The sequence below is a fragment of the Spirillospora sp. NPDC048823 genome (assembly GCF_043198445.1).
Classification (GTDB): Bacteria; Actinomycetota; Actinomycetes; order Streptosporangiales; family Streptosporangiaceae; genus Spirillospora.
This window is the reverse complement of sequence record NZ_JBICUT010000020.1, coordinates 1-56,914: the sequence shown is the minus strand read 5'-3', so window position 1 is coordinate 56,914 and position 56,914 is coordinate 1. Positions and strand designations below refer to the sequence as shown.

Sequence of the window (56,914 nt, the reverse complement as noted above, 5' to 3'; positions counted from 1 at the left end):
GCCTGGACGCCTTCCCCGAACTGCACCCCAACTGCATCGCGTTCGAGCAGCGGCTCCCGAACTCCGAGGGGCAGGGCGCGATCTCGATGGCGGAGCTGGTCCGCCGGTCGCTGCGCATGAACCCGTCCCGCGTGATCGTCGGCGAGGTGCTCGGCGACGAGATCGTCACGATGCTGAACGCGATGACGCAGGGCAACGACGGGTCGCTGTCGACGATCCACGCGAACTCGTCGGTGGAGGTCTTCAACCGCATCGCGACCTACGCGATCCAGTCGGAGGAGCGGCTGCCCGTCGAGGCGACCCACATGCTGATCGCGGGCGCCATCGACTTCGTCGTGTTCATCGAGAAACGCAACGAGTACACCTCCGGGGGGCGGCTGCGCCGCTACGTCGCCAGCATCCGGGAGGTGACCGGCGTGGACGGGCGGATCCTGTCGTCGGAGGTGTTCACGCTCGGGCCGGGCGGGTTCGCGGTGCCGAGCGCGCCGATCGCGTGCGCCGCCGAACTCGCCGACCACGGCTACGACCCGTCCGCCGGAGGTGCCTGGTGAACGCGTGCCGGGGCGGCGGGCGGCTCGTCACCGGCGGGGGAGGGCGCTGATGTACGCGCCGGACGTTCTCCTCGCGATCGTCGCGGGCGCCGTGGCGGGCGGCGGGCTGCTGCTCCTCGCCGTCGCGGTGCGCGGGCTGCCGCCGCGGCCCGTGTCCGGGGGGCGGCGCCAGGTCCGCAGCCGCGAGGACCTCGTCAGGACGCTCACGACCCGCACCGCCGTCGCCGTCATCGTCGGCGTGGCCGTGCTGATCGTGACGCGCTGGCCGATCGCCGCCGCCGGGACCGGCGCGCTCGTGCTCACCTGGAACGGCCTGGCCGGCGGCGCCGCCGAGGAACGCAAGGGCATGGCGGGGCTGGAGGCCCTCGCCGGCTGGACGGAGTCGCTGCGCGACACCATCGCGGGCGCCGTCGGCCTCGAACAGGCGATCCCCGCGTCGCAGCGCGCCGCCGCGCCCGCCCTGCAGCAGCCGCTGCGCAACCTCGTCGACCGGCTGCACACCCGCGTCCCGATGCCGGAGGCGCTGCGCCGGTTCGCCGACGACCTGGACGACCCGTCCGCCGACCTGGTGATCGCCGCGCTGATCCTGAACGCCAAGCTCCGCGGCCCCGGCCTGCGCGACATGCTCAGCGCCCTCGCGAACTCCGCCCGCGCCGAACTGGACATGCGGCGCCGCGTCGAGGCCGACCGGCGGTCCACCCGGCGCAGCGTCCGGATCGTCGTCGCCGTCTCCGTCGGGACGGCCCTGGCCCTCGCCGTGTTCAACCACTCCTACGTCGAGCCGTACGACGACGTCCTCGGCCAGCTCGTCCTGTGCATCGTCGTCGCGCTGTACGGGGCGGCGTTCCTGTGGCTGCGCAGGTTGTCGAAGTACGAGCTGCCGGGACGGTTCCTCAGCGAGCCGCGCAGGGCCGTCCAGCCCGGCGTGCCCGGCGAGGTGCCGAGCACCGTGGCGGGCTGGCAGGGCGGCGGGCCCGGTTCCGGCGGCCCGCAGGAACTCCCGCTGCGTGGACGCCACACCATGGACGCGGGAGGAGGTGCGGAGTGAACGCCGCGATGCTCGCGGGCGCCGTCGTCGGCCTCGGCCTGTACGTCCTCGCCAGGGCGCTGTTCCCGGCGCGGCCCGGCCTCGCCGCGCGGATGGCCGCGCTCGACGCCGCCCGCCGCCGCGACCTGGAGGAACAGCAGGCGGGCCGGATGTCTCCGACGCTGGAGCGGGTCGGGGGGCTGCGCGCCAGGCTGGGACGGGAGCTGGCGCGGTTCTGCGAGTCGCGCGGCTGGAGGCTGCGTTCCGTCCGCGCCGACCTGGCGATCACCGAGCGGTCGATGGAGGCGTTCCTCGCGACGAAGTTCCTGCTCCCCGCCGCCGCGCTGCTGTTCATCCCGCTGATCGCCGCGTACTTCGCGCTGCTCGGGCTCGGCTCGTCCGTCGCCGTTCCCGTCTGGATCTGCATCCTGTTCGCCGCCGTGTTCTTCTTCTTTCCCGACATGCAGCTGCGGCAGGAGGCGCAGGCCCGCAGGCAGGACTTCCGGCACGTCGTCGGCGCGTTCCTCGACCTTGTCTCGATGAACCTCGCCGGCGGGCGCGGTGTGCCGGAGGCGCTGATGACCGCCTCGAACATCGGTGAGGGCTGGGCCATGCACCGCATCCGCGACGCCCTGTCCAACGCCCGCATCACCGGCCAGACGCCCTGGCAGTCGCTCGGCAGGCTCGGCGAGGAACTCGACATCGCCGAGTTGCGCGACCTCGCCGGGGCGCTCGCCCTCGTCGCCGACGACGGGGCGCAGGTCCGCAAGTCCCTGTCCGCCCGCGCCGCGTCGATGCGCAGCCGCGAGCTGTCGGAGCTTGAGGGCAAGGCGGGCGAACGCTCCCAGTCGATGCTCGTCGCGCAGCTGTTCCTCTGCGCCGGATTCCTGATCTTCCTGGCCTACCCGGCCCTGATGCGGGTGCTCGCCTCATGAGTCCCCACGCTTTCCGAAGAGTCCCCGTGACGGCCCACTGGAGGTACCGCGATGAGTCCGCACAACCCGATGAACGATCCGATCGTCGTCTATCTGCGCGCCATGGCCGGTGCGCGGATCGCACGGATGCGCGCGCCGGACGAGCGCGACCGGGGCGCGTCCGCGATCGAATGGGCGATCATCACCGCGATCCTGGCGCTGCTCGCGATCACGATCGGCGCGGTCATCACGAAGAAGGTCACCGACAAGGCCAACACCATCAACACCGGCAGCTGACCCGGCGGCCCGCCGCGGATGCGGAGCCGCCGCGGTCCGACGCCGGGGTGTCGTCGATGGAGTGGGCGCTGCTCACCCCGCTCCTCATCCTCCTGATGCTGATCGTCGTGCAGTTCACGATGGTGTTCCACGCCCGGCACGTCGCGCTCGCGGCGGCGCAGTCGGGCGCCCGCGTCGCGCGGACCGCGCCCGTCGGCGGCGGCTGGCAGGACGAGGCGACCACGAAGGCCGCCGGGGACGTCCGCGAGATCGGCCCGGAACTGCTGAGCGGACTCGACGTCCGGGCGGGGGAGGCCGGCGACCAGCGCTGGGTCGAGGTCAGCGGCTACGCGGTGGCGGTCATCCCGTTCATGAAGTTCCACGTGTCGCAGCGGTCCCAGGGGCCGATCGAGTGCTTCCGTCCCGACGTCGGCGAAGGCGTCGCGTGCGAACCGGAGGCCGCCCGGTGAAGATCGCGGACCGCGGGTCGATGTCCCTGGAGATGGTGCTGGTCACGCCGCTGTTCGTGGCGTTCCTGCTCTTCCTCGCCGGCGCCGGCCGGATGGTCGACGCCAAGAGCCAGGTGGACGGGGCCGCGCGGGACGCGGTCCGCGCCGCCTCCATCGCCCGCAGCGCCCCCGCCGCACAGCGCCTCGCCGCCGAGACCGCCGCGGCCGGTCTCACCGGCACGGAATGGTGCTCGGGCGGGCCCATCGTGCAGACCGACGTGTCCGACTGGGGGCCGGGCGGCCGCGTCGGCGTGACGATCAGCTGCGACGTCGACCTCGGTGACCTGTCGTTCATCGGCCTGCCCGGCAGCAAACGGCTCCAGGGCGAGGCGATCGCCCCCATCGACACCTTCACCTACCGGGGGACGGACGCGGGCGGCGCCGAAGACCCCGGAGGCGGGCAATGACCGGGTGCACGGCCCGCGGCCGGGGTCGCGGCCGGGACGGGGGCCGGGACCGGGGCACGATCGCGCTGTACACCGTGCTGTTCACCCCGATCGTCTTCCTGCTGGCCGGGCTGCTCGTCGACGGCGGCCTCGCCATCCACGCGCGGCAGCGCGCGGCGGACATGGCCGAGCAGGCCGCCCGGGCCGGCGCCGACCAGATCGACACCGACGCGCTCCGGGAGACCGGCGAACCCGTCCTCGACCCGGCCCGCGCCCGCGCCGCCGCATGCGACCTGCTCACCGCCTACCGCGACCAGGTCACCGCGTCCCGGTGCGACGCCGACGAGCAGGAGGTGGCCGTCACCGTGCAGATCACCGTCCGGCCGCAGCTGCTCGGGATCATCCCCGGCTTCAGCGAGTTCCGGATGACCTCCGGCGCGACCGCCCATCCCGTCACGGGAGGAATCGACCCGTGAGTCCCAGGCGAAACCGACCTACGATTTGTGCGACGTCCGGAGACCGGAGAACGGCAGGGGCGCGATGGTGACGCGGCAAGGGCAGAGGCCCCCGGACCGGGGCGGCAGGCAGCCGGTCAAGAGGCAGCGCAGCGCGGGCGACGTCCTGGCGGGGATCGGCGCGGTCGTGGCGCTGTCGGCGCTCATGGCGGGTGTCCCGGCCGCGCTGCTCATCCTGTTCGGCTCGCCGCTGCCGGACCATGTGCCGTCCGCGTCGGACCTCACGCAGCGGGTCGGCCCGGGTTCGCTCATCGCCATCCTCGTCGCGCTGGTGTGGCTCGCGTGGCTCCAGCTCGCGGTGTGCGTGGCCGTCGAGGTGTACGCGGGGATCCGCGGGGTCGGCGTGCCCGCGCGGGTGCCGCTCGCCGGCGGGACGCAGTCGCTGGTGCACCGGCTCGTCGTGGCGGCGCTGCTGCTGTTCACCGCCACCACCGCGATCATGCCGGCGTTCTCGGGCGCCGGCGGTCTGTCGCAGCGGCCGCCGGTGCAGACGCAGTCGCAGGAGTTCCACCGGATCCCGGCCGCGCCGGAACGCACGGCCGTCGCCGACCGGGTCGCCGCGGACCTCGCCGCCGAACCGCTGGAGAAGGCCGCCACCACCAAGATCTACCGGGTGCAGCCGCCGGAGGGACGCCACCACGAGAGCCTGTGGGAGATCGCCGAGAAGTGCCTGGGCGAGGGACGCCGCTACAAGGAGATCTTCGCCCTCAACAAGGGCCACATCCAGCCGGACGGGACGCGGCTGACCATCGCGAGCCTGATCCGTCCCGGCTGGATCCTGGAGATGCCGGCGGACGCCAAGGGTGCGAAGGTCATTCCCGCCGGGGACCTCGACGAGTACTTCCGGTACGGGCACGCCGTCCCCGACAAGCCGGAGAAGCCGCGGGAGCCCGCACCGGCGCCCGAACCGGCCCCGGAGGCGGAGCCGAAGCCCCAGCAGCCCGCCCCGCCGCCCGTCTCGCAGCCGCCGGTGACCCAGGCCCCGCCGACCGCCCCGCAGCCGCCCGTGTCGAAGGCGCCGCCGACGGCGCCGCAGCCGTCGGTGTCGCAGGCTCCGCCGACCGCGCCGCAGCCCGAGGTCACGCAGACCCCGGAGACCCGCAAACCGGAGACCCGGAAACCGGAACCCGCGCAGCCACCCGTGCACGGCGGCCCGTCCGGCGAGATGGGCGGCGACGCCGGAAGCAGCGGCGCGTCCGTGCCGGGCCAGGGCCTCGACCAGCAGGACGAGACCGGCACGGCGTCCGGCATCGGCTGGCCGCACGGCCTGGCGGCCGCGTCGCTGCTCGCCGCCGGCCTGCTCGCCGTCCTCGGCCGGCGGCGCCGCGTCCAGCTGTGGAACCGCGCGTTCGGGACCATGGTCGTCCGGCCGGAGGGGGAGGCGGCCGGGACGGAGCGGGCGCTGCGGCTCGGCGCCGACGACGAGGCCGTCCGGCTGCTCGACCTCGGGCTGCGGCACCTGTCGAAGTCGATGGCGGCGGGCGGCCGTGCCCTCCCGACCGTGTACGGGGTGCACATCGGCACCGCATCGAGCGACGCGGCGCAGGCCGGGCAGGGCAGCCTCGACCTGTGGATCGCGCCCGCCGACCAGAACCCGCCCGCGCCGTGGCAGCCGTACGACGACGGCCAGGTGTGGCGGCTGCACGGCGACGCGCTGGCCGGGCTGGAGGCGGCCGACCTCGGCGACGTCCTCGCCCCCTACCCGGGCCTGGTGTCGATCGGCACCAACGACAACGGCCGCATCCTCGTCGACCTGGAGGCCGCGCACGGCCTGATCGCGCTGCGCGGCCCCGAGGACACCCGCCGGGCGGTGCTGTCCGCGGTCGCGATGGAGCTGGCCACCAACCGCTGGTCCGACCACATGCGGATCACGCTCGTCGGGTTCGGCGGCGAACTCGGCGAAGGCCTGGCGGAGATCGCGCCCGACCGGATCCGTTCCGTGCCGACGCTCGCGGACGCGCTGCCGGAGCTGGAGGGACGCAGCGAGGAGGTGCGGCAGGCGCTCGCCGCGTCCGGCGTCGACTCGGTGCTCACCGGCCGCTGCCGCGGCGTGTTCGGCGAGGCGTGGATGCCGCACTACCTGATCATGGCGGACCGGCCGTCGGAACGGGAGGCGGACCGGCTCGTCGCGCTCGCCCGCACCGGCACCCGGATGGCCGCCGGGTACCTCGTCCCCGGCGACGTGCAGGGCGCCACGTGGACGTGGGACGTCGACGAGGCCGGCCGCCTCCAGGCCGGCGTCCTCGGCTTCGACGTCGACGCGCAGCTGGTCGGCGACGACGACTACCGCGGCGTGTTCGAGCTGTTCCGGACGGCGGGCCGGCTCGAATCCGTCGAGCTGCCGGGCCTGGCCGGCGGGCCGGAGCCGCCGACCGCTCAGCAGTCGTCGGTCGACATCCGGCTGCTCGGTCCGATCGAGGTCGACGCGTCCGGCCCGATGGACGACGACCGCCGCGCGCTCTGCACCGAACTGCTGGTGTACCTGGCGGCGCATCCGGAGGGCGTCCACCCGACGGTGCTGTCCGGCGCGATCTGGCCGCGCGGGGCGAGCGCCGGCGTCCGCGACGCGTGCGTGGCGCGCGTGTCGGACTGGCTCGGCCGGGACACGCGGGGCCGGCCGAACCTCTACCACGACGAGCGCGGCCGGATCAGGCTCGGCTCGGAGGTCCGGGTCGACCTCAACGTGTTCCGCTGGCTGGTGTGGCGGTCGGCGGCCGAGCCCGCGTCCGAGACCGCCTACATGGCGTACGCGCTGGACCTCGTGCGCGGCCCGCTCCTCGCCGACCGGCCGCGCGGCCGGTACGCGTGGCTGGCCGACCACGACCTGGAGTACGAGGCGGCCGCGCGGGTCATCGACGTCGCGCACCGGCTCGTCGTGCTGCGGCTCGACGACGGCGACGCGCGCGGCGCGGTCGGCGCGGCCCGCGCGGGGCTGCGGCTCGCGCCCGAGGACGAGGGCCTGTGGCGTGACCTGCTCCGCGCGACCCACGCCACCGGCGACCAGGCCCAGGTCCGGATCGTGGTGGACGAGCTGCGCGGCCGCGTCGGCCGCGACCCGCTGCTCGACCGGCTCCAGCCCGAGACGGAGGCGCTGATGGAGGAACTGTCGCCGCAATGGCGCCATGCCACGGCCTGAAGATTCTTCCAGTGAACACTGGCGTCTTTATGGCGGAGCGCCGATAATGATCGCCATGACACGCGCTCTCACCCGGGTCGCCGCCTCCTGCGCGGCCGCGCCCGACCAGGTGCGGGTGGTCACCCCCTGCGGGTGGTCACCCCCTGCGGGGGAAGCTCGCCGTGCACCTCGAAGCGGTCGGCGTAGGGGATTCCGTCATGTGTGCTCGCTCTCCAAGGTGGACGCGGACTCCGGCCGCGGTGTACGGCGGCGGTAGACGACGTACGGGCGCCACAGGTAGGCGATCGGTGCGGACCAGACGTGCACGAGCCGGGTGAACGGCCACATCGCGAAGAGCGCGAAGGCCGACAGTAGGTGCAGCTGGTAGACCAGCGGCACGTCCGCCATGAGCTCCCCGTCGGGGCGGAAGTAGAAGACGCCGCGGAACCACACCGCGACGGTGGCGCGGTAGTCGTACCCGCCGCCGAGCATGTTGCGGCCCACGACCGCCGCCATCCCGAGCAGGATCACCACCGCGAGGACGCCGAAGAGCGCCTTGTCCATCCGGGTGGTGGTCCTGCGGACCCGCCCGTTGGTGAAGCGGCGGGCCAGCAGCAGGCCCAGCCCCGCGACGGCCATCATGCCCGCGACGGTCCCGCCGGTCACCGAGGTCGTGTGGTAGGCGTGCTCGGAGACGCCCACGGCCTCGGTCCAGCCCTTGGGTATCAGCAGTCCGAGGAGATGGCCGCCGATCACCGCGAACATGCCGAGGTGGAAGATCCGCGCGCGCCGCGAGGAGCTCGTCGTCGGGGTATTGCAGCAGCAGCGACACCAGGCGCAACAGCGGGCGCCGATCCAGGTCCAGGGAACCGCCGTGCACCCTGCGGCGGTGGCGGAGCGTCATGGCGTTCCCTCCCGCTTGACGAAGAGCGGCAGGGCGGTGCGGCCGTCGGTGCGGCGGGTGGATCCGGTGCCGGGCAGGTGGAATCCGGCCATGCCGGGGCCGCCGTCGCCGTCGAGACTGCAGCCGTCCACCTGCGCGGCGAGTGCGGCGGCGTCCTCGCGGTGTGCGGCGGGGATGACGTAGCGGTCGTCGTACTTGGCGATGGCCAGCAGCCGGTACATCTCCTCCATTTCGGCGGCGGTCATGCCGACCGCGTCCAGGACGTCCTGGGCGGCGGCGCCGTCGAGCGTGCGCGAGCGCATGTGGGCGCGCATCGCCGACAGCTTCATCAGTGCCCCGGCGACGATCTCGGTGTCGCCTGCGGTGAACAGCTCGGCCAGGTATTCGAGCGGGATGCGCAGTTCGGTGATGGTGTGGAAGACCTCGTCCGGGTCGTCGGCGTCGGCCCCCGCGCCGGTGACGGCGTCCAGCACCGGCGATAGCGGCGTCGAGGAAGACCCGGCGCTGCGCCTCCAGCAGGTCCCGCGGGTCGGGGACGCTCGCCGCCTCGGTCACCCTGTCGGCGTCATAGAGGATGAGGCCGATGTAGCGCAGCCGTCCGACGCAGGTCTCGGCGCATACCGCGGGCTGGCCGGCCTCGATCCGCGGGTAGCAGAAGGTGCACTTCTCCGCCTTGCCGGTCCGGTGGTTGACGTACACCTTCTTGTACGGGCAGGACGAGACGCACATGCGCCAGCCGCGGCACCGGTCCTGGTCGACCAGGACGATTCCGTCCTCTTCCCTCTTGTACATCGCGCCCGACGGGCAGGCCGAGACGCAGGAGGGGTTGAGGCAGTGCTCGCAGATGCGCGGCAGGATGGCTTCGCACATGTGCTCGGCGCGGGCCAGCGAGGGACGTCCGTCCTCGGCGACGCCGTTCTGGCTGCGCAGGTAGGCCATTTCCGGCTCCACCCGGTAGGTCACGCCCTTGGTGGTGAGCCCGAGCGCTTCCAGCAGCGGGCCGATGGCGCGCATCTTCGTGCCGACCGCGGCGTAGTCGCGTTCGATCGGAACCAGCTTGGGCATGGTGCGGCCGGGCACGGGCTCACCGTCGCCGCGCTTCCAGTCGCGCACCCGGCCGCCCGGCTGGGCCAGCTCGTCGGGGGTGTCGTGGGTCAGCGGCACCGACAGCACGTCGGTACGGGTGCCCAGATGGTCCGCGGCGAGCTCGGAGAACCGGTCGGCGAGCGTCAGGAACGCGTCGTAGTCGGTGCGCGCCTGCCAGGGCGGGTTGATCGCCGGGTTGAAGGCGTGTACGAAGGGGTGCATGTCCGTGCTGGACAGGTCGTGCTTCTCGTACCAGGTCGCGGCCGGAAGCACGACGTCGGCGAACAACCCGGTGGAGGTCATCCGGAAATCGATCGCCGTGAGCAGGTCGAGCTTGCCGTCGGCGGCCTCCTGCCGCCAGGTGACCTCGCTGGGGCGCAGCTCAGGCGGGCTCTCCTCACCGCGGACGGCCGCGTCGGTGCCGAGCAGATGACGCAGGAAGTACTCGTTGCCCTTCCCGGAGGAGCCCAGCAGGTTCGCCCGCCACACCGTCAGCACCCGCGGGAAGTTGGCCGGGGAGCCCGGATCCTCGGCGGCGAATCGCAGTCGGCCCGCTTTCAGTTCAGCCACGATGTAATCGGCGACCGACATGCCCGCGGCCGCCGCCTCGTCCGCCAGGTCCAGCGGATTGCGGTCGAACGCGGGGTAGGACGGCAGCCAGCCCAGCCGCCTGGGCGTTGCAGTCCGCGAACGACCGGCCCGCGAACGTCCCCGGGCCGAGCGGGCTCGCCAGCTCGTCGGCGCCGAACCCGGGGTGGCCCATACCGCCACTGGTCGGAGGCCAGGTAGAAGAACGGTGTGCCCGCCATATGCCGGGTGGGCCGCTGCCAGTCCAGCGCGAACGCCAGATGCTGGAATCCGGTGACCGGCCGTACCTTCTCCTGCCCGACATAGTGAGCCCAGCCGCCACCGTTGACGCCCTGGCAGCCGGTCAGCATCACCAGCGACAGGAACGCCCGGTAGATCTGGTCGGAATGGAACCAGTGGTTGGTACCCGCGCCCATCGCGATCATGGACCGGCCGCGGGTGCGCTCGGCGTTGCGGGCGAACTCGCGAGCGATCCGGGCGATGGTCGCGGCCGGGACCGACGTGATCTCCTCCGCCCAGGCCGGGGTGTAGGGCGCGGACGGGTCGTCATAGGAGTCCGGCCAGTCGCCGGGCAGGCCGCCGCGGTCCACGCCGTACTGGGCGATCAGCAGGTCGAACACGGTGGTGACCAGGTGCCCCCCGATCTCGGTGACCGGTACGCCGCGGCGCATCGCGGCACCGCCCTCTGTCGCGCCCTGGTCGAACCGCGGCAGATCGATCGCGGCCTTCTCCTCGGTGTGCTCCAGCAGGCTCAACGCCGGCTCGATGTCACCGAGGTCCAGGTTCCAGCGGCCCTCACCCTGCTTCCCCCAGCGGAACCCCAGCGAGCCGTTCGGCACCCGGGGCCGCCCGGTGGCCTCGTCCAGCATGACCGCCTTGAATTCGGCGTTCTCGCCGACCTCCCCGAGGTCGGCGGCGGTGAGGAAGCGGCCGGGCACGTACGCGCCCTCCCGCTGTTGCAGGGTCACCAGGCAGGGCAGGTCGGTGAAGCGGCGCACGTAGTCGCTGAAGTAGGGGACCTGCCGGTCACGGAAGAACTCGGTGAGCACGACGTGGCCCATCGCCATGGCCAGGGCTCCGTCGGTGCCCGGGTGCGGGGCCAGCCAGTCGTCGGCGAACTTGACGTTGTCGGCGTAGTCGGGGCTGACCGCCACGACCTTCGTACCCCGGTACCGGGACTCGGTCATGAAGTGCGCGTCCGGATGCCGCGACCGGGTCGCCCAGGCGGGCCTTGGCCTCCCGCCACATCTCCAGCAGGACCCCGCGCACGTACGGGTAGCGCACACGCGAGGGAGAGTAGGTGTACCAGGAGAAGGACGCCCCACGCGGGCAGCCCCGCGGCTCGTACTCCGGCGACTCCGGGCCGATCGACGGATAGTCGGTCGCCTGATGCTCCCAGGTGATCAAACCGTCTTTGACGAACACCTTCCACGAGCACGACCCGGTGCAGTTCACGCCGTGCGTGGAACGGACGACCTTGTCGTGCGCCCACCGGTCCCGGTAGAAGCGGTCCCACGCACCCGGGTCGATCTCATGGAGCGTCCGGCCGTCGTCCGACACCGTGGCCTTGGTGAAGAACTTCCGAGCCGCCAGCAGCGGCCAGGTGCCGGGGACGCTGTCGGTCCGGGGCCTGCCATCGTGCCGACCGGTCACGACACCGCCCCCATCGGCCTGAAGAATGCGATCATGCGACGGAGCATGCTCGCCGCCCACCCGACGCAGCAGGGCCTAAAGTCCCAGGATCTGGACCGAAAGGCCCATTTCGGACCCATCTTTATTGCGGTGGCCCCTATTTCGTTACCGGCAGGCCTTTTACCGTGGGATGTCCATCACCACTGAGCGTGCCCGGCAGGCGCAGCCCGTCCTCGCTCAGCCGCCGCCATCCTCCGGTACCACCTGCAAGTGGCGCCGGGGGCCGTCCCAAGATCATCGATCAGGGTGAGGGGGAGGCGATGCGCATGACGATCTCGGCCACCCGCTCGGCGGTCTCCTCGGGAGAGGCCACGGGCTGGAGGACATGGCTGATGGTGACCCGGACGGTGGTCTCGACGGCGAGGCTTCTCGACAAGGGGTCGACCGCCGGCCAGGTGTCGGCCGCATAGGCGCCGAGCCACGTCTCGGCGGTGCGCACCAGCAGGTCGGAACGGACCGTGAGGAGTGCCAGCAGTTCCTCGTTGCCGTTGTCGGTGCCGGTCAGAATGGCCTTGACCAGCGGGTTTCCGACCGCCTGGCGGAGCAGGAAGCACACCCCGGCGGTGACCGCGGCGCGCATGTCGTTGATGTTGGCGTCGAGCCGCTCCTGGATGCCCGTCAGGAAGCGCTCCTCCTCGCGCAGTACCAGCGCCTCGCCGATCGCGTCGCGGGTGCCGAACTCGGTGTAGACCGTCTGCCTGCTCACTCCCGCGGCGGCGGCCAGGCGGGTCATCCGCATCTTGGCCCACCCGTCCGCGGCGATCAGCTCGTAGGCCGCGTCCAGCAGGCGCTCACGCAGCAGCGAACGGACGGTCTCTCGGTAAGGCGTCATCTCAAGGTCATCGTAGTCGGCCGCCCGGCCGGGCCCCGGGGCGGGAACGGCCCGGGCGTCCTGGCATGTGAGGCAGATCATAGTTGACACCCATTGGGCAACATGTCTAACTATTGGACAACTTTCCCAAACCTGTAAGGGTGGGTGACGGGCATGATGGCCACCGTCGGCGTCGACACGGACGGCTCCGCCAGAGCCGCGGACACCTGGAGGGATCCCAAGCGTTTCCTGTGGCTGCTCGGCCTGCTGGTCCCCGCCGTCCCGCTCGCGGGCTGGGGGCTGGTCAACCTCACCGGGCTGCGGGCGTTCTGGTGGTTCGGTCTGGTGGCGATCTTCGTCGTCTTCCCCTTCTTCGACCGGATCTTCGGGGAGGACCCCACCAACCCGCCCGAGAGCGCGATGGGCCGGCTGGAGAAGGACCGCTTCTACATGTGGGCCAACATCCTCTACATTCCGATCCAGTACACGTCTCTGATCGTCGGCTGCGCGATCCTGGTGCGCGAGTCGATGTCCGTGGTCGACCGGATCGGGTTCGCCACCACCATCGGCACCGTCGGCGGCATCGCCATCGCGGCCGCGCACGAGATGGGGCACCGCCGGGAGAAGGTGGAGTTCTTCCTGTCCAAGGTCACCCTGGCCCAGACCGGCTACGGCCACTTCGTCGCCGAGCACAACCGGGGCCACCACGTGCGGGTCGCCACTCCGGAGGACCCGGCCAGCGCCCGGATGGGCGAGTCGTTCTACCGGTTCCTGCCCCGGACGGTCTTCGGGGGACTGCGCTCGTGCTGGCGGCTGGAGAGGAAGCGGCTCACCCGGCAGGGCAAAAGCATGCTGAGCCCGCGCAACGCGATGATCCAGGGCTGGCTGGCGACCGCCGCGCTGTTCGGCGGCCTGACCTTCGTCTTCGGCCTCGGACTGCTGCCCTACCTGGTCCTGCAGGCCGTCCTCGGCTTCATGATGCTGGAGGTCGTCAACTACCTGGAGCACTACGGGCTGCTGCGTCAGCGGACCGCCACCGGACGCTACGAGCGCACCACCCCGGAGCACAGCTGGAACAGCAACCGCGTCGCCTCCAACGTGCTGCTCTACAACCTGCAGCGGCACTCCGACCACCACGCCTACCCCGGTCGCCGCTACCAGATGCTGCGGCACTTCCCGGAGTCCCCGCAGCTGCCGGCGGGCTACGCCACCATGATCGTGCGGGCGCTGGTGCCGGCCTGGTGGTTCCGCACCATGGACCGGAGGCTCCTGGAGCATTACGACGGCGACATCACGCGCTGCAATGTCCATCCCGCCAAGCGCCGAAAGTTGCTGGCCCGCCACGGCGCGGCCGCCCGCTGAGACGAAGGAAAGGTCACCGACATGGACGAGGACGCATTCAGGATCTGGGAGTGCCAGGGGTGCGGCTTCATCTACGACGAGGCGAAGGGATGGCCGGAAGAGGGCTTTCCGCCCGGCACGCGCTGGGAGGACATCCCCGATGACTGGTGCTGCCCGGACTGCCAGATGAGCAAGTCGGGCTTTGAGATGGTCGAGCGGATCGGCGCCTGACCTCGCTCCGCACTCACCTCCGGTGGGGCGTCCCACCGGAGGGTGCGGGAGCGCAGAGCACGGACGGCCCGAGCCACCGGCAGGCGAACAGCGCGAGCTCCACCTCCAGGCGGTCGTCCCCGACCGGGCGGCCGCGCACCTCCTCGGCCTTGTGCACCCGGTAGAGGACCGTGTTCTTGTGCAGCGTGAGCCGTTTGGCGGTCTCAAGGTAGCTGCCGCGGGAGGCGAGGAACACGTACAGCGTCTCCCGCAGCCGGGCATTCTGGTCGTCGTCGGCGGCGAGCGGTCCGAGGGTGCCCACGACCCACTCCCGGGTACCGGTCAGGTCCGCCGCCATGAGGGCCACGGGCGCGATCCGGCCGAACAGGGTCACGGGCCGGCCCGTGGACCCCGCCGCGACCGCGACCGTCCGGGCCCGCTCCGCCTCGCGGATCGTCCGGCGGAAGCCCGCGACGCCGGGGGAGGGGTCGCCGACGGCCAGCCGGATCCCGCGGCCCCGCCCCGCCAGGACGTCGCCGAAGGCCTCCGGATCGAGGCGGACCGGCGACCGCAGCGGAAGCCACGCTCGGGCACTGGACTCGTCCCGCGGGATCACCAGCGGCCGGCCGCACGCGGCCAGGCGTTCGGCGACCCGCCGCACCACCAGTTCGACCCTGGCCAGGGAGCCGCCCTCGCCGCCCGGGTCCGCTTCGCCGACCCAGGCGACCAGGCCCAGATGGGTGCCGTGCAGCGGATGGCCGAGGGCCGCCTCGGCCGCCCGGACGTCCACCTCGGTGCCCCCTTCGAGCAGTGAGCGGACCTGCTCGGCGCGGGCCGCGTCCGCGTACCGGAGCCACTGCTCGCGTTCGCGGATGTACGTGGTGACGACATATTCGGTGACCTGGTCGATATAGGCGAACGCGCTCTCGTTCAAGGCCTGTCCGGCCGCCAGCGCGGTGTCCCGGTCGGTTACGTGGGCGACCAGCTCGTTGTAGCACCATCGGGTGAAGACGGCCTGCCCGAGCCGGTAGGCGCGGATGAGCAGCCTGATCGGGATGTCGCGCTGGGCGAGCCGGCGGGCGTACTCGGCGGCGGCCGGGGGAGCCTCGACCTGCTCGATCGGGATGCCGTGCCCGATCACGTGGACCGCGGTGGTCACATTCGCCTCGACGCTCGCCGACAGCAGGTCGACGAGGTCCAGGTCCTCGCGGAGCGGGGGGTTCTCGTCGAGGATGTTCGCGACGATCTCGCCGGTGATGTCGCCGATCCTCGGATCGAGCGCGGCGATGGCGTTCGCGACCGAAGCGTGGACCGGCACGTTGAGGTCCATATGGCGATGGTAGGAGCCGCGGCCCCGGAGAACAGCGGGTCGGCTGTGACGATTTCGATTTCGTGCGCTGCGCCCGATGCCGCGGTGAATGTTCGGGACGCGGTCCCAATGGCAGCGGATTCGGTCCTTCCTACGCTCTGCGGCATACCACCGATCTGATCGCCCATCCCGGCTCACCGGACCCGCCGCCGGCACGTACGTGCCCCGTAGGCACGCTGAAGTGAGGACCGACGTGAATCCTGACGTTATCGGCATCCCCGAGATGCCCGAATATTTGGCGCTGCCGCCCACCGGCCTCGGCGCACCGCTGACGTCCGGCCAGCAGGATCTGCTCGACCTGGTCCGGAGCTTCGCCGACGAGCATATCCGGCCCACCGGAACCCTCCTCGACCGGCTCGACCCGGAAGAGGTCATCGCTGCGGACTCACCGCTGTGGCCGTTCCTGCGGACGTTCGGGGACCTCGGCGTCACAACCTCGACGATCATGCAGCTGCCGCCGGCCGACCTGCCGGTGCTCCTGCCCGCGCTGTGGGAGGAACTCGGCGCCGCCGACGCCGGGCTGGCCATCACCATCGGCGCGGGCATGCTGCCCAGCCTCATGATGACCGCGTGGGGCCGGCACGACCTGCTGGAGAAGTACCCCGAGTCGCTCCTCGGCTGCTGGGCCATCACCGAACCCGACCACGGCTCGGACATGCTCGACGCGGACGGGGCGGCCTTCCACCCGGAGGGCGAGTACGGGCGGCCCAACCTCGTCGCCGTCCGCAAGGGGGACCGGCTCGTCCTCGACGGGCAGAAGTCCGCGTGGGTGTCGAACGGCTGCATCGCCCAGGTGGCGATCCTCTACACCGCCTATGACGAAGGCGACGGGCCCCGACCCGGCATGGTGCTGCTCGTGCCGCTCGACCGCGAAGGCGTGTCCCGGGGCCGGCCGCTCGACAAGCTGGGCCAGCGTTCCCTCAACCAGGGCGAGATCTTCTTCGACGGCGTCGAGCTGGAGCCGGAACTGGTGCTCGCCGGCCCGGACGAGTACCAGGGAGCCGTCTACTCGATCCTGGCCGAGGCCAACGCGTCGATGGGCGCGATGTTCACCGGGGTCGCGCGCGAGGCGTACGGGCTGGCGCTGGCCTACGCGCACACCCGGCGGCAGGGCGGCGTCCCGATCATCCGCCACCAGAACGTGCGGGCCCGGCTCTTCCACATGTTCCGCCGGGTCGAGGTGGCGCGGTCGCTGGCCCGCCAGGTCTTCCTGCACAACATGACGCATCCGGTGCCGGCGCTGCAGGGCTCGATCGCCTCGAAGATCACCTCCACCCGGATCGCCTTCGAGGTGGCCGACGACGCGCTGCAGATCTTCGGCGGCAACGGGCTCAGCCGGGAGTACCCGATGGAGAAGCTGCTGCGCGACGCGCGCGCCTCGCTCATCGAGGACGGCTGCAACGAGCTGCTGGCGATCAAGGGCGGGTCCCGGCTGGTGAACCCGTCCCTGCTGTGAACCCCGCCGGCCCCACCACCGCACGCAGAGGGAGGACCTGATGGAGATGCGCGCCTACGTCGCGGGCGTCGGAATGACACGGTTCGGCAAGTTCCTGGACCGCGGCCTGAAATCGCTGGCGGCCGAGGCGATCGAGGCCGCGCTGAAGGACGCCGGGCTCGACCGCGGCCGGATCCAGGCCGCCTATATGGGCAACGCCGCCGCGAGCGTCATCACCGGGCAGGTCCTGATCCCGGGGGAGGTCGTCCTGCGCGGCATGGGGATCGGCCGCATCCCCGTCGTCAACGTGGAGAACGCCTGCGCGACGTCGGCCACCGCCTTCCACCAGGCGGCGGCCATGATCACCGCAGGGGTCTACGACGTCGTCCTCGTCACCGGCTTCGAGAAGCTCCATCACCAGGACAAGCTTCGGACCTTCTCGGTCTTCCAAGGGGCCATCGACGTGGAGGCCGCGGCCGAGACGATGGCGTGGCTGGCCCGGAAGGCGGCCGAGGCCGAGTCGGCGACGGGCGCCGGCACGGAAGGCCAGGGCAGATCGGTGTTCATGGACCTGTACGCCGAGCTCGCCCGGTCGTACATGCGGGAGTACGGCGCGACTCCGCGGCACTTCGCGATGGTGTCCGCGAAGAACTCGGTGCACGGCAGCCTCAACCCGAAGGCGCAGTACCAGAAGGCGCTCACCGTGCAGGACGTCCTCGCCGCGCCAATGGTCGTGGACCCGCTGACGCTCACGATGTGCTCCCCGATCGGGGACGGCGCCGCCGCGATCGTGCTCGTCTCCGAGCGGACGGCCGCCGAGCTGGGCCTTCGCGACCGCGTCCGGGTGCTGTCCTCGGTGCTGGCATCCGGCTGGGACCACGAGCCCGCCGGCGACGACCTGACGGCGGTCGAGTACGCGGCGCGGGCAGCCTACGAGACCGGTGGGGTCGGCCCGGACGACCTGGACGTCGTCGAACTCCACGACGCCTCGTCGCCCGCCGAACTCGTCCACTACGAGTACCTGGGGCTGGCGCCGAAGGGGGAGGGCGTCCGGCTGGTCGAGGACGGCGACACCAGGGTCGGCGGCCGGATCCCGGTCAACACGTCCGGCGGCCTGCTGCGCAAGGGGCACCCCATCGGCGCCTCGGGTGCCGGCCAGATCGTCGAGCTGGCCGATCAGCTCCGCGGGCGCTGCGGCGCCCGGCAGGTGGCCGGGGCGCGGACGGCGCTGGCCGAGAACGGCGGCGGATTCGTCGGCGGCGACGTCGGCGCCATCGTGGTCAGCGTCCTGCGGAGGGAGTCGCGATGACCGGGCGGACCCTGGCCCACATTGTGGCCGAGCACGCGAACATCCGTCCCGACCTGCCCGTGCTGACCGTCGAGGGCGGCGGCGCCCGCCCCGACGAGGTGCGCAACTACCTGGACCTGTGGGACAACGGCCAGCGGCTGGCCCGCGGGCTGCGCGACCTCGGCATGGACGCCGGGGATCGGTTCGCCCTGCTGATGGCCAACCACGCCGAGTTCGTCGAGGCGATGGTGGCCGCCGCGATCTCCGGCACCGTGTTCGTGCCGATCGACCCGCGCACTCGCGGGGACCGGCTGGCGTTCATGCTGCGCACGACTGGCTGCCGCGGTGTGATCGCCGCCGACTACGCGCTGGACGGGCTGGCGAGCGCGCTGCCGGACGCGCCGGGCCTGCGGTGGGCAGTGGTGCTGGACACCGGTGAGGCGCCGCCGGCCGGGGACGTGCCGAGCCTGCCGGCCGGGATCACCGTCCGGCGCTACCCCGAGGTGCTGATCGGCAGCCCCACGGAACTGGCGATCGCCGGCGGCGACCCCGACCGTCCGATGCAGTTCATCTTCACCTCGGGTACCACGGGCGACCCGAAGGCCATCGTGATGACGCACCGCCGCTTCTGCGACACGGCCGCCCTCGCCCCGCTCATCTTCGGATACGCCCCGGACGAGCGGCCCTACTCCGGCCTGTCGCTCACCCACGCCAACGCGCAGCTCGTCACCCTCGGCGCGTCCCTGGCGGGCGGGCTGCCCTGCGTGCTGTCCCGCCGCTTCAGCAAGTCCCGGCTCTGGGACATCACCCACCGGTACGGGTGCACGACGTTCGCCCTGCTCGGGGGGATGACGACCGCCATCTACGCCGAGCCGCCGCAACCCGGTGACGCGGACAACCCGGTGCGCGTCGTGATCTCGTCCGGCATGCCCGCCGCCCTGTGGGACGACTTCGAGAAGCGCTTCGGCGTACGGCTGCTGGAGTTCTACGGCGCGGCGGAAGGCGGGCTCACCATCAAACCGGTCGGGGAGGGTCCGGTCGGGAGCATCGGCAGGCCGGTGCCCGTCCTGGAGCACCGCATCGTCGACGAGCAAGGACGTGACTGCCCGCCGGGGGTACCGGGCGAGCTGCTGTTCCGCAACGCCGACCACACGCCGTTCGCGGTGCAGTACTGGGACCGGCCGGACGACTCGGCCGCCAAATGCCGGGACGGCTGGCTGCACATGGGCGACGTCGTCCGGCAGGACGAGGACGGCTGGCTGTACTTCGAGTACCGCAAGGGCGGCGGCATCCGGCACAACGGCGAGTTCATCGCCCCGGCGGTCGTCGAGAAGGTCGTCGCCGAGTGCCCGGACGTGGACGACGTGCACGTGTACGGCGTTCCGGCGGCGTCGGGGGCGCCCGGAGAGAAGGACGTGGTCGCCGCCGCCGTCCCCCGCGACCGCGCCGCGTTCGACCCGCAGTCGGTGTTCCGCGCCTGCCGGGCGGGCCTGGAGCCGGGCGCGGTGCCGACGTACGTCCAGGTACTCGACCAGATCCCGAAGACCGCCTCGGAGAAGCCGCAGGAGCGCTTCCTGCTCGAAGCCTTCGAACACGACCCCGACTCCGTCCACACCGAACAGCGAGGAGCCTGATATGGCTGCACCGATAGTCGTCTACGGCATGAGCGGCTACACCGGCCGGATGATCGCCGAGTACCTGACCCGGAACCGGCTGCCGTTCATCGCGGCGGGCCGCGACGAGCAGCGGCTCAAGGACGCGCTCGACCGGGTGCCGGGCGAGCACGATGCGCAGGTGTGCGCCGTCCGGCACGACGAGGCGGCGCTCACCGAGCTGTTCAGCGGGGCACGGATCGTCGTGAACGTGGTCGGTCCGTTCGGCCAGCTCGCCGAGCCGGTCGTCCGGGCGGCGCTCGCGGCCGGCTGCCACTACATCGACACGACGGGCGAGCAGGACTACGCCACCGACATGCGGGACCGCTACGGACCCTCGTTCGCCGACCGCGACCTGGTGTTCGTGTCCGCCTGCGCCTTCATGTGGACGGCCGGGATGATCGCCGCCGAACTCGCCCTGGAGACGCCGGGCATCGACTCACTGGACATCCTGTACGCCCCCAAATCGATGCCCACCGTCGCCTCGACGCTGTCCTTCCTGCGCATGTGCTGCCTGCCGCAGCATTACAAGCAGGACGGGGCGCTTCTCGAATGGCCGGCGGGCACGGCTGTGGACGTGACGGTCCCCGGCCGGCACGCCGTCCACACCGGGCTGCCGTGGGGCGGGGGCTTCGAGCCGCTGTGGTTCCGGGAGGACACCCGGGTGCGCAACTGCCAGGTGCTCGTGGCGCTTCCCAAGTCACCGCTCGTCGACTTCATCCGGGACCGGGTCGCGGCCTACCAGGACCTCGCCCAGACCAAGTCCCGGGAGGAACTGGAGGAGGTGACCAACGAGTGGGCCATGTTCGTCGCCTCCGAACCCCCCAGGGAGGTCCCCGAGGTCAACCACGTGACCATCTCCTGCTGGGCGCGCGGCGCCACCGTCGGCCGCCATGTGCTGCTGCACACGACCTCGCCGTACCTCCAGACCGGGGCCCTGATCGCGGAGTCCTGCCGCCGCATTCTCGACGGCCGGCTGCGCGCGGTCGGCTTCCAACCCGCCACCGCGGCCTTCGGCCACCGGGAACTGATGGCGGCCCTGGCCGAACACGGCCTCCACGGCTGACCCGGCCCACTTCGGCGCCGGGCACCACCACGTGACCGGCAGCCGCCCCGCACAGGGAACTACTCGACGCGGCCCTGCGGCTCATCGCCGCCGGCGGACTGCGCGCCGTCTGCCGCGACTGCCGAGTCAAAGCGATTCGCCGCAGACGCCACCGGCACCGCGTGGCTGACGAGGACGTGCGCGGTCACCGCGCCCGTTGCGCACAGCAGGGCGTCGAACACCACGAACGACCCGACCAGGAGGCCCAACGTCGGTGCACCGAGAGCTTCCCTCGCCTCCGTCACCGCCTGCGGGAAGGTGTCGTCCAAGGCCCAGTAGGCCAGCAGATCGCTGACCGGCGCCAGCGCGATGCAGGCCAGGATGAGCCCGAAGAAGATGGCCACGAAGCCCAAGCCGGCACGGGCGGGATTGCGTCGCGGGCCGACGCACACTGTGACGAGCCCCACGTATAGCGCCGTCAGCGGGAAGTCGATGAACAGTGCGTAAAGCACCTCGACGATGACCAGCGTCAGTGGACCGAGCCGCGGCTGGAGTTGTTCGTAGGAGGGGCCCATCACCAGGGGCGCGGCCGCGATCGCCAGGATGCTGAGTGCCAGCGCGAGGCCCGCCTGCTTGAACAGTCCGGCTTTGGTTCTCGTATCAGACGGTCGATATCTCCACATGGAGAAGAGCCTATCAGGTAGCCTCTCCACATGGAGAAGACGGCACGCGACAGACTGGTCACAGCCGCCCTGGCTCTGCTCGGCCGCGAGGGTGCGGGGGCGGTCACCGTCCGCGCGGTGGAGAACCAGGCCGGCCTGCCGCACGGCAGCGTCCGGCACCACTTCGGCGGGCTGAACGGGATGCGTCAGGCGCTGGTTCGCGGGCTGCTTGAGGCCGAGCAGGCGGAGGTGTCGGACCGGAGCGTGGCGGACCTCGTCCACCACTGGACGGGCGAGGGCTCGCGCACCGCGACAGCCCGCTACGAGGTAATGCTGATGGCGACGCGGGATCCGGCACTCCGCAAGATCTTCCTGGCCGCCCGTGACCGACTCGCGCAGCGGCTCACCGCTGAAGGGATCCCGGAGCGCGAGGCCGCCACCCTACTCGCGATGCTCGACGGCATCGTGCTGGACGCCATCCTCCGCGGACGTGAGCCCGACCTGCACCTCTGGCAGGACGCGCTCGCCCGTGCCCTACATGCCCCGGGAACGAGCGAACACGCCCCCGGAACGAGCGAACACGGTCAGCCTGGATACCGGCGGCATGGCTGACGGTGCCCCCGGATGGCGTACCCGGGCGGGCGGCACGCCGGGCGCCCTGCGCGCGTGCCGGGCGCCCGGCGTGCCGCCGCAGCGGGCTCCGCACACCCCCGGGCCGGGAGATCAGGACCGGTCCGGGGGTGTACGGGCGCCGGGTCGGCCCGCGAACGCGTGTGCCAGGACGGCAGTGGTCGTGGCCGCGGTCAGGCCGACTGCGCCCAGCATCGCGATCTCGGCGGGACGGTGGTGACGGGCCAGCTCGACGATCACCAGCGTGATCGCGGACAGGGCTGTGATCAGCGCGATCAGCGTGTTCAGCCGACCTGCCTCCGAATGCGGCCAGTCGTCCTGGTCGGTCGGCGGCGGCTCGGGCACCTGCCGCCGGTGGGCGGCTAGTGCCCGGCTCCGCCACGGGGAGGTGTCGATCTTCCCGAGCCGGTGGATGCCGCCCGCCACACCGACCAGCAGCAGCGCGTAGCAGGCGATGAAGACAGCTTCGGAGTGCATGGCTCACTTCCTCCCAGCGCTGCTCAGCCTTGTTCGCCCGTCGTGTCGGGGTGGTCGACGACCTCGGTGAACAGCGCCAACTCCGCCTCCGGCCCGGACTGGAGGTCCGCGGGTTGCGTGGCACTACCGCCGCTCTCGTCCAGTGCATGTCGGCCCCGGTGCCGGATCGCCTTCCAGGTCAGCCAGAGCAGCGGCAGCACACCGCCGCCGATGAACAGCACGTCCCCGGGCAGCCTCAGCCATTCGAACAGTGCGTTCGTCGAGTTGCCGACGAACTCCAGGCTGCGCGCGTCGTAGTACCCGACGTCCACCGAATGGTAGAGCTGCAAGATCCCGAGGGGCATCAGTGTGGCGAATGACATCCAGGCCAGTCCCGCGTTCAGCGACCAGAAACTGATCGACGCCAGCCGGTCCGACCAGTACTTCTCCGGCACCAGGTAGCGCAGCGCGAAGATCGCGAAGCCGACCGCCAGCATTCCGTAGACGCCCATCATCGCGGCGTGGCTGTGGTTCGCGGTGAGCATCGTCCCGATCTCGTAATACGAGACGATCGGGAGGTTGATCAGGAAGCCGAACACGCCGGCGCCGAGGAAGTTCCAGAAGCCGACCGCGACGAGGAACATGACCGCCCACCGGTGTGGGAAGGCCGTTGCGCTCCTGGACTCCTGCCGCGCTCCGAGCCGGATGAACGTCCACGCTTCGACGGTGAGGAACGTCAGCGGGATGACCTCGAAGGCGGAGAAGAACGCGCCGAGCGCCAGCACCTCCGCCGGCTCGCCGTTGAAGTACCAGTGGTGTGCCGTCCCGATGACGCCGCCGACGCTATACAGGATGATGTCGAGGAAGACCACCCGCAATGCGATCTTCTCCCTGACCACACCGAGCAGCACGAAGATGTAGGCGACCATCACCGTGGTGAACAGTTCCAGGAAGTCCTCGACCCACAGGTGCACGACCATGAAACGCCAGAAATCAGAGATCGCGTAGTTGCTGTTGTCGCTGGTCATCAGCCCGGCGGAATACACGATCGGGAGCGCCAGCGCCGCGAAGAAGAACAGCCATGGCAGGTTGCCGCGGTTCTCACCCGACAGCCGGTGCCGCATCCCGCGCCACAGGATCACCACCCAGAACGCCATGCCGAGTGTGAGGAGAATCTGCCAGAACTTGCCGAGATCCAGATACTCCCACCCCTGCATGCCGATCCACTTCCAGAGCCCGCCGAAGGCGCCGTGGATGCCGGCGAGTTCGCCCAGCAGCGACCCGACCACCACGATGACCAGGGCGCCGAGGAGCAGGTACGACAGCAGCGACTGTCCCTTCGGGTCCCGCCTGCGGGTGATCATCGGGATGAGGAAGATCCCGGCGGCGAGGAAGCTGGTCGCTACCCAGAGCAGCGACAGCTGAACGTGCCAGGCCCGGACCACGTTGAACGGCAGCCAGCGGTCCAGCGGGATGCCGAAGAAGCTGTCCAGGTCCGCCCGGTAGTGCTGCCCAGCGGCACCGGCGAATGTCTGGACCAGGAACATCCCGGCCATCACGAAGAAGAACCAGGCCATCGCTCGCTGGCTCGGTGTCAGCGGCACCGACCGGGGTTCCTTGAACCGCAGCTCCCGATGGTCGCGGCCGTGCCAGCCGAGCCAGTTCCACCGCCCGAACGCGGCGAACAGCGCGCCGGTACCGCCGATCAGCGCGATGAGGCTGAGCACACTCCACACCACCGTGGACCCGGTCGGTGAGTTGCCGACCAGCGGCTCGGCCGGCCAGTTGTTGGTGTAGCTGTACTCCTTGCCGGGACGTTCGGTCGACGACGCCCAGGCGCTCCACGCGAAGTAGGCGGTCAGCTGCCTGATCTCAGCCGGATCGGTGATCGCGTCGGGGCGCAGGCCGGTCTTGCCCTGCGGCTGGCCGAAGAACCCGGCGTAGTGCTGGGTCAGCGCGGAGAAGGCGGCTGCCTGCGCGTCCGAGATGGTGAGGGTGCCGGACTTCTCGTCGTAGGTGTTCGTCCGGAAGTCCTTGATCGTCCGTTCCAGCGGGGTGTCCGTCCCGCCGTGGGAACCGTTGACGAGCAGGGCGGCACGGTGCAGGTAGTCGGCGGTGAAGTCGGGGCCGAGGTAGCCGCCGTGCCCGAAGATCGAGCCGTACTCCATCAGGCCGTTCTTGAGGAAGACGTCCTGGCCGGCCATGACGTCGGCATGGGTGAACACTGTTTCGCCAGCCGCCGAGACCGTGCGATCGGGGATCGGGGGAGTCGACCGGTAGCTCTGGAACCCCATCAGCACCAGCACGAAGAAGCCGAAACAGGTGATGAGGGCGGCGGCCTGAACCCAGCCGCGACCGATGAGTGGAAGACGTCGCTGGGGAGGCGGCGCTGGTGACGCTGTCACGGAACCTCCAGTTGGGGGACTGGTCGGCAGCGGCGCAGAGCGCCGTGCCCAGCCGTGCGCATCCACGTTCACGCGGCTGCGAACCCGCGGAGGACGATGATTTTTCACGACCAGTGATAGTTTTTACATCAGTGGTAGTGAGAACAACAACCCATCGGGCGCCGTGGACGGAGAGAGATGTCTTACAGCCTGTGCGAGCCGCTCCGCTCCACACGTGCAGACCACGTCCACTGCGCTGCTCTCGGGCTTCCGGTGCTGCACCCACTCGACCGTGGCCTGCCGCCCGCCCTGGCCGTTGTCGCGGCCCTGGCGCCTGAGCAGTGAGAGCTGAGCCACGGCGAGTGGGTCTTCATTTATTACTAGTGAAGGCTGTAATAAATGAGCCCGAGCGTGGGCTCAGACGTCCCGGTCCCGAGCCGTCGCCGCCCAGGTCAGCAGGTCCAGCCCTGCATCCCGGGCCTTCCGTCGTGCCCCGAGGATGTCGTCGACCGTCTCATCGGGAAGGGTCTCCACCATGATGGACAACCCGTCGCAGTCGCTGACGTGCGGCAGGATCTGCCGGGTCAGCCCCACCCCGCGTTCGGCGTGCGCCGCGTTCAGCTGGTCTTGGTCGACGATCTCATACAACTGGCGGACGTTCCGGATGGCACCGTCGTGGTCGGTGAGCAGCTTGTCGACGTACTCGTCCCCGAAGATGTCCACCAGCCGTGGATACATGGCCTCTTCCTCGTAGCGGAAGTGCGGGCCGGTGGCGCTGTCAACGGCAGCGAGGAGCTCGCGCGCCCGGACCGGGTCACGCTTCTGGAATGCCTCCACCAGGTTGAGGAGCAGGTCACGGACACCCCGGTGCTCGGTCCGGAACACCTCCGTGAATTCTTCGACGACGGTCATGGTCAGCCTTTCTGGGGCGGGAGTCCTCAGGTGCGGCGCTTCGGGCGCTGTGGCGGTCAGACACGTGTCAGGACGTCCGGGAACGGCCGGCTGGGGACCGGCGTCCATCCGTCCCCGCGGTGCGGCCCGGAACGGCTGCTCACAGTCTGTCGACGCGGAGAAGCGCCCGAACATGGCCTTAGGTCCCTGCACTACGAGGCCGTTGGTCATATGCTCGTGCATCAGGCCCTCGGCGGGCTCAGCCGGCCGACGCGGTGGTGTGGCGCCCAACGGCGTCCGGCGCCTTCTTCCGGCAACGCACCGGCATGACTCCCACCGCCTTCCGGGCCACCGCCCGCGGCACGGCCCTACGAGGCGTCGTCCGCCGCCGCCGTGTCCGATACGGCGCCGGCGTTCCTATGTGCGATGAGCGCCACGGCGACGAGGGACGAGCGGTGCTCCCGGAAGACCTTGCGCATGTCGAGGACACGGCGGCGGGCGTCCCCCTGTACGAGCAGGTTCTTACCGAAACGCAGTGCCCCGCCCAGGCCTTCGTCTGAGACGAGCCTGCGTACTTGCAGCAGAGCCATCGGGGCCGTCTCGACGCGCTCGATCGCGAACCCGTGCGCTTCGAGAAGTGCCCGCCACTCGCCGACCGTCTGCGGGCGCGCGTTGACCTTGATGCTGTGGGCCAGTGCCTGCCGCACCTGTGTCTTGATGTCGTCCTCGATCTGGTCCGGGGTGAGGGCGAGCTCGTGGATCGCGTACCGCCCCCCGGGACGCAGAATCCGGGCGGCCTCCGCGACGATCGCGCCTTTGGCCTTGTCGCCCTGCATCGTGAGCATCGCCTCGCCGAGGACGACGTCGGCGCTTGCGTCCGGTAGCCCGGTCACCGCGGCCTCCGCCACCCGCACCGTCCCGTGCCCGCCCACCACCTGCCGGACTCGTGCGGCGGCGTCCGGATCGCCGTCGATGCCGATGTACCCGCCGGGGCGACGCCCGATGATCTCCTGCGCGGTGCGGCCGAGTCCGGGTGCCAGTTCGACGATGTCGCACCCGCCGATCTCCGCGTGATCGAGCATGCGCCGTGTCAGCGCGATGCCTCCCGGACGGAGCACCCTCTTGCCGAGCCGCGCAAGCAGCCAATGCCCTTGAACCTTGTCGTTGGAGCGCCCCGAAGCGGGGACGATCTGTGCGTGCCGGCTCACGTCGGCTCCTCCGTTCTCTACCCCGAACCTCAAATGAGGTTAGCCTAACCTAATCTGCGGGAGTGGCCGGGGTCCGGACAAGGCAGGTGTGACCACGTCACGCCGACACGGTGTGGACGGCCCCCGCGCGTGATCAGCGGAACAGGCCGGTTCCGCCCAGCGAGTACCGGCCCGGCTGCGGGTGGAGGCGCAGGCCCGCCAGGCGCCCCGCGACCCTGGCCTTCCGCAGGACCCGCCCCGTCCGGGTGGACACCGCGTAGACGAGGCCGGCGGGGTCGGCGAGCCACAGCGCCGTCCCGTCCGACGACACCCCGCCCGGTATCGGTGAGCCGCCGCCGGGCAGCGGCCAGCGGGACGTGACCCGCCGGGTGCCGAAGTCGACGGCGGCGAGGATGCCGCCGCCCGCCACGAACAGGCGGCGCGCGTTCCGGCCGATGGACAGGCCGCGCGCGCCCGGCGCGGTACGGACGAACCCCAGCACGGCGAACCGTCCGGCGTCGACGAGCCAGACCCCGCCCTTGACGGAGTCGGCGACGTAGAACAGGGTGCCGTCCGGCGACAACCGCAGGTCACCGGGACGCGCGCCGTCCGGCAGCCGGATCGTCCCCGAGACCCGGCGGCCCGCGAGGTCCACGCGGGCGATCGCACCGGCGGACGCGCAGGTCGTCACCAGCGACGAACCGTCCAGCGTGAAGTCGGCGTGCCCGGCGGCGCAGGGCATCGGCACCGACGCGCTGCGCCGCATCGTGTCCGGGTCGCGGACGTCGACGCGGCGCGACCGGCGGGACAGGACCAGCGCGTTCCGCCCGTCCGGGGTGAAGTAGAGCCCGGTGGTGCCCGTGGCGTTCACCGTACGGCCCCGCTCGGGGCCGTGCGGCCCGACCGGCACGAGCATGCCGTGCGTCCGGCCGGTGGCCCACAGCCGCCGCAGATCCCAGGACGGCACGAGCCGCGACGCCGGCGCCCCCGTGTACAGCCGCCCGACGATCTGGAGGGTGTCCGGGTCGATGACGTCGATGAACGGCCCGTGCGCGACGTACAGCCGGGGCGGCATGCTTCGCGCGTGCGGCGCGATCATCCCCGGGCCGGTGGCGGCGTAGGCGTGCCCGCCCGCCGGCGCCACCGGGACGCCGCCGCCGTCGCCGCCGCCGGACGGGTCGGGCGTTGCGCTGTCGGGACGCGGGCTCAGGTACGGCGCCGGCCCGCCGAGCCCGACCACCGGCCGGCCCGGGGCGCCCTCCCCGGGCGGGTAGAACGGCACGGGCGACTCGCACCCGGCCAGAACTCCGCAGGTCAGTGCGAGGGCCGCGGTGAGCGGGAGCGCGGCGGCCCGTGATCGTCCTCCTCGACATCCCATGCAACGGTCCCCCTTACACGGCGGGGACCTTACCGAGAGACGACTCCCCGTGTCCGGCCAATTGCGAAACGTGTTGATCGTCGCAGGAGGCCGGCCGGAACCGCGGGGGAGTCAGTCGGACTTGCCGATGCCGATGCCGAACTCGCGGTAGACGCGCTCCCAGAAGCCGTCCCGCAGCCAGGTGCGGGCCTCCTGGTAGGGGCGCAGGGAGCCGCCGAGCTCCTTCTCCGCCTCGATCAGCAGCTCCTTGTCGATGACGGGCGGCAGGATCGGGCCGGGCAGCAGGTCACGGATGTTGTCCCGGCCCCGCTCGAAGATCCACTTCTGTGCCACATGCTCACCGATCTCCAGCATGTGGTCGCGGTCGGGGCCGAGCTTGCCGTCGGTCGCCGCGGTGGAGTTCATCGACGCGGCCACCGTCGCGGGCGTCGCACCGGCCGGGACGGGGACGGTGGTGCGGACGGCCGCCGGTGACGGCTTGACCGCCGGGGGACGTCCCGCGAACACCTGCGACGGCGACGGGACGGGGCTCGTGCGCTGCGCGGCGGCCGCGGCGTCGCGGACGGCGGCGGCGCTGCCGGGCGCGGGCACCGGAAGCACCTTGGCCTTGGTGAAGTAGGGGCGCAGGAAATCGGAGGGCAGCACCTCGACGGTGTCGGACTCCCACACCAGCCACTCGGCCTGGTTCGAGCCGTGCGTCGGCTCGACGCCCCACAGGTGCACGCGGACGCCGTAGCGCTGCGCGGCCTCGACGGCGGGCAGCATGTCCTCGTCACCGGCCAGCAGCACCGCGTCGGTGATCGCGCGGTGCCGGGCAAGGGCCTCCAGGTCGGCGCGCAGCTGGGCGTCCACGCCCTTCTGCTGGCCCTGCGCGTTCAGGTTGCCCAGCCGCAGCTTCACCAGCGGCAGGTTCGCGATGACGCGCTGGTCGACCGTCGGCTGCCGTTTCGGCGCGGCGTCGAACCAGTACACCCGCAGCAGCTCGCCGGCCACCTGGTCGTCGGCGTGCGCGGTCAGCGCCTTGATCAGCTTCTCCGCGGCGACCCGGTACTCGCGCCTGGACCCGCAGCTGAGCAACAGGGCACCCGAGGCCGCGTAAAGATACCCCGCGTCGACGAAGATGGCGTATCGCGCTGGCTGTGGGACGAACTCCGAGGTGGCCATGACCTTCCACCTTATTCGTGCCGGGCCCCCGCTGGGCGTGAACCGCGGTTACACATCGCTCCGGCGGCCGGGACGGGGTTCCCGCCCGGAGGTCAGCGCGGCAGGCCGCCGGCCCGCCACGCGCCCGCGCCGCGCGGCCGCAGTTCGCCCGCGAACGTGCTGCGGACGAGCCGGGAGCGGTCCGCCCACCGCGATGGCCTGGCCGCGCCGCCGTCCCCGTCCCGGGCGGTCGCGGCGGCCCGGGCGCGGGCGGTCAGCACGGCGACGAGCGCCGCGATCTCCTCCGGGCCGGGATCGCCCCGGACGATCTGGAGGAAGGGCTTGCTGTCAGCGGTCACGGAATCTCCTGACCTCCTGGGAGGGTCGGGTCAGAGCGGGATGTTCCCATGCTTCTTGGGCGGCAGCGTGGTGCGCTTCTCGCGCAGCGCCCGCAGCGCCCGCACGACCTGCCCGCGCGTCTCGGACGGCTTGATCACGTTGTCGATGTAGCCGCGCTCGGCCGCGATGTAGGGGTTGGCGAGCGTGTCCTCGTACTCGGTGATCAGCTCGGCGCGGCGGGCGTCGGGGTCGTCCGCCGCGGCCAGGTCGCGCCGGTACAGGATGTTGACCGCGCCCTGCGCGCCCATCACCGCGATCTGCGCGGTCGGCCACGCCAGGTTGATGTCGGCGCCGAGGTGCTTGGACCCCATGACGTCGTAGGCGCCGCCGTACGCCTTGCGCGTGATGATGGTCACGAGCGGGACGGTCGCCTCCGCGTAGGCGAACAGCAGCTTCGCGCCGCGCCGGATGATCCCGTTCCACTCCTGGTCGGTGCCGGGAAGGAAGCCGGGGACGTCCACGAACGTCAGCACCGGGATGTTGAACGCGTCGCAGGTCCGCACGAACCGGGCGGCCTTCTCCGACGCGTCGATGTCGAGCGTCCCCGCGAACTGCATCGGCTGGTTGGCGACGACGCCGACCGAATGGCCTTCGACCCGCCCGAACCCGACGATGATGTTCGGCGCGTACAGCTCCTGCACTTCCAGGAACTCGCCGTCGTCCAGCACGTGCTCGATGGCGGTGTGCATGTCGTACGGCTGGTTGGGCGAGTCGGGGACGAGGGTGTCGAGTTCCTCGACGAGTTCCGCCGGGTCGACGGGGACGCCGAACGCGGGCGCGTCCGCGAGGTTGTTCGACGGCAGGTACGACAGCAGCGCCTTGACGTACTCGATCGCGTCGTCCTCGTCCGACCCCTGGTAGTGGGCGACACCGGACTTGGAGTTGTGCGAGTGCGCGCCGCCCAGTTCCTCCATCGTCACCTCTTCGCCGGTGACCGTCTTGATCACGTCCGGCCCGGTGATGAACATGTGGGACGTCTGGTCGACCATGACGATGAAGTCGGTGATCGCGGGGGAGTACACGGCGCCGCCCGCGCACGGCCCCATCACGAGCGAGATCTGCGGGATCACCCCGGACGCGTGCACGTTCCTCTTGAAGATCTCGGCGTACAGGCCGAGCGCGACCACGCCCTCCTGGATCCGCGCGCCGCCGGAGTCGTTGATGCCGACCACCGGGCAGCCCGTCTTGATCGCGTGGTCCATGACCTTGCAGATCTTCTCGCCGAAGACCTCGCCGAGGGAGCCGCCGGAGACGGTGAAGTCCTGGCTGAACACCGCGACGGGACGGCCGTCCACCGTGCCGTGGCCGGTGACCACGCCGTCGCCGTAGGGACGGTTCTTCTCCATCCCGAAGTTCGTGGAGCGGTGCCGCGCCATCTCGTCGAACTCGACGAACGAGCCGGGGTCCAGGAGCGCGTCGATCCGCTCCCGGGCCGTCATCTTGCCCTTGGCGTGCTGCTTCTCGACGGCACGCGCCGATCCCGCGTGCACCGCCTCGTACCTGCGCCGCTCCAGGTCCGCGATCTTTCCCGCCGTGGTGTGGAGGTCGTACTCCACCGGGGGTTCAGGGGCTTCCGTCGCCATGCGGGCCAGAGTAACCGGCCGCTGATGACGCAGGTGCGCGCGGGGTCGCCGACCGGGACGGACCCCGCGTGACCACGCCTGGTTAGGCTTGGGCGGGTGGCTACGAAGACGCGTGAGATCTTTCGGCAGGACCTGCCCGAACCGCTGCGCCGCGATGTGCGGCTCCTCGGCGCGATGCTCGGCGACGGCCTCGTGGAGTACGGCGGCCAGGGGCTGCTGGACGACGTCGAACGGCTCCGCCACGCGGTGATCGCCGCCCGTCGCGGCGAGACGGCCGGCTCGGACGTCGCCGCCATCGTCGACGGCTGGACGCTGGAACGTGCCGAGCAGGTGGCCCGCGCCTTCACCGTGTACTTCCACCTGACGAACCTCGCGGAGGAGCACCACCGCATCCGGACGCTGCGGGAACGCGACACCGGCGACACCGTCCCCGGCTCCGTGGCCGCCACCGTCCAGCACATCCGCGCCTCCACCGACGGCCGGCTCGACGGCCTCATCGAGGGCCTGGAGTTCCGCCCGGTCTTCACCGCCCACCCGACCGAGGCCCGCCGCCGCGCGGTCGTCACCGCCATCCAGCGGATCAGCGACCTGATGACGCGGCTGAACGACGCCCCCGGCGCGACCGAGCGCGAGGAGATCGAGCGGAGCCTCCGCGAGGAGATCGACCTGCTGTGGCGGACGGCGCTGCGCCGCGGCACCCAGCTCGACCCCCTCGACGAGGTCCGCACCGCGATGGCCGCGTTCGACGAGACGATCTTCCGCGTCGTCCCGCACATCTACCGGGCCCTGGACCGCGCCCTGCAGCCCGGCGACGACGGCACCCGGCCGCCGAAGGCCCGCCCGTACCTGCGCTTCGGCAGCTGGATCGGCGGCGACCGCGACGGGAACCCCTACGTCACCGCGCAGATCACCCGGGACGCGGTCATGATCCAGGCCGATCACATCCTGCGCGCCCTGGAGAACGCCTGCGCCCGGATCGGCCGGGAACTGACCGTCCACGAGGCCACGACACCCGCCTCCAAGGACCTTCTGGGCGCCCTCGCCGCCGCACGCACCGCCCACCCGTCCCACCTCCGCGAGATCGCCAAGCGCTCACCGGGCGAGCCGCACCGCCAGTTCCTCCTGTACGCCGCCGCCCGTATCGCCGCGACCCGCGACCGCGACGCCGACCTCGCCTACCCCTCCCCGGACGAACTTCTCGCCGACCTGCGCGCCGTCCAGGACTCCCTGGCCGGCGCGGGCGCCGCACGGCAGGCGTACGGACGCGTCCAGCACCTCGTCTGGCAGGTCGAGACGTTCGGCTTCCACCTCGCCGAACTGGAGATCCGGCAGCACTCCGAACTCCACGAGAAGGCCCTCGCCGAGCTGAAGGCCGACCAGTCCGACACGTCCGAGATGACCGAGGAGATCCTCGAAACCCTCCGGACCGTCGCCTGGATCCAGGGCCGCTTCGGGGTCCGCGCCTGCCACCGCTACATCGTCTCGTTCACCCGCTCCGCCGACGACATCGCCAACGTCCACGAACTCGCCGCCTCCCTCGGCGACGGCGCCCCCGTCCTGGACGTCATCCCGCTGTTCGAGACCGGCGAGGACCTCGGACGCGCCCCGTCCGTCCTCGACGGGATGCTGCGGATCCCGGCCGTCCAGGACCGCCTGGACGCCACCGGGCGCCGCCTGGAGGTCATGCTCGGCTACTCCGACTCGGCCAAGCAGCTCGGCCCGACCAGCGCGACCCTCCGCCTCTACGACACCCAGGAGGCCCTCGCCGCCTGGGCCGCCCGCAACGACGTCAGGCTGACGCTGTTCCACGGCCGCGGCGGCTCCCTCGGCCGCGGCGGCGGCCCCGCCAACCGGGCGATCCTGGCGCAGGCGCCGGGCTCGGTCGCGGGCCGCTTCAAGGTCACCGAGCAGGGCGAGGTCATCTTCGCCCGCTACGGCCACCGCGAGATCGCCAAGCGGCACGTCGAGCAGGTCACCAGCGCCGTCCTGCTGGCCTCCACCGACGCCGTCCAGGACCGCGCCCGCGAGGCCGCCGCCCGCTTCCGCCCCCTGGCCGACAAGATCAGCGACGCCGCCAGGGCGGCGTTCCGCGGCCTCATCGAAACCGAGGACTTCGCCGCCTGGTTCACCCAGGTCAGCCCCCTGGAGGAGATCTCCGGGCTGCGCATCGGCTCCCGCCCGTCCCGCCGCAAGGCCGCGCAGGGCCTGGAGGACCTGCGAGCCATCCCGTGGGTGTTCGCCTGGACGCAGACCCGCGTCAACCTTCCCGGCTGGTACGGCCTGGGCAGCGGCCTAGCCGCGGTCTCCGACGACGGCAAGGACCTCACCGGACTCCGCGACGCCTACGAGGCATGGCCCCTGTTCAACACCCTCCTCGACAACGCCGAGATGAGCCTGGCCAAGTCGGACCGCGCGATCGCCGAACGCTACCTGGCCCTGGGCGACCGCCCGGAACTCTCCGAGACCGTCCTCGCCGAGTACGACCGCACCCACCGCCTGGTCCTGGCGGTCACCGGCCACGAACGCCTCCTGGAGAACCGCCGCGTCCTCTCCCGAGCCGTGGAACTGCGCAACCCCTACGTGGACGCCCTCTCCCACCTGCAGCTACGAGCCCTGACCGCCCTCCGCGCCGGCGTCTCGGACGACGAGGAACGCGCCCACCTGGAGGCTCTGCTCCTCCTGTCCGTGAACGGCGTGGCCGCAGGCCTCCAGAACACCGGCTGACCTGTGTGGGAGGACGGTCAACGGGCCGGGTACTGCTTGACCTTCTCGATCAGGCCCGCGAACTCCGCAACGGACAGGGTGAGGCGTCCACCGTCCGGGTCCTTGCTGTCCCGCACCCCGATCCCGGCCCCTGGCGCAAGACGTCCCAGCTCAACGCACTGAGTGTCGTTTGCGCCACCGGTGTACGAACTTGTACGCCACTTCACGTTCATTCGTAGCTCTCCAAGTACCGCTTGATGATCTCGCGGGAGGCTTCCTCTGGAGCAGCCTTCACGCCGATGCGGTCGAACATAACGGACAGCTCCCGAACCTCGCGAGGCGCTTCGATCAGGCGACCGCCGTTCTGGGCGGTGGAGTACGCGACATCTCGATCTTCAAGACCGATGATTTGCATCGACCCGTCGACGCCCATGTGCTCGCCCGACGAGAAGGGGATGACGCGCAGACTCACGTGGGCTAGCTCGGCCAGCTTCAGCAGGTGTTCCAGCTGCTTCTTCATGACCTCCCCGCCCCCGACCGGCCGAGCCAGGACGGCCTCGTCGATCACTGTCCAGGTGAGAAGCGAGTCGCCCTTCTCCCAGTACGCCTTCTTCTTCGCGGTACGGACGCCCATCTCGCCGTCCAGGTCTTTAAACTTGCTCGCCTTGACGTAGGCCCACGTGTAGTCGTCCGTCTGCAGCGCTAGCGGGACGACCTGGCCGTGGTAGGTCTTGATCGAGACGGCCTCCTCCTCGTACTTGTCGATCTGGCGGGCCCAGTCCGGATCATGCGCCATTCGGGCAAACCAGAGCAAGACTTGAAATAGCACCCCGGTTCCATACGCCTTGTCGAGCAGGGACATTTGGTCGTCTTGTGGCCGCCGACGCCCCGCTTCCAGGTTGGAAACAGTCGACCGGGCAACGCCGATGATCTCGCCGCATTGAGTCAGTGACAACCCCATCTTCTCCCGCCAAAACCGCAGGCAGAAGGCCAGGAAGTGCCACATGGAGATCTTGGGGTCGAGGGGTTCGCGAACGGTCGACATCGTTCCTCCTGTTTTCAAGTCACTCGTCTACAGACAAAACATAGAACTCTGCGGTGATCCTTGTCACGGGAAATCGGAATCTCGGACAAGGACGGGACGATGACGATGGCGGCGACCGAAGAGTCGATCATGGCCCTTATGGGCACACCGGCCGCAGTGGGGCTGGCGCGCACTTTCGTGGATACGCGAATCCGCAAATGGGACTATTTCCATATTCTCGACAGCGCGCTTCTCGTCACGTCGGAACTCGTGACCAACGCGGCCCGCCAGACGCCGCACGAGAAGATCCGCCTCCAGCTCAGCCGGGACACCTACGGCGTGATCATCGCCGTCTGGGACGCGGCCCACGAACTGCCCCAGGCCAGGCCGATGACCGAACTCACCCTCGAAGACCTCGACCTGTCCGAGGAGGCGTTCGACGACAACGGCGGCTGGGGCCTGCACATCGTCCAGGTCTTGTCCGCCAAGTGCGGCGTCATCGGCGACCCCGCCGGCGGCAAGTGGGTCTGGGCAAGGATGCACACGTAGCGGACCCGGTCTGTCTTCACGACCACAGCGGCAACACCCGCGCGGGCCACGTGATCGCGGCCCGCCGGCTGATCGCGTGCTACCGGATGTGGCACACCGGTCGCCTCGCCACCGACTTTCGGCGGAGGCGGCGCAGCGCGAGCTGCGTCCCGCCGCCGCCGGGGACGAGACCGACGCTCACCTCCGGCAGAAGGACCTTCTGGGCGCCCTCGCCGCCGCACGCACCGCCCACCCGTCCCACCTACCCTCCGGACCGTCGCGTGGATCCAGGGCCGCTTCGGGGTCCGCGCCTGCCACCGCTACATCGTCTCGTTCACCCGCTCCGCCGACGACATCGCCAACGTCCACGAACTCGCCGCCTCCCTCGGCGACGGCGCCCCCGTCCTGGACGTCATCCCGCTGTTCGAAACCGGCGAGGACCTCGAACGCGCCCCGTCCGTCCTCGACGGGATGCTGCGGATCCCGGCCGTCCAGGACCGCCTGGACGCCACCGGGCGCCGCCTGGAGGTCATGCTCGGCTACTCCGACTCGGCCAAGCAGCTCGGGACGCAGAACGCCTTCTCAGGCGGCGTGTCCGGGTCTGCTTGACGTCCTTAATCCCTAACCGCTATCTATTGGCTAGCCGTTAGGGGTGGTGCATGCAGGACGCGGTGCTGGCGATGCTGGCGAAGGAACCGTCGCACGGTTACCTCCTGCGCGAGCGGCTCCGCAAGGCCCTCGGGCCGCTCGGGGAGTCGATGAACGCGGGGCAGGTCTACGTGACCCTGGCCCGGCTGGAGAAGGCCGGGCTGGTCACGTCCGAACGCGCCGATGGGCTCGCGGACCGGCCGGACCGCAGGGTGTACGCGCCGACGGCGGCCGGGCAGCGGCGGGTGGCCGCCTGGCTGAGCGAGGTGAACTGGCCGAAGCCGAACGTGGCGGAATTCCACCTCAAGCTCGCCGCCGCGGCCGCGGGCCGGCTCGCCGATCCGGTGGAGCTGGTGGACGCGCAGCGCCGCGAGCTGCTGCGGCGGCTCGGCGAGGCGCAGCGCGCGTTGCTGGCGGAGCCGGACGGCTCGACCGCCGGCCTGCTGCTGGAGGGCATCGCGCTGCGGTTGCAGGCCGACCTGCGCTGGTTGGAGGCATGCGAGCGGGTCTGGTCAAAGATCGCTGACGAATCCGAGGATGCATGAACGAGTTGGGCGCGGTGCTGCAGGTCCGCAGCCTGTGCAAGGAGCACGGCCGGGGGCAGGGCCTGGTCCGGGCGGTCGATGAGGTCGACCTGGACGTTCCGGCGGGGCAGATGCTGGCGGTGACGGGGCCGAGCGGCTGCGGGAAGTCCACGCTGCTGCACCTGCTGGGCGGGCTGGAGCGGCCCAGCAGTGGGGAAGTATGGCTGGCCGGCCGGCGGATCGACGCCCTGAGCGAGCGGGCGCTGGCCCGCCTCCGGCGTCGGTCGGTCGGTTTCGTCTTTCAGTCATTCCACCTGGTGGAGGAGCTGTCGGCGCGGGAGAACGTGGAGCTGCCCGTGCTGCTGGCCGGCCGTTCACCGCGTGCGGCCCGGCGCCGCGCGGATGCGCTGCTGGAGCGGGTCGGGCTCACCGACCGCGCCCGGCACCTGCCGTGGGAGCTGTCGGGAGGGCAGCGGCAGCGGGTGGCCATCGCCCGTGCCATGGCCAACGAGCCGCTGGTGCTGCTGGCCGACGAGCCGACCGGCAACCTGGACACCGCGGCGACGCTCGACGTGCTGCGGCTCTTCGAGGGGCTGCGCGCAGCCGGGCAGACCCTCCTGATCGTCACGCATGACGAGCGGGTCGCGGCCACCGCGGACCGGGTCGTGTCGATGCGCGATGGGACGTGCGTCGACGACACCGGGCTGGCGGGCCGTGCCGCCGGGGGGCTCGGGGACATCCTCGGGTGGGGAGAGTGAGCCGCGTGGGCCGCGTCCTGCTGGTGTTCCGCCTCGTCGTGGCCGACGTGCGCCGGCATCCCGCCCAGGCCGCGATGATGCTGCTGGCGATCACCGCCGCCACCGCCACCCTTTCCCTCGGCATGTCGCTGCGCGGCGCGACCGACACGCTCTACCGGCAGACCCACGCCGCCACGGCCGGACCCGACGTGGTGGCGCTCTCCCCTGGCGGCGACCGGGCCGCGACCTCGGCCCTGACATCGGTGGCACAGGCGCCCGAAGTCACCGCCCATAGCGGACCGTACCGCCAGTACTACACGACGTTGAAGGCGCGGGGCCTGACGTCGGCCGCGGTGGCGCAGGGCGCCGAGGCGACGCCGGGCCCGATCGATCGCCCGCTGGTCACCTCGGGCACCTGGGTGCGTCCCGGCGGTGTGGTGGTCGAACGGGGCTTCGCCGCCGTCCTGGGCGTCCGGGTCGGCGACCGCGTCACCGTCGCCGGCCGCTCGCTTCCCGTCGCCGGGATCGCCGTGACCGCGGCGCACCCCATCTATCCGGGGGCGCAGATGATCGGCCCGAACGGCGGTCCGAGCGACTACAGCGGCCTGGTCTGGATGAGCGAGGCCGACACCAGGACGCTGGCGGCCGCCGACCTCCCTGTGACCTCCCTGCTGTACCTGAAACTGCGGGACCCCGCCGCCGCTCAGGCGTTCGTCGACTCCCGCGGGCTCGGTGACGACCACCTGACGCACTTCTCCACCTGGCAGTCCATAGCCGAGCGGGACAAGCGCGTACTCCGGCAGAGCCAACCGGTCCTGGTCATCGGCAGCTGGCTGCTCGCCTTGCTGGCCGTCGGCGGCGTCGCCACGCTGGCGGCGGGACGCGCCACCGAGCAGACCCGGCGGGTGGGGCTGCTCAAGGCGGTCGGCGCCACGCCCGCCCTCATCGCCGGCGTCCTGCTCGGCGAGTACCTGACGCTGGCGCTGGTCGCCGACGCGCTGGGGCTGACGATCGCCCGGGTGGCCGCGCCCGGCCTCGCCAACCCGACCGCGAGCCTGCTGTCCACCGCCGCGGGCCCGACCGGTGACACCGTCGCCGTCACGACCTTCCTGGCCCTGGCCGTGGCGGTCCTCACCACCCTCGGTCCCACCCGGCGCGCCCTACGCACCGAGACCGTCACCGCGCTCGCCGACACCGGCCGCCCGCCCAGCCGCCGGCCCTGGCTGAACGGCCTGTCGGCACTGCTGCCGCCCTCGCTGCTGCTCGCACTCCGCCTGATCGGTCGCCGCCCCGGTCGCGCCGTCCTGCACGCGTGGAGCATCGCGGTCATGATGATCGGCGTCACGGCCCTGCTGGTGGCCCGCGTCCAACCGGACTACGACTATGGCCTGGGCTCCTCCGACCTGGGCAATGTGCAGATCGAGCAGGGCCACCGCGTGCTGCTGTCCGTCACCGTCGCCCTGGCCGTGCTCGCCGCGGTGAACATCGTCACGATCACCTGGACGACGGCGCTGGAGGCCCGGCCCGTCATGGCCATCGCCCGCACGCTCGGCGCGACCCCCGGGCAGATCACGGCCGGGCTGTCCGCCGCGCAACTCCTCCCGACCCTGCCCGGTGCTGTCCTCGGCGTCCCCTTGGGTTTGTTCCTGGTGCTGTCCCTCTCCCCTCCGAACGTCGCCAGTCCCCCCACGTGGACGCTGCTCATCCCGGCACTCGCCGCTCCCCTGGCGACGGCGGCGCTCACCGCGCTGCCCGCGCGTCTCGCGGCTCGCCGGTCCATCGCACGGACCCTCAGCACCGAGGCGACCTGAGCACGGCGCCCGAGGCAGCCCAGGTCGAGCGACCCAGACCCCGGACCGCGATACGGGGCGCGGCCGCGCGGTGGGCGCGGAACTCTCGATCAGGATGGCCAGACGGGTTTGCGCTTCTCGGCGAAGGCGGCGATGCCCTCGCGGCGGTCGGCGGAGGCGGCGGCGGTGCGCCAGGCGTTCTCCTCCAGGTCGAGGCCCGCGTCCAGGCCGACGCCGCCGCCCTGGCGGAGGGCGCGTTTCGCGGCGCGGACGGCGACCGGGGAGTTCCCCGCGATGACCCCGGCGAGGGCGAGGGCCTCGTCGCGGGCGGCGCCGGCGGGGACCCTGCGGTCGGCGAGGCCGTATTCGACGGCCTCCTCGATGCTCAGGCGGCGGCCGGTGAAGACCAGGTCGGCGGCCCTGCCGGGGCCGAGGCGGCGCAGCGCGAGCTGCGTCCCGCCGCCGCCGGGGACGAGACCGACGCTCACCTCCGGCAGTCCGAACACGGCCGTCTCGTCCGCGACGATCAGGTCGGTGGACAGGGCGAACTCGCAGCCGCCGCCGAGCGCGTACCCGTGCACGGCCGCGACGACCGGCTGGGGCAGGTTCAGGACGCCGCGGAACGCGGAGGTGAAGACGGGCCGCTGCGCCATGATCTCGTCGTCGGTCATCGCGTTGCGTTCCTTGAGGTCCGCGCCGACGCAGAACGCCTTCTCACCCGCCGCGCTCAGCACCACCGCCCGCACGGCCGCGTCCGCCGCGACCTCCGCGCACACCGCCGCGAGCCGCCGCGCCATCGCGGTGGACAGCGCGTTGAGCGCCTCGGGCCGGTCCAGCACGATCTCCGCGACGTGCCCGTCGCGGAGCAGGTTCACTCCATCCATGCAGGCACCCTAGCCAGCCTCGTCGGCCCGCGGCGTGTCGCCCCTATCAGAGGGCCCACAAGGGCGCCATACCGCAGGTGAACTTTGTTCGGCCGTGGCTGGGCGTGAGGGGCGGAGCGGTCGTGGGGTTGGATGGTCCCGTGAGCGAGTCACCTTACGGGGATCTTGGACGGCCGCCGCTGCACGAGGCGGCGCTGCAGCGGGCGCTCGTCCGGGAGGGCGGGCTGTGGCGGGAGGTCCGCGTGGTGGCCGAGACGGGGTCCACCAACGCCGACCTCGCGGAGCGGGCCAGGGACGGCGCGCCGGAGGGGACCGTGCTGGTCACCGAGGTGCAGACGGCGGGCCGGGGACGGCTCGGCCGGGCCTGGACGGCGCCGCCGCGGTCGGGGCTGATGTTCTCGGTGCTGCTGCGGCCGCGGGTGCCGGTGCCGATGCTCGGCTGGGCGCCGCTGCTGACCGGTGTCGCCGTCGCGACCGCCGTCCGGCGGATGACCGCCTGGTCGCAGGAGGGGGACGGGTTCCTCAGCGGCGGCGACGCGGCCGTGGACGCGCGGCTCAAGTGGCCGAACGATCTGCTGGTCGGGGACCGGAAGCTGGCGGGGATCCTCTCGGAGAGGACCGGCGGCGGGCTCATCGTCGGAGTGGGGCTGAACGTGGGGTTGCGGGAGGAGGAACTTCCGGTGCCGACCGCGACGTCGCTGGCGATCGAGGGTGCGCCGCTGAGCGACCGGGCGCCGCTGCTGCGCGCGGTCCTGCGCGAGTTCTCGACCTGGTACCGGGAGTGGACGGCCCTCGACGGTGATCCGGAGACCAGCGGGCTGCGTACCGCGTACAAGGAGCTGTGCGCCACGCTCGGGCGGCAGGTGAGGGTCGAGCTGCCCGGGGCGGAGACGGTGGCGGGGACGGCGCGGGACGTGGACGGGGCGGGCCGCCTGGTGGTGGCCGGGACGGGCGGGGATCGGGTGGTCAGCGCGGGAGATGTGGTGCACGTCCGGTGAACGGGGAACGGCGATCCACGGTCCGGACGTTGACCGAGTTGCTGATCTGCGACGATATGTCCCGGAACCGATCCATGACGCCGATGTCCCCGCCCGGGGCGGCGGCGGACTGAGGGGCGGATGATGGCGGCCGGATTGCCGGATCCGAAGGAGATCGAAGAGCTCCTGCTGGGGGGCGAGCTTCAATACACCCGTGTCGACGCCGTCCGGCGGTCCGGGGTGTCCCGGGAGTTCTCCGGCCGGATCTGGCGGGCGTTCGGGTACCCGTCGATGCCGGACGAGACCGTCGCCTACACCGACGGCGACGTCGAGGCCCTGGACCGTCTCCGCCGGCTCGTGGACGATGGGATCCTGGACGAGGACGGCGTGATCCGGCTCGTCCGGGCGTTCGGGCAGACGATGACGCGGCTCGCCGAGTGGCAGGTCAACCTGCTGCGCAGCATGCTGCCGCAGGACTTGAGCGACCCGCCGTCCGCCGAGGCGGTCGACACGATCGTGGACATCGCCGAGAAGCACATGGGCGAGTTCGAGCCGCTGGTCGTGCACGCCTGGCGGCGGCAGCTCGCGGCGGCCGGGACGCGGGCGCTGGCGGCGGCGGCGACGCGGGAGAACGGCGACCCGTCGGGGCGGCCGATGACCACGGTCGGGTTCGCGGACATGGTGTCGTTCACGCAGGTCAGCCGGGAGCTGGAGGAGATCGAGCTGGCCCGGGTCGTGGAGTGGTTCGAGGAGACCGCCGCCGACATCATCGCGGCGCGCGGCGGGCGGCTGGTGAAGACGCTGGGCGACGAGGTGCTGTTCAGCGCGGAGACCCCGGAGATCGGCGCGGAGATAGCGCTGACGGTGGCGGCGGCCATCCAGGACGAGACCGAGGTCCCGGACGTGCGCGTCGGTGTCGCGTACGGGCCGGTGCTGCCGCTGATGGGCGATGTGTTCGGCACGACGGTCAACCTCGCGGCCAGGCTGACGTCCCTGGCGCGGCCCGGGTCGGTCGTGATCGACAGTGAGCTTGCGGCGCAGCTGGAGAAGCGGCCGGTCTACGAGGTCACCCGGATCGTGCGGCGCCCGGTCCGGGGCCTCGGCATCATCCAGCCGTACGTGCTGCGCCGCAATCCCAAGCCGAAGCCGCCGGACACCGGGACGCCGTAGCCGCTCAGACGTGGCCGCTCAGACGGGGCTGGGGCCGTCGCCGCCGGGGGATCCGGTGAGCCGCTGCTTGTAGTTCTGCTCGCCGAGCTCCTGGACGAGGCTCAGCTCGGTCTCCAGGTAGTCGATGTGCTCCTCCTCGTCGGCGAGGATGTCCTCGAAGATCCGGGCGGAGGTGACGTCGCCGCGCGAGCGCATGAGGTCGATCCCGGGACGCAGCCGGGCGACGGCCTCCATCTCGACGGCGAGGTCGGCTTCGAGCTGCTCGACGATGGTCTGCCCGATCCGCAGGGTGCCGAGCTTCTGGTAGTTGGGCAGGCCCTCCAGGAACAGGATCCGGTCGGTCAGCCGCTCCGCGTGCCGCATCTCGTCGAACGACTCGTCGCGGGTGTGCTTGGCGATGCGGGTGAAGCCCCAGTTCTCCTGCATCTTCGAGTGCAGGAAGTACTGGTTGATCGCCGTGAGCTCCGCGGTGAGCTGGTCGTTCAGCAGCGCGATGATGTCCTTGTCGCCTTCCATGCCGCCCATGCTTCCATGGCGGGCGGGTCCAAGACGGCACTGACCCCCGCGAGGGCGCTTTTTCCGCCGGTCGTGGCGGTGCCGTGCGGGTACCGGGACGGGCTCAGGCGGCGGTCTGCGGAGCGGTTCCCCTTTCGCCGGTCTCAGGGACGATCGGTGCGGGGGCCTCGGGGACGGGGGCCAGCGCGGCCGGGCCGCCGGTGAGGGCGTCCGCGAGTTCACTGGCCGTCCGGTATTCGCTGACCATCGCATGGATGCGCTTGGTGCACATGCCGCAGCCGGGCTTGAAACCGCAGGCGGCCTTGACCTCTTTGGCGGTCGTGCAACCGTCCGCCATGCAGCCGTGGACGTCGTCCTCGGTGACGACGTTGCAGATGCACACGTACATGCCGCTGAGAGCCCTTCCGTGCGGTTCGACCTGGGGCCACGCACCTGACCTGGGATGCTTAGGGCACCCTCATTAAGGTTAGGCTCCCCTAAAGTAGCTCAGGAATGTCCGTTCTGACCAGTGGGCTCCCGATCGGTTCCGGTGTGATCTAAACCTCAGGGGGAAAGCCCCTTCCGTGCGCCGCCGCGCCCGCGCGCCCGCGGGCTGCGGAGCCGCACGGACGGGAGGCGCGGGACGGTGGCTGAGATCTGGCCGGGCGGCGCCTATCCGCTCGGGGCCCGGTTCGACGGCGCGGGAACGAACTTCGCCGTCTTCTCCGAGGCGGCCGAGCGGGTGGAGCTGTGCCTGTTCGACGGGCCGGCGGGCGACGGCGAGGAGACGCGGCTGACGCTCCCGGAGGCGGACGCCTTCGTCTGGCACGCGTACCTGCCGGGCGTCATGCCGGGACGGCGGTACGGGTTCCGGGTGCACGGCCCGTACGATCCGCGCCGGGGCCGGCGGTGCAACCCGGCGAAGCTCCTCCTGGACCCGTACGCGCAGGCGGTCGAGGGAACGGTCGACTGGGACGAGTCCTGCTTCGGTTACGAGTTCGGCGACCCGTGGTCGCGCAACGACGCCGACTCGGCGGGGCACACGATGCGGTCGGTGGTCGTCAGCCCGTACTTCGACTGGGGGGACGACCGGCCGCCGCGGATCCCGTACCACGAGACGGTGATCTACGAGGCGCACGTGAAAGGCCTCACCGCCCGGCACCCGGACGTCCCGCCGGCACTGCGCGGCACGTACGCCGGCCTCGCCCACCCGGTGATCATCGATCATCTGCGCTCGATCGGGGTGACGGCGGTGGAGCTGATGCCCGTCCACCAGTTCGTCCACGACGACGCGCTGACGAGCCGGGGGCTGCGCAACTACTGGGGCTACAACACCATCGGCTTCTTCGCCCCGCACAGCGAGTACTCGTCGGCGGGGGCGCGGGGCGAGCAGGTGCTGGAGTTCAAGGCGATGGTGAAGGCCCTGCACCAGGCGGGCATCGAGGTGATCCTGGACGTCGTCTACAACCACACCGCCGAGGGCAACCATCTGGGCCCGACGCTGTCGTTCCGCGGCATCGACAACGCCTCGTACTACCGGCTCACCGACGACGATCCCCGCTACTACATGGACACGACGGGCACGGGGAACAGCCTGCTGATGCGCAGCCCGCACGTCCTGCAGCTGATCATGGACTCGCTGCGGTACTGGGTGACCGAGATGCACGTGGACGGGTTCCGCTTCGACCTCGCGGCGACGCTGGCCCGCGAACTGCACGAGGTGGACCGGCTCGCCGCGTTCTTCGACCTCGTCCAGCAGGACCCGGTCGTCTCGCAGGTGAAGCTGATCGCCGAGCCGTGGGACGTCGGCGAGGGCGGCTACCAGGTCGGCAACTTCCCGCCGCTGTGGACGGAGTGGAACGGCCAGTACCGCGACACCGTCCGGGACTTCTGGCGCGGGGATCCGGGCGCGCTCCCCGACTTCGCGTCCCGGCTGACGGGCTCGTCCGACCTGTACGCCGACGACGGCCGGCGGCCGATCGCCTCGATCAACTTCATGACCTGCCACGACGGGTTCACCCTGCATGACCTGGTCTCCTACGACGGCAAGCACAACGAGGCCAACGGGGAGGGCGACCGGGACGGCACCGACGACAACCGGTCGTGGAACTGCGGCCATGAGGGCCCGACCGACGATCTGGACGTCGTCTCCTTGCGGGAGCGGCAGAAACGCAACTTCCTGACCACGCTTTTCCTGTCGCAGGGCGTGCCGATGCTGCTGCACGGCGACGAGATCGGCCGGACGCAGGACGGCAACAACAACGCCTACTGCCAGGACAACGAGCTCTCCTGGGTCGACTGGACGGGGATGCGCGACGACACGCGCTCACCCCGGCCGACCGGCCCCGCAGGCCATCACGGGTCCGACGAGCGCCGTGGTTTCGACGAGCGCCCTGGTTCTGACGAGCGCCGTGGTTCCGACCAGCGCCGTGGTTCCGACCAGCACCGTGCTTTCGACGAGCGCGGCTTCCTGCTCGACTTCGTGCAGGACCTGTCCAGGCTGCGCACGGAGCATCCGGTGTTCCGGCGGCGGCGGTTCTTCCTCGGCGACCAGCGGACGAAGAAGGCGCGCCGCGCCGCGAAGTCCAGGCCCGAGGACCTGCCCGACCTCGTCTGGTTCACGCCCGGCGGCGCGGAGATGGCCGACCGGGACTGGTCGGCCGGCTTCAGCAGGTCGCTGAACGTGTTCCTGAACGGCGACGCGATCGGCGAGCCCGACCCGAAGGGCAGGCAGGTCAGGGACGACTCGTTCCTCCTGCTGATCAACGGCCACGACGGAGACCTGACGTTCACGCTTCCGCCCGCCACATACGGGCAAATGTGGATAAAGGTGCTCGACACCGCGGACCCGTTGCTCGCCGAGGAGGAGTCGCCCGTCGTGAAGGCCCGCGAGACCGTCCCGGTCGGCGACCGCTCGATCCAGGTCCTGCGCCGTGTCTGAGTTCTCCCGGCGAACCGTGAACGAGCATGCCGAACCCGCCACCGAGGAACCGCTCCCCGAGGAACCGCTCCCCGACGACCCCCCCGATGAGGAGACCGTGTCCGAGGACCACCTGACCGAAGAGACCCTGTCCGAACCGAACAGCGGCGACGCGTCCCTGCCCGACGACGACGCGTTCGCCGCACCCCCGTCCGGCACCTACCGGCTCCAGCTCCGCGGGACGCCCGAGGAGCACTTCGGATTCGCCGAGGCCGCCGCGCTCGCTCCCTATCTCGCGTCCCTCGGCGTGTCGCACGTCTACCTCTCGCCGGTCCTGCGGGCCGCGCCCGGGTCCACGCACGGCTACGACGTGATCGACCATTCCCGCCTGGCCGACGAGCTGGGAGGGGCCGACGCGTTCGGGGCCATGGCGGCCCGGTTCCGCGCGCACGGGCTGAGGCTGCTGGTCGACGTCGTCCCGAACCACATGGCGATCCCGGACCCCGGCGAGCCGAACATGCCGCTCACCGCCGTCCTGGCGGAGGGGCGGGGCTCCCCGTACGCGAAGTGGTTCGACATCGACTGGGAGGCGGGCGGCGGCCGGGTCGTCCTGCCGGGCGAAGGCGAGCCCAACTACCGCCGGTTCTTCGACATCTCCGGCCTGATCGGGCTGCGGCAGGAGGACCCCGAGGTCTTCGAGCGCACGCACGCGCTGCTGCTGGGCCTGGTCGAGCAGGGCCTGGTGGACGGCCTGCGCATCGACCATCCGGACGGGCTCGCCGACCCGCGCGGCTATCTGCGGCGGCTGTCGGAGGCGGTCCCGGACGCCTGGCTGCTGGTCGAGAAGATCACCGAGGGGGAGGAGCGGCTGCCGCCGGACTGGCCGTGCGCGGGCACGACCGGCTACGACTCGCTCGGCATGGTCGGCGGCCTGTTCGTCGACGCCGCCGGGGAGAAGCCGCTCACCGAGCACTACGTGTCGATCACCGGTGGCCCGCGCGACTTCGAGGAGGTGGAGCGCGACGCCCGCCTCCACGCCGCGACGCACGGCCTGAAGCCCGAGATCGACCGGCTCCTGCGCGTCCTGCGGCGCGTTGCGGGGCACGAGAGCCGTCCCGGCCTGGACCGGGCGCTGGTCGAGCTCCTCGTCGCCATGCCGGTCTACCGCGCCTACGTCGTGCCGGGCGAGGACGCGCCGCAGCAGGCGGTGGACGTCCTCGACGAGGCCGCTCACCGTGCACGGGCGCATCTGCCAGAGGAACTTCACGACGACCTCGACACCATCGTGGAACTGGCCCTCGGACGCGGGGACCGCACCGACGCCGAGTTCATCGTGCGGTTCCAGCAGACATCGGCTCCGCTGGCGGCCAAGGGCGTGGAGGACACCGCGTTCTACCGGTGGAACCGCATGGCGGCGCTGAACGAGGTCGGCGGCGACCCAGGGCGGTTCGCCGTGAGCCCCGAGGACTTCCACGCGTACTGCATCCGGCTCGCCCGCGACTGGCCGTCCACGATGACGACGCTGTCCACGCACGACACCAAACGTGAAGAGGACGTGCGCGCCTGGCTGTCCGTGCTGTCGGAGCTGCCGAGCGAGTGGGCGGAGGCCGTGGACCGCTGGCGGCACTGGGGCCCCGGTGAATCACCCCTGGAACCGGACCTCGAATACCTGCTGTGGCAGACGCTCGTCGGAGCGTGGCCGCTCACCATCGGCCGCCTGGAGGAGTTCCTCACCAAGGCCATGCGCGAGGCCAAGACCCGCACCTCCTGGGCCGACGTGGACAGCGGCTACGAGGAGGCGGTCCTCGCCTACACGCGCGGCGTCCTGGCGAACCCGGACCTGATCACCGACCTGACCGCGTTCGTGGGGAGGCTGGCCCGCCACGCCCGGGTGAACACGCTCGGGCAGAAGCTCGTCCAGCTGGCCATGCCGGGCGTCCCGGACGTCTACCAGGGCTGCGAGCTGACCGGCCTGGCGCTGGTCGACCCGGACAACCGGCGGCCGGTCGACTACGGGCGGCGCCGCGAGCACCTCCAGCGGCTCGACACCGGGCGGCTGCCGAAGGAGGTGGACGACGAGAAGCTCCTGGTCACCTCGCGGACGCTGCGGCTGCGCCGGTCCCGCCCCGACTGGTTCGGCCCGGGAGCCCGGCACGAGCCGATCGCGGCCCGCGGGCCCGCCGCCGAGCACGTCGTCGGGTTCGCCCGCGGTGAGGCGGTCGCGCTCGCCACCCGGCTGCCGGCCGGGCTGGAGCGCCGCGGCGGCTGGGGCAGGACCAGGGTGGACGTCGTCCAGCAGGGCTGGCGGGACGTGCTGACCGGCTGCACGCACATGGGCCCGATCCTGGACGCCGCCCGCGTCTTCGAGCATCTGCCCGTCGCGCTGCTCGTCCCCAGGGAGATCGATCGTTGAGCGCCGGGTTCCATGTGTGGGCGCCGGCCGTCGGCCGCGCGGACGTCGTGGTGGGCGGTATCCGGCATCCCATGGAACGGCTGGACGCACGTCCGGGATGGTGGGCGGCCGGTGTGCCGGGCGCGGGGCACGGGACCGACTACGGCTTCGCCCTGGACGGGGCGGAGGAGGTGCTGCCCGACCCGCGCTCCCCCTGGCAGCCGGACGGCGTCCACGGGCCGAGTCGCGTCCACGACCACGCGCGGTTCGCGTGGACCGACCAGCACTGGCACGGACGCCCGCTCCCCGGAAGCGTCCTGTACGAGATGCACGTGGGCACGTTCACGCCGGAAGGGACGTTCGACGCGGCCGCCGAACGTCTCGACCATCTGGTGGCGCTCGGGATCGACGCGGTCGAACTGCTGCCCGTCGCCGCGTTCCCCGGCCGCCACGGATGGGGGTACGACGGCGTGCACCTGTGGGCGCCGCACGAGCCGTACGGCGGTCCTGACGGGCTGAAGCGCTTCGTGGACGCCGCCCATGCGCGCGGTCTGGCCGTCGTCCTGGACGTCGTCTACAACCACCTGGGGCCGGACGGGAACCGCCTCGCCGCTTACGGGCCGTACTTCACCGACGCCCACACCACGCCATGGGGCGACGCGGTCAACTTCGACCAGGAAGGCTCGGACGAAGTCCGGGCGTTCGTCGTCGAGAACGCGCTGATGTGGCTGCGGGACTACCACTTCGACGGGCTGCGCCTCGACGCCGTCCACGCCATCGCCGACCACAGCGCCGTCCACATTCTCGAGGAATTGGCCTGCTCTGTGGCCGGTCTGTCGGCCCACCTCGGACGGAACCTGTCCCTCATCGCCGAATCCGATCTGAACGACCCGCGCCTGGTGACGTCCAGAGAAGCGGGTGGATATGGGCTGGACGCGCAGTGGAGCGACGACTTCCACCACGCTTTGCACGCCGCACTCACCGGCGAACGGCAGGGCTATTACTGCGATTTCGGCTCTCTGGAAACGCTGAAGAAGGCGCTCACGAGCGTTTTCGTTCACGACGGCACCATGTCGACCTACCGCGGACGGCACCACGGCCGTCCGGTGAACGTCCAGAAGACCGCCGCGCACCGGTTCCTCGGCTTTCTGCAGAACCACGACCAGGTGGGCAATCGCGCGGCGGGCGATCGGATCGGCGCCGTTCTCGCGTCCGCGCAGATCCCGCCGTCGATGCTCAAGGTCGGTGCGGCGCTGGTTCTGCTCGGGCCGTTCACGCCCATGCTGTTCATGGGCGAGGAGTGGGGCGCCGCCACCCCGTGGTGCTATTTCACCGACCATCAGGACCCGGAACTGGCACGCGCGGTCAGCGAGGGACGCCGGCGGGAGTTCGCGCGGCACGGCTGGAGCGGCGAAATCCCCGATCCACAGGCTGTGGACACGTTTCGGTGTTCCGTCCTCGACTGGTCCGAGCCCGAGCGGCCGAACCACCGTGACCTTCTCGAATGGCATCGGGCGCTGCTCGCGCTGCGCCGTTCCCTGCCCGAGTTGAACGACCCCCGCCTGACCGAGACGGTCGTCGAGGCCGACGACGCCATGGCGCGCTGGCTGATGATGTGGCGGGGCCGGGTGTGCGTGGCGGCGAACTTCGGTGCCCGCCCGGTGGCCCTCCCGGCGTCCGCTCCCGGAAAGGCCGCCGCGCCCCGGCTGCTGCTCGCCTCGAATCCGGCAATTCGCCTGGACATGGACATCATCGGTGATTCCAAATCGGCCGTCGTGGCGCTGCCGGGGACCTCCGCGGCCGTATTCGGGTGACCTCCCGGGCCTCAAGGGACGGGCGTGATGAGAAGTGCATCCCGGTACCGCCTGATTGGCCGTATTTGAGGATGTACTACGAGTGGCAAACCGCAGGTCAAGAGCGCGGCGCACGCCGGGCAATGTTCAAGAATGGTCATACGATCGGTCCATGACCTCAGTACTGCTCGCCGAGGACGACACGTCCATCTCCGAGCCTCTCGCCCGCGCGCTGCGTCGCGAGGGGTACACCGTCGAAGTCAGCCCGGACGGCCCGCAGGCGCTGGAACGGGCGCTCGGCGGCGGCGTGGACCTGATCGTCCTCGATCTCGGCCTTCCAGAACTGGACGGCCTTGAGGTGGCCCGCAGGGTACGGGCCGAAGGGCACGGCGTGCCCATCCTGATCCTTACCGCCCGGGCCGACGAGGTCGACACCGTCGTCGGGCTCGACGCGGGCGCCGACGACTATGTGACCAAGCCGTTCCGGCTGGCCGAGCTGCTCGCCCGGGTGCGGGCACTGCTGCGCCGGGGCAGCACCGAGACCCCGATCGTCCAGGGGGTGCGGATCGACGCCGAGTCGCGCCGCGCCTGGATGGGCGACCACGAGCTCCAGCTGACCACCAAGGAGTTCGACCTGCTGCGCGTCCTCGTCAGGGACGCGGGCAAGGTCGTGACCCGCGAACAGATCATGCGCGAGGTGTGGGACACCAACTGGTGGGGTTCCACCAAGACGCTCGACATGCACATTTCCTGGCTGCGCCGCAAGCTCGGCGACGACGCCGGCAGCCCCCGCTACATCACGACCGTGCGGGGCGTCGGCTTCCGGTTCGAACGCGGCGACTAGCTCCGGCCGCCACGGCCGGGCGGAACCGCCCGGGGCCTTCCCGAGAGGCCCCGGGGGCACGGTGCCGCGCGGTCCGTGGCCCCACCCTCGAAGGAGCCCTGATGAGGCGCCGACTCCTGCTGTCGACGCTCGCGGTGGCGGTGGTCGCGATCCTGTTGCTGGGCATACCCCTCGCCTACGCCGCCCACAAGCTCGTCTATGAGGAGGCCAGGCGGTCCCTGGACCGTGAGGCGTCCGCCATCGCCGGCGGTGTCGGCTTCAGCCTGGAAGCCCACCAGCCCGTCACCGGCGCGGTCATCGCGCGGGAGTACCCGGGCCGGCGCATCTCGATCGTCATGCCGGACGGCCGGACGCTCACCGCCGGCTCCGCCGGCACCCGGCCCGCGCTCACCGCCACCGCGGCACACGGCGGCGTGCGGGTGCGGATATCGCGCCCGGAGGCCGGCGTCCGCGCCGACGCGCTGCGGCTGATGCTGCTCATCGGCAGCCTCGCCCTGCTCGGCGTCGCCGTCACCGTCGGCCTGGCGATGGTGCAGGCCCGCAAGCTGACGCTGCCGCTGATCGACCTCGCCGAGACCGCCGACCGGCTCGGCAGCGGCAACGCCCGGCCGCGCCGGCGCCGCTACGGCATCCCGGAGGTCGACCGCGTCGCCGAGGTGCTGGACCGCAGCGCCGTCCGGATCGCCGACCTGCTGGCCAACAGCCGCGAGTTCGCCTCCGACGCCAGCCACCAGCTCCGCACCCCGCTGACCGCGCTGTCCATGCGCCTGGAGGAGATGATCGACGCGGCCGACTATCCGGACGTCGTCCGGGAGGAGGGCGCGGCGGCCGTCGCGCAGGCCGAACGGCTCGTCGCGGTCGTCGAGCAGCTGCTGTCGCGCGCCAAGCACGACCGCACGGGCGGCGCGGTCGCCTCACCCATCGACGAGATCATCGCCCAGCAGGTCGAGGAGTGGCGGCCCATCTTCCGGCGGGACGGCCGGGACGTGCGGATCATCGGGGAGCAGGGCCTCGTCGGCATGACCAACCCCGAGGGCCTCTCCCAGATCGTCGCGACGCTCCTGGACAACTCGCTCATGCACGGCGCCGGCACCGTGACCATCCACACCAAGCCGGGCATGAGCTCGGTGGTGGTCGAGGTCGGCGACGAGGGCGCCGGGATACCGGCCGAACTGGAGCCGCGGATCTTCGAGCGGAGCGTCAGCGGCGGCCGCGGCACCGGCCTCGGGCTCTACCTGGCCCGTTCCCTCGCCACGGCGGACGGCGGGCGCCTGGAGCTGATCCAGTCCCGTCCCGCGGTGTTCGGGGTCTTCCTCCGCCAGGCCGCCGAGGCCCGCCTCGCGGCGGAAAGGGTCGTCATGGGCCCGGCCTGAACCTGCGGCCGGGGCTGTGACCTAAATCTCGGCGTAGTCCTCGGTGGCGCCGGCGTGGGTGCCGAGGGGGTGACCGAGACGCGGTGACGGGCTCGCGTGGCCGTTCGCCCGGTGGACGCCCGGCGCCTCGGCGGCGGGGGCGGGCGGCGCCTCCGGCAGCCCGGACGCGGGGTCGACCGGCGGCGCGCTCGACGGAAGGAACACCCACTTCTTGTACGACCAGAAGCGGAACAGGGTGGCCACGCCGGTGCCGACGACCAGCGCGGCGTTGTAGTAGACGGCGCCCGACAGCCCCAGGACGTAGTGCGAGAAGCCGATGAACAACTCGGTGATGACCAGCCCGACGCCGTTCAGCGCGAAGAACAGCACGTACTCGCGGCCGAGCCCGGTGCGGTCGCGGTGCCGGAACGTCCAGTAGCGGTTGCCCAGGTAGGCGAACGTCGTGGCGATCACCGTGGCGACGCCGTTGGACGTCAACGGGCCCACCCCCAGGCCGCTGTGCAGACCGTTGCCGATCGCGATGGTGATGACGAACGCGATCGCGCCCACGCTGCCGAACTTCGCGAGTTCGCGCACGAGGTGCTCGAACTGCCGATGGAGATTGGCGACCAGGCTCACGAAGGGGAACCGTCCTTCCGGACTTCGGCTGTGTGTGCCGCGTCACAGTGCGCGGCGGCGATGGCGGAGGCATCACGAGGATAGACGCCCGCGGCCGCGGGGACGTCGGAACGTGAACGTTTCACTCTGTCCGTGCGTTCCTTGCCCATCGCCGGAGGCCCCACACCGGTTCGACGCGGCGGACGGATGAATCGTTCGCCCGCACCGGCCGATAACCTTTCTGACGTGACAGAACCAGCTCAGCGCCGGCATGAGGCGCCCGTCGTCGGGATGGCGGGCGGGGGGCAGCTGGCCCGGATGACGCAGCAGGCCGCGATCGGGCTCGGCGTGTCCCTGCGCGTGCTCGCCGGGGCGCCGGACGAGTCGGCGGCCAAGGTCGTCTCCGACGTCCGGGTGGGCGACGACCGGTCCCTCGACGACCTGGTGTCGTTCGCCGACGGCTGCGACGTCGTGACGTTCGACCACGAGCACGTCCCGGGGCCGCACATCCAGAAACTCGAGGGTTCGGGTGTGCCGTGCCGACCCGGCTCGGCCGCCCTCGCGCACGCCCAGGACAAGCTCGTCATGCGCGAGCGGCTCAGCGAACTCGGCGTGCCGTGCCCCGCCTACGCGCATGTGCCGCCCTCCGCGCCACTGGCCTTCCTGGAGGCGTTCGCCGGCGAGCACGGGTGGCCGGTCGTCCTCAAGGCGACCCGCGGCGGCTACGACGGCAAGGGCGTCTGGATCATCGGCGACCTCGGCCGCGAGGCGCGCGACCTCGTCCAGCGGATGCTGTCCGGAGGCGTCGACCTGATGGCCGAACGGCACGTCCCGTTCGGCCGCGAGCTCGCCGCCGTCGTCGCGCGCTCCCCGTACGGGCAGGGCGCCGCGTACCCGATCGTGGAAACCGTCCAGGAGGGCGGCATCTGCACCGAGGTGATCTCGCCGGCGCCGGGCCTGCCCGGGGACGTTGCCGCCGAGGCGCAGCGTCTCGCGCTGACCATCGCCGCGGAACTCGGCGTCGTCGGCCTCCTCGCGGTCGAGTTGTTCGAGACCGGCGACGGGCTGCTGGTGAACGAGCTGGCCATGCGCCCGCACAACTCCGGGCACTGGACGATCGAGGGCGCCCGGACGTCGCAGTTCGAGCAGCACCTCCGGGCAGTCCTCGACCTGCCCCTCGGCTCCACCGATCCCACCGCCCCGGTCACGGTCATGGCCAACGTCCTCGGCGGCGACGACCCGGACGTCTACCCCCGCTACATTCACGTGATGGCCCACGACCCGGGCGTCAAGGTGCACATGTACGGCAAGGAGTCCCGGCCGGGCCGCAAGATCGGCCACGTGACCGTCCTCGGCGACGACGTCGCGGACGTCCGCGCACGCGCCCGCCACGCCGCCGACTACCTGCGGTGGGGACCTGAGATGAAGGAACCGAAATGAGCGAAGCGAACCGGGGGGTGTGGGGGGTCGCCCCCCACAGGAGGCAGGCATGAGCGAAGCGAACCGGGGGGTGTGGGGGGTCGCCCCCCACAGGAGGCAGGCATGACGTCGGAGCCGCTGGTCGGCGTGGTGATGGGCAGCGACTCGGACTGGCCGGTGATGGAGGGCGCCGCGCAGGCGCTCGCCGAGTTCGGCGTCCCCTACGAGGCCGATGTCGTCTCCGCGCACCGGATGCCGCACGACATGATCTCCTACGGGGAGGACGCGGCCGCCCGCGGCCTGCGCGTGATCATCGCGGGTGCGGGCGGGGCCGCGCACCTGCCGGGCATGCTGGCGTCGGTGACGCCGCTGCCGGTGATCGGCGTGCCCGTGCCGCTGAAGTACCTGGACGGGATGGACTCGCTGCTGTCGATCGTCCAGATGCCCGCCGGGGTGCCCGTCGCGACCGTCGCGGTCGGGGCCGCCCGCAACGCCGGGCTGCTCGCCGTCCGCATCCTGGCCGTGTCCGACGACGACCTGCGGGCCAAGATGAAGGTCTTCCAGCAGGACCTCTACGGCCAGGCCAAGGCCAAGGGCGCGCGGCTCCGGGACAGACTCTGACCGTGCGGCCGGTGTTCGGGTCGGGCGGCGGCGGTCAGCGTCGCAGGGCCCATTCGACCGCGGGGCAGCGGTCCATGACGACGTCGAGCCCGGCGTCCCTCGCGCGCCGGGCCGCCGCCTCGTCGATCACCTGGAGCGGCAGCCACACCGCCTTCGCGCCGGCCGCGATCGCCTCGTCCACCGCCTGCCCGGCGTGCTCGGCACGGCGGTAGACGCCGACCACGTCCACGCCGGAGGCGTCCGGCACGTCGGCGAGCGAGGCGTAGCCCTTCTCGCCCAGCACCTCCCGCGCCGCAGGATGGACGGGGATGATCCGCTTCCCGCGCTCCTGGAGCAGCCGCGCCTGGGTGTGGACCTCGCGTCCGGGGTTGTCGCCGAGCCCGACGAACGCCCACGTCCTGGACTCGTTCAGCAGCCGGCGGATCACGTCCTGGTCGGCGAAATCATCAGACATGTTCACGACAACAGCGCACGCGGCCGGTTAGTTCCCCCCGATCAGGGGCGCCCGAGGGCCCGGTAGTTCCACCCGGCGGCGCGCCACTGCTCGGGGTCCAGGGCGTTGCGCCCGTCCACGATGTTGCGTTCGGCGACGACCTCGGCGAGCGCCGACGGGTCCATGTCCCGGAACTCGGCCCATTCGGTCAGCAGCAGCACGACATGGGCGTCGCGCGAGGCGGACATGGCGGAGTCGCCGTACTCCAGGCTCGGCTGGGCTCGGCGCGCGTTCCGCATGGCCTGCGGGTCGTACACCGTCACCTTGGCGCCCTGCGCGCGTATGGACGCGGCCACGTCCAGCGCGGGGGAGTCGCGGACGTCGTCGGAGTTCGGTTTGAACGACGCGCCGAGCACCCCGACCGTCCGTCCGGCGAACGAGCCGCCGAGCAGATTCCGGGCGAGGTCGACCATCCGGATCCGCCGCCGGATGTTGATCTCGTCGACCTCGCGCAGGAACGTCAGCGCCTGGTCGGCGCCCAGTTCCCCGGCGCGCGCCATGAACGCCCGGATGTCCTTGGGCAGGCAGCCGCCTCCGAAGCCGAGGCCGGGACCGAGGAACTTGCCGCCGATCCGGTCGTCGTACGACAGCGCCTCCGAGAGTTTTGTCACATCGGCGTGCGCCGCCTCGCAGACCTCCGCCATCGCGTTGATGAAGGAGATCTTGGTGGCGAGGAACGCGTTCGCCGACACCTTGACCAGTTCCGCGGTCGCGTAGTCGCTGGTGATGAACGGGGTGCCGTCCGCGATCACCGTCCGGTAGACCTCGCGCAGCACCTTCTCGGCGTGCTCGGCGGCGCCCTGGTCGGCGGGCAGCCCGGCGACGATCCGGTCCGGGTGCAGGGTGTCCTGGACGGCGAAGCCCTCCCGCAGGAACTCGGGATTCCACGCGAGGACGGCGTCGCCGCCGGCCGGCGCCAGCCGCGCCATCGTCTCGGCCAGCCGCGCGGCGGTCCCGACCGGCACGGTGGACTTGCCGACGACCAGGCAGGGCCGCTCCAGCAGCGGCGCGAGCGTGCCGATCGCGTCGTCCACGAAGGTGAGGTCGGCCGCGTACTCGCCGGACTTCTGCGGGGTGCCGACGCACAGGAAGTGCACCTCGCCGAACTCCGCCGCCTCCTTGTAGGACGAGGTGAAACGCAGCCGGCCGCTCTCCAGCCCGCGGCGCAGCACGGGTTCCAGGCCCGGCTCGTAGAACGGCAGGTCACCGGCGGAGAGCCGGGCGATCCTCTCCTCGTCGAGGTCGAGACCGAGGACCTCGAAGCCGAGGTCGGCCATGCACGCCGCGTGGGTCGTGCCGAGGTAACCCGTTCCGATGACCGTCAGCCGGTGGGACAAGGCCTGCTCCTCTCGCTTCGCTTTCGCCGACCAGCGGCCTTTTTCACAAGGTGCCCGTTGCGGGCGGCTCCGTGCACCGGCCACCGGACCGTACTGGCCGGTAGCATTCGGGGCATGAGTTCTGACTTTCCCACGTACGCGCCGTCCGAGGAGCATGAGCTGCTGCGGCGTACGGTGCGTGAGCTGGCCGATGCCAAGATCGCTCCTTTCGCGGCGGA

General features: G+C 71.4%; 50 protein-coding genes and 3 pseudogenes (1 of these 53 cut by a window edge). 30 read left to right on the top strand and 23 right to left on the bottom strand.

Features of this window, described 5'->3' with window-relative positions; genetic code table 11:
- From ACGFK0_RS33385 to ACGFK0_RS33350, 8 genes are all read left to right on the top strand, one after another.
- A protein-coding gene (locus tag ACGFK0_RS33385) for a CpaF family protein (RefSeq protein WP_392912249.1) crosses the window boundary here: on the top strand, window positions 1-551 show its end. It extends 751 nt beyond the left edge of the window; only the last 551 of its 1,302 coding nucleotides appear in the window; its start codon lies beyond the left edge, outside the window; its stop codon occupies window positions 549-551.
- A 49-nt stretch (window positions 552-600) separates the two neighbouring features.
- Complete coding sequence (locus ACGFK0_RS33380) at window positions 601-1,599, top strand: type II secretion system F family protein (protein WP_392912247.1); 999 nt, start codon at window positions 601-603, stop codon at window positions 1,597-1,599.
- On the top strand, window positions 1,596-2,513 hold the full coding sequence (locus tag ACGFK0_RS33375; protein WP_392912245.1) for a type II secretion system F family protein: 918 nt from the start codon (window positions 1,596-1,598) through the stop codon (window positions 2,511-2,513). Before ACGFK0_RS33380 ends, ACGFK0_RS33375 begins: the two co-directional genes overlap by 4 nt.
- A gap of 51 nt (window positions 2,514-2,564) precedes the next feature.
- Window positions 2,565-2,789 (top strand): Flp family type IVb pilin, encoded by a 225-nt coding sequence (locus ACGFK0_RS33370; RefSeq protein WP_392912243.1) that lies wholly within the window; start codon window positions 2,565-2,567, stop codon window positions 2,787-2,789.
- A gap of 56 nt (window positions 2,790-2,845) precedes the next feature.
- Window positions 2,846-3,238: a TadE/TadG family type IV pilus assembly protein gene (locus ACGFK0_RS33365; protein WP_392912241.1), complete on the top strand. Its 393-nt coding sequence runs from the start codon at window positions 2,846-2,848 to the stop codon at window positions 3,236-3,238.
- A complete protein-coding gene (locus tag ACGFK0_RS33360; RefSeq protein ID WP_392912239.1) occupies window positions 3,235-3,684 on the top strand; it encodes a TadE family protein in 450 nt (149 codons plus the stop codon). Before ACGFK0_RS33365 ends, ACGFK0_RS33360 begins: the two co-directional genes overlap by 4 nt.
- Window positions 3,681-4,139: a TadE/TadG family type IV pilus assembly protein gene (locus ACGFK0_RS33355; RefSeq protein ID WP_392912237.1), complete on the top strand. Its 459-nt coding sequence runs from the start codon at window positions 3,681-3,683 to the stop codon at window positions 4,137-4,139. The genes ACGFK0_RS33360 and ACGFK0_RS33355 overlap by 4 nt, the downstream gene beginning before the upstream one ends.
- 64 nt (window positions 4,140-4,203) lie before the next feature.
- Entirely contained in the window at window positions 4,204-7,314 is a 3,111-nt protein-coding gene (locus ACGFK0_RS33350) for a BTAD domain-containing putative transcriptional regulator (RefSeq protein ID WP_392912235.1), read from the top strand.
- Window positions 7,315-7,509: 195 nt separating this feature from the next.
- On the opposite strand, the gene narI is transcribed toward ACGFK0_RS33350, so the two are convergent.
- The 4 genes and pseudogenes from narI to ACGFK0_RS33330 form a co-directional block, all read right to left on the bottom strand.
- The gene (gene narI / locus ACGFK0_RS33345; protein WP_392912411.1) at window positions 7,510-8,073 is read right to left on the bottom strand and encodes a respiratory nitrate reductase subunit gamma; all 564 of its coding nucleotides are present in this window, start codon (window positions 8,071-8,073) and stop codon (window positions 7,510-7,512) included.
- A gap of 120 nt (window positions 8,074-8,193) precedes the next feature.
- Window positions 8,194-9,052 (bottom strand): annotated as a pseudogene (locus tag ACGFK0_RS33340) (4Fe-4S dicluster domain-containing protein); the annotation flags it as partial.
- A pseudogene (locus tag ACGFK0_RS33335) lies at window positions 9,050-11,467 on the bottom strand (molybdopterin-dependent oxidoreductase); the annotation flags it as partial. The pseudogenes ACGFK0_RS33340 and ACGFK0_RS33335, both read right to left, overlap by 3 nt.
- A gap of 337 nt (window positions 11,468-11,804) precedes the next feature.
- Window positions 11,805-12,395, bottom strand: a complete 591-nt coding sequence (locus ACGFK0_RS33330) for a TetR family transcriptional regulator (RefSeq protein WP_392912233.1) — start codon at window positions 12,393-12,395, stop codon at window positions 11,805-11,807.
- A gap of 153 nt (window positions 12,396-12,548) precedes the next feature.
- Here ACGFK0_RS33330 and ACGFK0_RS33325 point away from each other — a divergent pair, with 153 nt between their 5' ends.
- Together ACGFK0_RS33325 and ACGFK0_RS33320 are read left to right on the top strand one after the other, a co-directional pair.
- Window positions 12,549-13,736 carry an alkane 1-monooxygenase gene (locus tag ACGFK0_RS33325; protein ID WP_392912231.1) on the top strand — a complete coding sequence of 396 codons (1,188 nt, stop codon included), beginning with the start codon at window positions 12,549-12,551 and terminating at the stop codon, window positions 13,734-13,736.
- A gap of 21 nt (window positions 13,737-13,757) precedes the next feature.
- Window positions 13,758-13,946 (top strand): rubredoxin, encoded by a 189-nt coding sequence (locus ACGFK0_RS33320; RefSeq protein WP_392912229.1) that lies wholly within the window; start codon window positions 13,758-13,760, stop codon window positions 13,944-13,946.
- Window positions 13,947-13,959: 13 nt separating this feature from the next.
- Here ACGFK0_RS33320 and ACGFK0_RS33315 read toward each other — a convergent pair whose 3' ends face one another.
- Complete coding sequence (locus tag ACGFK0_RS33315; protein ID WP_392912227.1) at window positions 13,960-15,255, bottom strand: PucR family transcriptional regulator; 1,296 nt, start codon at window positions 15,253-15,255, stop codon at window positions 13,960-13,962.
- Between the two features lie 232 nt (window positions 15,256-15,487).
- On the opposite strand from ACGFK0_RS33315, the gene ACGFK0_RS33310 reads away from it, so the two are divergent.
- The 4 genes from ACGFK0_RS33310 to ACGFK0_RS33295 are packed head-to-tail and all read left to right on the top strand — an operon-like array spanning window position 15,488 to window position 20,735.
- Window positions 15,488-16,750 (top strand): acyl-CoA dehydrogenase family protein, encoded by a 1,263-nt coding sequence (locus tag ACGFK0_RS33310; RefSeq protein WP_392912225.1) that lies wholly within the window; start codon window positions 15,488-15,490, stop codon window positions 16,748-16,750.
- 40 nt (window positions 16,751-16,790) lie between these two features.
- Window positions 16,791-18,038, top strand: a complete 1,248-nt coding sequence (locus ACGFK0_RS33305) for a thiolase family protein (protein WP_392912223.1) — start codon at window positions 16,791-16,793, stop codon at window positions 18,036-18,038.
- Window positions 18,035-19,651 carry an AMP-binding protein gene (locus tag ACGFK0_RS33300; protein ID WP_392912221.1) on the top strand — a complete coding sequence of 539 codons (1,617 nt, stop codon included), beginning with the start codon at window positions 18,035-18,037 and terminating at the stop codon, window positions 19,649-19,651. The genes ACGFK0_RS33305 and ACGFK0_RS33300 overlap by 4 nt, the downstream gene beginning before the upstream one ends.
- Before the next feature lies 1 nt (window position 19,652).
- Complete coding sequence (locus tag ACGFK0_RS33295) at window positions 19,653-20,735, top strand: saccharopine dehydrogenase family protein (RefSeq protein ID WP_392912219.1); 1,083 nt, start codon at window positions 19,653-19,655, stop codon at window positions 20,733-20,735.
- Window positions 20,736-20,794: 59 nt separating this feature from the next.
- Here the strand turns inward: ACGFK0_RS33295 and ACGFK0_RS33290 are convergent, their stop codons facing one another.
- Window positions 20,795-21,397: a hypothetical protein gene (locus tag ACGFK0_RS33290; RefSeq protein WP_392912217.1), complete on the bottom strand. Its 603-nt coding sequence runs from the start codon at window positions 21,395-21,397 to the stop codon at window positions 20,795-20,797.
- Window positions 21,398-21,427: 30 nt separating this feature from the next.
- Between ACGFK0_RS33290 and ACGFK0_RS33285 the strand changes: the two genes are divergently transcribed.
- Window positions 21,428-21,988 (top strand): TetR/AcrR family transcriptional regulator, encoded by a 561-nt coding sequence (locus ACGFK0_RS33285; RefSeq protein WP_392912215.1) that lies wholly within the window; start codon window positions 21,428-21,430, stop codon window positions 21,986-21,988.
- A gap of 111 nt (window positions 21,989-22,099) precedes the next feature.
- On the opposite strand, the gene ACGFK0_RS33280 is transcribed toward ACGFK0_RS33285, so the two are convergent.
- The 8 genes from ACGFK0_RS33280 to ACGFK0_RS33245 form a co-directional block, all read right to left on the bottom strand.
- Window positions 22,100-22,483, bottom strand: a complete 384-nt coding sequence (locus ACGFK0_RS33280) for a hypothetical protein (RefSeq protein ID WP_392912213.1) — start codon at window positions 22,481-22,483, stop codon at window positions 22,100-22,102.
- 23 nt (window positions 22,484-22,506) lie between these two features.
- Entirely contained in the window at window positions 22,507-24,867 is a 2,361-nt protein-coding gene (locus tag ACGFK0_RS33275; RefSeq protein ID WP_392912211.1) for a nitric-oxide reductase large subunit, read from the bottom strand.
- A 396-nt stretch (window positions 24,868-25,263) separates the two neighbouring features.
- Entirely contained in the window at window positions 25,264-25,758 is a 495-nt protein-coding gene (locus ACGFK0_RS33270) for a hemerythrin domain-containing protein (protein ID WP_392912209.1), read from the bottom strand.
- Window positions 25,759-26,105: 347 nt separating this feature from the next.
- Window positions 26,106-26,945 (bottom strand): class I SAM-dependent methyltransferase, encoded by an 840-nt coding sequence (locus ACGFK0_RS33265; RefSeq protein WP_392912206.1) that lies wholly within the window; start codon window positions 26,943-26,945, stop codon window positions 26,106-26,108.
- 133 nt (window positions 26,946-27,078) lie between these two features.
- The gene (locus ACGFK0_RS33260; protein WP_392912203.1) at window positions 27,079-28,302 is read right to left on the bottom strand and encodes a YncE family protein; all 1,224 of its coding nucleotides are present in this window, start codon (window positions 28,300-28,302) and stop codon (window positions 27,079-27,081) included.
- Window positions 28,303-28,413: 111 nt separating this feature from the next.
- Window positions 28,414-29,466 (bottom strand): NYN domain-containing protein, encoded by a 1,053-nt coding sequence (locus ACGFK0_RS33255; protein ID WP_392912200.1) that lies wholly within the window; start codon window positions 29,464-29,466, stop codon window positions 28,414-28,416.
- A gap of 92 nt (window positions 29,467-29,558) precedes the next feature.
- The gene (locus ACGFK0_RS33250) at window positions 29,559-29,804 is read right to left on the bottom strand and encodes an acyl-CoA carboxylase subunit epsilon (protein ID WP_392912198.1); all 246 of its coding nucleotides are present in this window, start codon (window positions 29,802-29,804) and stop codon (window positions 29,559-29,561) included.
- A gap of 30 nt (window positions 29,805-29,834) precedes the next feature.
- Window positions 29,835-31,427, bottom strand: a complete 1,593-nt coding sequence (locus ACGFK0_RS33245; protein ID WP_392912196.1) for an acyl-CoA carboxylase subunit beta — start codon at window positions 31,425-31,427, stop codon at window positions 29,835-29,837.
- Between the two features lie 96 nt (window positions 31,428-31,523).
- Here ACGFK0_RS33245 and ACGFK0_RS33240 point away from each other — a divergent pair, with 96 nt between their 5' ends.
- On the top strand, window positions 31,524-34,151 hold the full coding sequence (locus ACGFK0_RS33240) for a phosphoenolpyruvate carboxylase (RefSeq protein ID WP_392912194.1): 2,628 nt from the start codon (window positions 31,524-31,526) through the stop codon (window positions 34,149-34,151).
- A gap of 17 nt (window positions 34,152-34,168) precedes the next feature.
- Here the strand turns inward: ACGFK0_RS33240 and ACGFK0_RS33235 are convergent, their stop codons facing one another.
- Together ACGFK0_RS33235 and ACGFK0_RS33230 are read right to left on the bottom strand one after the other, a co-directional pair.
- On the bottom strand, window positions 34,169-34,363 hold the full coding sequence (locus ACGFK0_RS33235) for a DUF397 domain-containing protein (RefSeq protein ID WP_392912192.1): 195 nt from the start codon (window positions 34,361-34,363) through the stop codon (window positions 34,169-34,171).
- Window positions 34,360-35,175 carry a helix-turn-helix transcriptional regulator gene (locus ACGFK0_RS33230; protein WP_392912190.1) on the bottom strand — a complete coding sequence of 272 codons (816 nt, stop codon included), beginning with the start codon at window positions 35,173-35,175 and terminating at the stop codon, window positions 34,360-34,362. Before ACGFK0_RS33230 ends, ACGFK0_RS33235 begins: the two co-directional genes overlap by 4 nt.
- A gap of 99 nt (window positions 35,176-35,274) precedes the next feature.
- Between ACGFK0_RS33230 and ACGFK0_RS33225 the strand changes: the two genes are divergently transcribed.
- Entirely contained in the window at window positions 35,275-35,703 is a 429-nt protein-coding gene (locus ACGFK0_RS33225) for an ATP-binding protein (RefSeq protein ID WP_358470968.1), read from the top strand.
- A gap of 79 nt (window positions 35,704-35,782) precedes the next feature.
- Here ACGFK0_RS33225 and ACGFK0_RS33220 read toward each other — a convergent pair whose 3' ends face one another.
- Window positions 35,783-35,944, bottom strand: coding sequence for a hypothetical protein (locus tag ACGFK0_RS33220; RefSeq protein ID WP_392912187.1), 162 nt, complete (start codon window positions 35,942-35,944; stop codon window positions 35,783-35,785).
- A gap of 2 nt (window positions 35,945-35,946) precedes the next feature.
- Between ACGFK0_RS33220 and ACGFK0_RS33215 the strand changes: the two are divergent.
- The 4 genes and pseudogenes from ACGFK0_RS33215 to ACGFK0_RS33200 form a co-directional block, all read left to right on the top strand.
- Window positions 35,947-36,261 (top strand): annotated as a pseudogene (locus ACGFK0_RS33215) (phosphoenolpyruvate carboxylase); the annotation flags it as partial.
- A gap of 80 nt (window positions 36,262-36,341) precedes the next feature.
- Entirely contained in the window at window positions 36,342-36,875 is a 534-nt protein-coding gene (locus ACGFK0_RS33210; protein ID WP_392912185.1) for a PadR family transcriptional regulator, read from the top strand.
- Window positions 36,872-37,612: an ABC transporter ATP-binding protein gene (locus ACGFK0_RS33205; protein ID WP_392912183.1), complete on the top strand. Its 741-nt coding sequence runs from the start codon at window positions 36,872-36,874 to the stop codon at window positions 37,610-37,612. The genes ACGFK0_RS33210 and ACGFK0_RS33205 overlap by 4 nt, the downstream gene beginning before the upstream one ends.
- Entirely contained in the window at window positions 37,609-39,402 is a 1,794-nt protein-coding gene (locus ACGFK0_RS33200) for an FtsX-like permease family protein (RefSeq protein WP_358470386.1), read from the top strand. Before ACGFK0_RS33205 ends, ACGFK0_RS33200 begins: the two co-directional genes overlap by 4 nt.
- An 89-nt stretch (window positions 39,403-39,491) precedes the next feature.
- Here the strand turns inward: ACGFK0_RS33200 and ACGFK0_RS33195 are convergent, their stop codons facing one another.
- Window positions 39,492-40,265, bottom strand: a complete 774-nt coding sequence (locus ACGFK0_RS33195; protein ID WP_392912180.1) for an enoyl-CoA hydratase/isomerase family protein — start codon at window positions 40,263-40,265, stop codon at window positions 39,492-39,494.
- A gap of 140 nt (window positions 40,266-40,405) precedes the next feature.
- On the opposite strand from ACGFK0_RS33195, the gene ACGFK0_RS33190 reads away from it, so the two are divergent.
- Window positions 40,406-41,263: a biotin--[acetyl-CoA-carboxylase] ligase gene (locus ACGFK0_RS33190; protein WP_392912178.1), complete on the top strand. Its 858-nt coding sequence runs from the start codon at window positions 40,406-40,408 to the stop codon at window positions 41,261-41,263.
- A 123-nt stretch (window positions 41,264-41,386) separates the two neighbouring features.
- On the top strand, window positions 41,387-42,412 hold the full coding sequence (locus tag ACGFK0_RS33185) for an adenylate/guanylate cyclase domain-containing protein (RefSeq protein ID WP_392912176.1): 1,026 nt from the start codon (window positions 41,387-41,389) through the stop codon (window positions 42,410-42,412).
- A gap of 18 nt (window positions 42,413-42,430) precedes the next feature.
- Here the strand turns inward: ACGFK0_RS33185 and bfr are convergent, their stop codons facing one another.
- The gene (gene bfr / locus ACGFK0_RS33180; RefSeq protein ID WP_392912174.1) at window positions 42,431-42,928 is read right to left on the bottom strand and encodes a bacterioferritin; all 498 of its coding nucleotides are present in this window, start codon (window positions 42,926-42,928) and stop codon (window positions 42,431-42,433) included.
- A gap of 103 nt (window positions 42,929-43,031) precedes the next feature.
- A complete protein-coding gene (locus ACGFK0_RS33175) occupies window positions 43,032-43,316 on the bottom strand; it encodes a bacterioferritin-associated ferredoxin (RefSeq protein ID WP_392912172.1) in 285 nt (94 codons plus the stop codon).
- Between the two features lie 237 nt (window positions 43,317-43,553).
- Here ACGFK0_RS33175 and glgX point away from each other — a divergent pair, with 237 nt between their 5' ends.
- The 5 genes from glgX (at window position 43,554) to ACGFK0_RS33150 (ending at window position 52,229) form a co-directional block, all read left to right on the top strand.
- Window positions 43,554-45,848: a glycogen debranching protein GlgX gene (glgX, locus tag ACGFK0_RS33170; protein WP_392912170.1), complete on the top strand. Its 2,295-nt coding sequence runs from the start codon at window positions 43,554-43,556 to the stop codon at window positions 45,846-45,848.
- A 16-nt stretch (window positions 45,849-45,864) separates the two neighbouring features.
- On the top strand, window positions 45,865-48,240 hold the full coding sequence (treY, locus tag ACGFK0_RS33165) for a malto-oligosyltrehalose synthase (RefSeq protein ID WP_392912168.1): 2,376 nt from the start codon (window positions 45,865-45,867) through the stop codon (window positions 48,238-48,240).
- Window positions 48,237-50,033 (top strand): malto-oligosyltrehalose trehalohydrolase, encoded by a 1,797-nt coding sequence (gene treZ, locus ACGFK0_RS33160; RefSeq protein WP_392912166.1) that lies wholly within the window; start codon window positions 48,237-48,239, stop codon window positions 50,031-50,033. The genes treY and treZ overlap by 4 nt, the downstream gene beginning before the upstream one ends.
- A gap of 151 nt (window positions 50,034-50,184) precedes the next feature.
- Window positions 50,185-50,856, top strand: a complete 672-nt coding sequence (locus tag ACGFK0_RS33155) for a response regulator transcription factor (RefSeq protein WP_131951643.1) — start codon at window positions 50,185-50,187, stop codon at window positions 50,854-50,856.
- Window positions 50,857-50,957: 101 nt separating this feature from the next.
- A complete protein-coding gene (locus ACGFK0_RS33150) occupies window positions 50,958-52,229 on the top strand; it encodes an ATP-binding protein (protein WP_392912163.1) in 1,272 nt (423 codons plus the stop codon).
- A gap of 21 nt (window positions 52,230-52,250) precedes the next feature.
- Here ACGFK0_RS33150 and ACGFK0_RS33145 read toward each other — a convergent pair whose 3' ends face one another.
- Window positions 52,251-52,847 carry a GtrA family protein gene (locus ACGFK0_RS33145; protein WP_392912161.1) on the bottom strand — a complete coding sequence of 199 codons (597 nt, stop codon included), beginning with the start codon at window positions 52,845-52,847 and terminating at the stop codon, window positions 52,251-52,253.
- Between the two features lie 270 nt (window positions 52,848-53,117).
- Here ACGFK0_RS33145 and ACGFK0_RS33140 point away from each other — a divergent pair, with 270 nt between their 5' ends.
- Complete coding sequence (locus ACGFK0_RS33140) at window positions 53,118-54,266, top strand: 5-(carboxyamino)imidazole ribonucleotide synthase (protein WP_392912409.1); 1,149 nt, start codon at window positions 53,118-53,120, stop codon at window positions 54,264-54,266.
- Between the two features lie 102 nt (window positions 54,267-54,368).
- Entirely contained in the window at window positions 54,369-54,866 is a 498-nt protein-coding gene (gene purE / locus ACGFK0_RS33135) for a 5-(carboxyamino)imidazole ribonucleotide mutase (RefSeq protein WP_392912159.1), read from the top strand.
- A 34-nt stretch (window positions 54,867-54,900) separates the two neighbouring features.
- Here the strand turns inward: purE and ACGFK0_RS33130 are convergent, their stop codons facing one another.
- Together ACGFK0_RS33130 and ACGFK0_RS33125 are read right to left on the bottom strand one after the other, a co-directional pair.
- Window positions 54,901-55,320 (bottom strand): CoA-binding protein, encoded by a 420-nt coding sequence (locus ACGFK0_RS33130; RefSeq protein ID WP_392912157.1) that lies wholly within the window; start codon window positions 55,318-55,320, stop codon window positions 54,901-54,903.
- A gap of 41 nt (window positions 55,321-55,361) precedes the next feature.
- Window positions 55,362-56,696: a UDP-glucose dehydrogenase family protein gene (locus ACGFK0_RS33125; protein ID WP_392912155.1), complete on the bottom strand. Its 1,335-nt coding sequence runs from the start codon at window positions 56,694-56,696 to the stop codon at window positions 55,362-55,364.
- Window positions 56,697-56,914: the final 218 nt, after the last annotated feature.

Bases quoted from the DNA above. Each gene is read 5' to 3' on its own strand.
- ACGFK0_RS33295 (WP_392912219.1), top strand. From the start codon at position 19,653: ATGGCTGCACCGATAGTCGTCTACGGCATGAGCGGCTACACCGGCCGG.
- ACGFK0_RS33155 (WP_131951643.1), top strand. From the start codon at position 50,185: ATGACCTCAGTACTGCTCGCCGAGGACGACACGTCCATCTCCGAGCCT.
- ACGFK0_RS33150 (WP_392912163.1), top strand. From the start codon at position 50,958: ATGAGGCGCCGACTCCTGCTGTCGACGCTCGCGGTGGCGGTGGTCGCG.
- ACGFK0_RS33255 (WP_392912200.1), bottom strand. From the start codon at position 29,466: ATGGCCACCTCGGAGTTCGTCCCACAGCCAGCGCGATACGCCATCTTC.
- ACGFK0_RS33140 (WP_392912409.1), top strand. From the start codon at position 53,118: ATGGCGGGCGGGGGGCAGCTGGCCCGGATGACGCAGCAGGCCGCGATC.
- ACGFK0_RS33355 (WP_392912237.1), top strand. From the start codon at position 3,681: ATGACCGGGTGCACGGCCCGCGGCCGGGGTCGCGGCCGGGACGGGGGC.
- ACGFK0_RS33300 (WP_392912221.1), top strand. From the start codon at position 18,035: ATGACCGGGCGGACCCTGGCCCACATTGTGGCCGAGCACGCGAACATC.
- ACGFK0_RS33245 (WP_392912196.1), bottom strand. From the start codon at position 31,427: ATGGCGACGGAAGCCCCTGAACCCCCGGTGGAGTACGACCTCCACACC.
- purE (WP_392912159.1), top strand. From the start codon at position 54,369: ATGACGTCGGAGCCGCTGGTCGGCGTGGTGATGGGCAGCGACTCGGAC.
- ACGFK0_RS33370 (WP_392912243.1), top strand. From the start codon at position 2,565: ATGAGTCCGCACAACCCGATGAACGATCCGATCGTCGTCTATCTGCGC.
- ACGFK0_RS33230 (WP_392912190.1), bottom strand. From the start codon at position 35,175: ATGTCGACCGTTCGCGAACCCCTCGACCCCAAGATCTCCATGTGGCAC.
- ACGFK0_RS33210 (WP_392912185.1), top strand. From the start codon at position 36,342: ATGCAGGACGCGGTGCTGGCGATGCTGGCGAAGGAACCGTCGCACGGT.
- ACGFK0_RS33260 (WP_392912203.1), bottom strand. From the start codon at position 28,302: ATGGGATGTCGAGGAGGACGATCACGGGCCGCCGCGCTCCCGCTCACC.
- ACGFK0_RS33350 (WP_392912235.1), top strand. From the start codon at position 4,204: ATGGTGACGCGGCAAGGGCAGAGGCCCCCGGACCGGGGCGGCAGGCAG.
- ACGFK0_RS33290 (WP_392912217.1), bottom strand. From the start codon at position 21,397: ATGTGGAGATATCGACCGTCTGATACGAGAACCAAAGCCGGACTGTTC.
- ACGFK0_RS33270 (WP_392912209.1), bottom strand. From the start codon at position 25,758: ATGACCGTCGTCGAAGAATTCACGGAGGTGTTCCGGACCGAGCACCGG.
- ACGFK0_RS33195 (WP_392912180.1), bottom strand. From the start codon at position 40,265: ATGGATGGAGTGAACCTGCTCCGCGACGGGCACGTCGCGGAGATCGTG.
- ACGFK0_RS33235 (WP_392912192.1), bottom strand. From the start codon at position 34,363: ATGAACGTGAAGTGGCGTACAAGTTCGTACACCGGTGGCGCAAACGAC.
- ACGFK0_RS33325 (WP_392912231.1), top strand. From the start codon at position 12,549: ATGATGGCCACCGTCGGCGTCGACACGGACGGCTCCGCCAGAGCCGCG.
- ACGFK0_RS33320 (WP_392912229.1), top strand. From the start codon at position 13,758: ATGGACGAGGACGCATTCAGGATCTGGGAGTGCCAGGGGTGCGGCTTC.
- bfr (WP_392912174.1), bottom strand. From the start codon at position 42,928: ATGGAAGGCGACAAGGACATCATCGCGCTGCTGAACGACCAGCTCACC.
- ACGFK0_RS33280 (WP_392912213.1), bottom strand. From the start codon at position 22,483: ATGCACTCCGAAGCTGTCTTCATCGCCTGCTACGCGCTGCTGCTGGTC.
- ACGFK0_RS33175 (WP_392912172.1), bottom strand. From the start codon at position 43,316: ATGTACGTGTGCATCTGCAACGTCGTCACCGAGGACGACGTCCACGGC.
- ACGFK0_RS33185 (WP_392912176.1), top strand. From the start codon at position 41,387: ATGGCGGCCGGATTGCCGGATCCGAAGGAGATCGAAGAGCTCCTGCTG.
- ACGFK0_RS33225 (WP_358470968.1), top strand. From the start codon at position 35,275: ATGACGATGGCGGCGACCGAAGAGTCGATCATGGCCCTTATGGGCACA.
- ACGFK0_RS33380 (WP_392912247.1), top strand. From the start codon at position 601: ATGTACGCGCCGGACGTTCTCCTCGCGATCGTCGCGGGCGCCGTGGCG.
- ACGFK0_RS33305 (WP_392912223.1), top strand. From the start codon at position 16,791: ATGGAGATGCGCGCCTACGTCGCGGGCGTCGGAATGACACGGTTCGGC.
- ACGFK0_RS33330 (WP_392912233.1), bottom strand. From the start codon at position 12,395: ATGACGCCTTACCGAGAGACCGTCCGTTCGCTGCTGCGTGAGCGCCTG.
- ACGFK0_RS33315 (WP_392912227.1), bottom strand. From the start codon at position 15,255: ATGGACCTCAACGTGCCGGTCCACGCTTCGGTCGCGAACGCCATCGCC.
- ACGFK0_RS33285 (WP_392912215.1), top strand. From the start codon at position 21,428: ATGGAGAAGACGGCACGCGACAGACTGGTCACAGCCGCCCTGGCTCTG.
- ACGFK0_RS33205 (WP_392912183.1), top strand. From the start codon at position 36,872: ATGAACGAGTTGGGCGCGGTGCTGCAGGTCCGCAGCCTGTGCAAGGAG.
- ACGFK0_RS33365 (WP_392912241.1), top strand. From the start codon at position 2,846: ATGGAGTGGGCGCTGCTCACCCCGCTCCTCATCCTCCTGATGCTGATC.
- ACGFK0_RS33130 (WP_392912157.1), bottom strand. From the start codon at position 55,320: ATGTCTGATGATTTCGCCGACCAGGACGTGATCCGCCGGCTGCTGAAC.